Origin of the sequence: Streptomyces sp. NPDC048258 (assembly GCF_043201995.1) — a bacterium.
In the GTDB taxonomy this organism is placed as follows: domain Bacteria; phylum Actinomycetota; class Actinomycetes; order Streptomycetales; family Streptomycetaceae; genus Streptomyces.
Map to the genome: position 1 here is coordinate 1 of NZ_JBICZH010000003.1, position 49,054 is coordinate 49,054.

Below are 49,054 nucleotides of genomic sequence, written 5' to 3' on the forward strand. Positions count from 1 at the left end.
TCAGGGAGCATTCACCAGCAGTCGATGCACGCGAGGGCACACAAGCGGCGCACTTCCCAGCCAAGATCTGTTACACCACTCCGTGGGACGCCATCAAGTTGAGCATGTGCCTGACCTGCAGAAACGCCCCGTCGGGCACCGTCCTCTACTCTCGGGGAAGCAATCGAAACCGGTCGATTCCAGAGTCACTTCTCTCCGGTAACCCACTTCATGGAGAAGATCCGGGCCATACATGGACCAGAACGGTCCCCGGACCACCCCGGCTACCAGCAGATCCTGGCCACCTTGCCGGCAACCCACCACCGGGGCACGGCGCTGGCCCGCGAGTGAGGTCGGCCTCCACACCAACTTCGGCTGCCTGCCGGACCTCGCAATCTGGACCGGTGATCGCGGCCCCGGTCCCGATCCATGGCGCCGCGCGACGGGGCCTGCACTGCGCCCGGCCAAGGCTCCTTCCCCCGAACGGACAACCCCCAGGCTGCATGTGTCGGGCCCGTCCCTGACGGAAGACCGGCAAAGTTGGTCGGCTCCCTCACCGCATGCAAAAGTACATTCGATCAACGTTTGAGGGGATGTGTCACGCGGCGATAGGCGCGTGACAACGGGGTGTGGGGAGTTACGGGTGGGGTTTGACGAAGAGTGGAGCCGGCTGCGGGCAGAGGCAGCCGAACGCGCGCCCTCAGGCGCGGCGATGCCGCCAGCCGTGGTTACGGCTGCCCCTGCGGTCGAGGCTGATCCTCTTGAGGAGGCCCGGGAGGCGGCGCGGGAGCGGCTGGCGGATTTCCGTGGCCGAGTGGTGCTGGTCCCGCTCGATGAGGCGGGCGGGTTGTGGACGGCGCAACTCGGCGGTCTGGACTGGATCTACGCGTTCTGTGACGAGGAGGCGCTGGCCCGGTTCGCCGAGGCACGCGGTGAGGCGGAGCGGGAGTGGACTTACCGGCGAGGGGTCGGAGCGCGGTTGCTGGACGAGGTGGTGCCGGCGCTGGACTTCCCGTGCGGTGTCGCGTTGAACTCGGCCGGTCCTGATGGCGTCGTGTTCCCGCCGGTGTGGGGCATTGTGCCGGATGCGGTTGCGCTGGATGGGGAGGTAGCGGCGTGAGCGGGGGTGAGCCGGATCTCGATGCGTCGAAGGAAGCACTCGGAAGCATTGCGCAGGGCATCACACAGACACTGGGTGAGCTGAAGGAGATCGGGATGGTGGGCACGGCCAGCATGGGCCGGGGCTTCGCCAATCTCGCTCTGTCCACGATGGACACGGGGCACGACGGCCTGGCGTCCACCTTCAGGACGTTTTGCGAACGGTGGGAATGGGGCGTGCGCTCTCTGGTCCAGCAAGGCAACAGCTTCGCCGAGAACGTCGGCCTGTCTGCCGGTGCCTTCCACGAGCAGGACCAGTACGTCCAGGGCACCTTCAAGGTGGTGGCGAACGCGGCCATGGGCAACCCCTACGCGTCCGAGGGCGACATCACAGGTAAGGGCTGGGGTGAGGTCCTGGCCGACAACCCGTACACCCAGATCCGGGACGCGGACTACAGCAAGGAGTCCTTCGACCACGCTTCCGTTGAGAGCAAGGACGCCTGGAAGAGCGCCATCCACGATGTGAACAGCTCCGACATCCTCCTGTCGAACCAGATCATCGACGCCGCCGGCCTCCGTGACGAGATGGACCGGACCGTTGAGGGCATCGCCGGCCCGGCACCCAAGCCCGATATCGGTGGTGACCGCTGATGACCGACTTCGGCAGCCTGCTCGGCAAAGGCATCGACGCGCTCGGCGACGGTGTGGACTCCGCCAAGAAGGCCATCGGCCACGGCGTCGACATGGCAACCGAGGGCATCGGCGCGGGTCTGGACTACGTGGGCGCGCACGACTGGGCGGACAAGGTCGAGGACTTCGGCGACGATGTCGCCCACGGCCTGGGCGCGATGCCGGAAAAACGGCTCGGCCAGACCCAGCAGGCCAACGAGCTGCTCCACGGCAAGCCTGACGCGATCTGGGAGTCGGCGGCCCATCTCAAAGACTTCCAGGCAGCCTTCGACCGGGTAGGACAGGGGATGAAGGCTCTCGACTCCGGTCACTGGAAGGGAGCCGCGGCCGACGCGTTCCGCGGGAAGTTCGCGATGCATCCCACCGACTGGTTCCACGCCGCCGACGCGTGCGAGGCCGCGGGCAACGCGCTGAGCGGCTACGCGGAGACGGTGATGTGGGCTCAGCTTCAGGCCCAATCGGCCATCGAGCTCTACCGGCAGGGCAAGAAGGCGTCCAAGGACGCCGCCGACGCCTACAAGACCAGGGCCGAGGCGTACGAGGAGGCCGTCAAGGCCGGCCAGGACCCGGGCCCGTGCCCGGCGCCGGGCGCCGATCCGGGCGAGGCAGCCTGCACGCGGGCCAGGGAGATCCTCGATGAGGCGCGTCGCCAGCGCGACGATGCCGCCCGCGCCGTCGATCGGGCGATCGCCGCCGCCACGGAACATGCCCCGGCCGAGCCGTCAACGGCACGCCAGATCATGGCCGAGTTCATGGACTACGAGGGCTCCCAGGCAGTGGAGCTCACCCACGTCCTGGGCGGAGCCGTCAAAGGCACCGCCGACATCCTCAACTTCGCCCGCGGCCTCAACCCCAACGACCCCTACAACCTGACCCACCCCGCCGAGTACCAGCAGCACCTCAACATGACCCTGGCAGGCCTGGTCTCCACCGCCGCCCACCCCGAACGCGTTCCAGCAGGGCTCATCGAAAGCCTCAAGGGCGACTTCAGCGAAGGCGTCGGCCGTCTCTTCCCCGAGTTCGTCGGCCCCAAGGGCATGGGCGGAGCGCGGGCGGGGGAAAAGCTTGCCGCCCGGGAGACTCTCCCGGGCCGAACCAGCACCACCTTTGACGGTTTGGCAAGCAGAGGCTCAGGAGCACATATTCCGCCTCCCGAGGAGGTGAGACGGGCTGTCATGGAAAGCAAACCTGAAATCCTGACGCGCTCCTGGCCAGACGACGATGGCCGGTACTATGCGACTCGCGTATTGAAGGGTGGGCGGACTGACGGTGAAACCGTGCTGGCAGGTCACGGTTACATCGAGAGGGAAGCCGGAGAAATAGTGGTCCCGAAGGGCACAACAATATCGTTCTACGTGCCGCACGGTGATCGAATCCCCGGCATGAGCGGCGTAGCCGTAGAGGGTGGAACGTACCCTGGCGGAGCCGTGGAGACATTCCGCGAGGGAGATCGAATACCGAATTATACGCTCGCGCCACCAGAGGCCACGGGAGTTAACGGCTTTAGCGTCTATGAAAATTCCACAACGGTATCCCGCAGAACCATGCTCTCGGAACTCCTCGGGGAAAACATGGGGAATGTCCATTGGGCCGCCTGCCGTGAATTCAAGTAGAATGACCAAAAAAGAAAGGATGGTTGAGTACGGTGAGTTCCGGTTTGCATCGGACGGCCCGTCCGTGGGTCCTTACGAGCGTATCTCTCGTCGTCAAAAGCAATGATCTCGACCCTGACGCGGTGTCGGCACGGCTCGGCCTGCAGCCAACCGCTGTCCGTCTGCCTGGACCAGACCGCTGGGGGCCGCCGGGTGAGGTCGACGGACGGTGGCGACTCACGTGCGATGAACACACCACCCGAGATCCCGCCGAGCAGCTGGAGCAGATCGTGTCTGCGGCAGAGGGGTGCGCCTCTCAGTTGCGGTCGATGCAAGCGGAAGGCCCTGAGGTATATCTGGAGGTCTACGGTTTCGCGGACCACGGGTCACAATTCCTGGTTCCTGCTCCCCTGTTTTCCAGAATCGCCCAGCTGGGCGTTCCCTTGTCTCTCACACCCAACTTGAACTCCCGATGACCCGGAAGAAGAAATGGAGGGCGCCATGAGCATGCGTGAGAACTGGCGAGGTGTGCGCGTCGCGCTGGTGGTCGACAAGGAAGAAGTCGACGCGCACCGCGTTGCCGCGGCCGTGGAACTGGTACCGGAGCTGTTGACTGACGGCTCCCACGTCGAGTCGACGGCGGACCGCTGGACCTGGAATGTCAGCAAGGGTGAGAAGGATACGCTGGAGGTCCAGGCCTTCACCCTGGTTACCCAGATCCGCCCCAGACTGGAGAGCCTGCTGGCGCTCCAGCGAGATGGCTATGCAGTGCATGTGGACATCGCGGGCACGGCGGAAACCGGGTCGAAGATGTTCGTGTCCCCCGCTCTCCTGTCGGAGTTGGCGTCCCTGGGCACTCCGCTCACCTTCACCTGCCTTACGGAGGCGGGGGTTCCCGAGATCGACCCCCTGAGCTGGCTCGACGGGTAGGCGGCCCGTCCAGTGCACATGCTCAGGACCTCCCCAAACCTGTGCCGTGCTGTCGAATCGAACCTCTCCTTGCAGTCGCAGCGCGTTGCGTGAACCACCCACGGCGACGACGTCGCCCCGACACAAAGAAGAAGTCCCAGTGGTGACTTTCTCCGCCGACCTGCGAGTGCCCCGGTCCACGGCCGGGGCACTCCGCCTCGTTGAGGTCCCCACCACCACGCCGACCTCCGTACACCGTGTTCCCTCTGCCGTGGGAACTGGTATCGGAGCTGTTGGTTGACGGCTCTGAAGTCGAGTCGTGCCCAGCCTCACGCCAAGCCGCACACTGCGGCCTCGCCACCCGCCAAGAGGCGGTCGGCACAGCCTTGCCGACGGGGTTCCGCGGCCGACGCCGCCGGGCAACCGGCGTCCCGGGCGATCACGGCGCCCCGGCCCGAAGCCGCGGCTGGCATGCTGCTGGTGCGCAACATCATTGACACCGCCGCAACCACTTCGGTGCACGGCGACACGCCGTGCACCGAAGTGGCACGGGCGCTGTCCCGCGAACACGCCGGGGCACTTGACTTCCCCAGCCATCACCGTGAGTCCCAGCGCGACTGTGGCCGAAGCTGACTGGCTGGCACGCCTGTCCCGTCTCAAGCGCCTCCCCGTCGTCGACCACGAGGGGCACCTGGTGGGAACGGTCCGTCGGTACGCCCTACTCGATACCTTGGTCGCCGACGACGGTCTGCGCACCGAGATCGAGGCCATGGTCCGCTCCAAGGCACCGGAAGCCGCAGCCCCCGGCCGGGTCTCGGTACACGCGGGGCACGTTAGGCTCACCGGTTCCCCGGGCGGGGCCAGCGTGGCCACGTGCTTGCCGAGATCCGCAAGATCGACGGGCGACAAAAGTGACTGCTCAACTCAGCGCCGTGTGACGACATTGGTGTCGGAGCGGACGGGAGGGCTCTCACCTAGGCCCCCGCGCACCTCCGGCTCTCGCACGGGATCCTCAGAGGGGCGAGGGCTCGGCCGCCAGCCCAACAGCGGCCGGACCGCGGACGTCGGGGCGGAACTCGCGCCAGCCGACGTCACGTCCTCCCTGCGTGCGCGTCCATGTGGACGAGACCTCATGGGCGCAACCCGCCTCATAACCCGGCGCCCCTTCGGGCCCCGCGCGGCTCGTGCTGCTGCTCGGCCTCGGACTGGGCGGCCGGGGCTGCATCTGCACCACCGCCCTGCTGTCGTCGCCGGGGCCGTACTCGCGGCGGCCGGGCTGGCGCCGGCGAGCGTGCGGCTGTTCCGGGCACGGCTGGCGGGGCGGGCGGGGCAGCCGAGACCGGCCCGGTGTGCCTCCGCAGGACCCGGGTGGTGCAGGGCGGCCACCCCAATGAGTGTGGACCAAGATCCGGGCCATTCACGGACCAGCTCGCCGTCGACCACCACCAAGTCTGCCATTCTCGCTGGTCAACAAGAGTGTGTCCTGTGTACTACCAGCACACGAAGAACCTGCTGTGACCAGGAGCGCAAGAGCCAAGTCTCCGGTGCAGGGCGGGAGGTCGCAGACACGACCTCTCCGAGGTCAGCAACGCCGGGACATGATCGGGACCGATGCTGACCACTTGCTGACCTGGACCCGGACAGCACGGCGCTGACCTGCGAAAATGCACTGCGGCGGCCGGGCGGCCTCCACACGGAAACCCGTCATTTAGCCCATATATCCAGCAGTTGATTGGCCGCACGAAAATTGTCGGGCGAATCCACGTTGCACGCGACGACTACGGCAGTGTTGCGGTCCGGGCTCACCTTGAAGGTGCTGTGAAATCCCTCCCAGTCTCCGCGGTGCACCAGGCTCTTGTCGGGCAGAAGGAGGATTCCGGCCCCGTACCGCCCTTCTTCGATGCCGCGCCGGCGCAGGACGTCGCCCACGCTCACCGCTCCCTCCGTGACTCCGGCGAGCAGTTCCGTTCCACCGATGCGACCAGTGCGGTAGTTGTCGGCCCAGCGGACGAATTCCCCAGGGGTGGTTTGGACGGACCCGTCTCCGTACTGTTTCCAGGGGGAGGAATTGGGAGTGAAGGAGCGGTCCTTCTCGTCGTACGACTTTGCCTTGCCGGGAACGTCCACCGCCGGGGACAAGGTCATGCGCAGGTGCAGTGGGGTGAAGAATTCCTGTTGCAGGAAGGTCGGGAACGGCTTGCCCGTGACCCTCTCGACGACATGCGCCAGGAGGACGTAGTTGGAGTTGGAGTAGGAGAAGCGCTTGCCTGGCGCATCTTCCGGCTGTGAGGCGAGGATGGCCGCGATCGCTTCCTTCTGGCCGGCCGGATCCGTCAGCTTGATGCCCTTGGCCTCCAGCAGATCCTGGTAGTCGGCAATGCCGCTGGTGTGACGCATCAGGTCGCCCAGCGTGACGTCCCGCGTCCAGGCGGGCGGATGGTCGAGGAAGTCGGACAGGGGGTCGTCCAGAGCGAGTTGGTGCCGCCCGGCCAGCAAAAGGACGGCGTCCGCAGTGAATTGCTTGGAGTTGGATGCCATGTCGAAGACCGTCTTCGAGGTGATGGCACGCCCGGTCGTCAGATCGGCCTTCCCTCTCCCCGCCTCCCAGACGACGCTTCCCCGTGTGCCGACGGCTGCCGCACAGCCCGGAGCATCAGGAGAAGGCACCAGCTCCTGGAGAACCTCTGCGCTGCGTTTCTCGCGGTCGTCGCCGGTCGCGTATGCCTGCGGGTTTGCGACACCGGCCAGTACGACCGCGACCAGGACGCCCCCGGCGGGCCACAACGACACCATCCGATTCACGGACACCACCTTCTTTCCTGAAGTCCAGAAGCCAGGTCGTCTCAAGGAGCGATCTCGAACTCCGGGGGCTTGAGATCCTTGACGCAGGCGGTGTTCGGGGCGGTCGGGGTGTCGAAGAAGGAGGCGGTGATGGCTTGGGCGCACTTCGAGGTGGCGAACACCACGTGGGGCACGTAGGGGACCGTGACGACCGTGGCGCGGCTCAGGGTGCGGGCGACGTACGGGCCGTTGTCGGCGCCGGTCTGGGAGTCGAAGCCGCCCGACAGCACGAGGGTGGGGATGTCGCTGCGGGTGACGTCCCGGATCGAGCTGGGGGCCGCCGGGACGTTCCAGGCCTCGCAGTCCGATCGGAGGAAGGGAATCTGCGGCGCCTGGGCCAGTACCGAGGCAGGGAAGGTCGGGAACGCCTCCTGGCCGGCCCGGACGGCCTGGGCCTCGGTTTCGTACGGCACCCACTCGCTGCAGAAGACGCCGTAGGCGAGACCGTGGGAGACCCGGCCGATGGCCTGGGGGCTGAACTTGCTGCCCGCCCACTGCTCGGCGATGCCCTGCGGTTTGCCGTGGGCCAGCTCGTCGAGGGAGCGGGGGACCCCGGGGGCGACATGGGTGGCGGAGACCATCCAGTTCAGCAGCGCTCCACCGTCCAGGACAACCTTCACCGGCTTCGGGCTGTCGGGGAGCGCGACGGTGGTGGTGACCGGCTTGGCCTCCAGTTCGCGGACCAGGCGGTCGAAGGTGGCGGACACGTTCGGATATCTGCGGTTACACGCCGGCTGCTCCGCGCACGCCTTGAACAGACCGTCCAAGCCCTGCCGGGCACTGCTCCATGTCGCCGCCGCGCCTGCCCTGGCCGGCGGCAGGATGCCGTCGATGCCGACCGACCGGATGCCTTCCGGGTGCAGGCGCATGTACGCGAGCGCCAGGTGGGTTCCGTAGGAGATGCCGAAGACGTTCCACTCCTTGATGCCCAGCGCGGTGCGCAGGTCCGCGTAGTCGGCGGCGCTCTCGATGTCGTTGTAGGCCCTGAGGTCGGCCCCGCTGCCCGCCAGCTTCTCGCGGCAGGCCTTCGTCGCGTCGACGTGCTCACGCTCGGTGGAGGGCGCGTCGTAGACGAGGCCGACCGCACCTGCGTTGAACTCGTCGATGTTGCGGCAGGTGAGCGCCGGGTCGGCCGAGTACGTCCCGCGCTGGGACATGAGGATCACGTCCCGGTCGCGGTTCAGGCCGCCGTCGACCGCCCTCTTTGCCGCACCGACCGCGTCGTCGCCGGGTCCACCGGCGAGCCACACGATCGGGTCGGGATTCGGGTTGGCGGCGGCCGCAGGGACGATCGCGACGCCGAGCTTGATCGTTCGGCCGCCCGGCCTGGCGCGGTTCTCGGGCACGGTGAGCGTGCCGCAGCGGGCTCCTTCGAGTTCGGGGACCGGCTCCGGCGTCTTCGGACAGGGGCCCGGCTCGTAGCGGGCGTCGCCCACGGTGCGGGCGACCGTGCCGCTCGCTCCTCCGGGCGTCTCCTCCCGCGCGCTCGCGGGCGCCGCGAACAGGCCGGTGACGAGGATTCCGGTCGCCGCTGCGGCCGACCTGGAGCGCAACCGTCGCGCGTGCGTGCGTGACATCTGCTCTCCCGGTCACTTCGGGGTGATCGTGAACGGTTCCCACCCGAGGCCCGCCACGCAGCTTGTGTCGGGCGCGGTCGGACGGGTGAGGAAGGACGCCAGCACCTTCTGGGCGCAGGACGACTGCGGGACCACCCAGTGCCCGATGCCGGGGACCTGCACGGTGGTCGAATGGGGCAGCGTACGGGCCGTCTTCTGCGCCCAGCTCGCCCCGGTCTTCATGTCACCCGTCCCGTTGATGAAGAGCGTCGGCACCGAGCTGACGGGCGCCACCCGCATCGTGGCGGTGCGGTCCGGGACGTTCCAGACACGACACACCTGTTCCTGGAAGGCCAGTTGGGGCGCCTGGGCCAGGACCGGGCCCGGCCAGTCGGGGAACGCCTCGCGGCCCGCCTTCAGCACGTCGGACGCCGAGTGGTCCGGCACCCACTCGCTGCACACCACCGAATTCGTCAGACCGTGGGCGGTCTGGCCGGTGACCTGGACCGAGCCGGCGGCGCGGGCCCGGGCGAAGCGTTCCGGACGTCCGCGGCCGAGTTCTTCGATCGCCGCCGGGACGTCGACGAACGGAATCGCCTTGGCGACCAGCAGGTTCACCAGTGCGCCGCCGTCGAGAACGACCCTCACCGGGTCTCCGCCCTGCGGCGGCCGGACGTTCAGCGTCAGCGGCCGGGCCTCCAGCTTGCGCACCTGCTCGTTCAGGGTGCGCTCGATGTCCGGGTAACGGCTCTTGCAGCGGGGCTCCGCCGCGCAGGCCTTGTAGAGGTTCTCGAGGCCCTCCTGGGCGCCGGCCCAGGCGAAGGGCAGGGAGACGTACTGGGAAGGGGCGATGGAGTCGAGCGCCACCGCGCGGATCCCCTGGGGGTGCAGGCGCAGGTAGGTCATGGCCAGGTTGCTGCCGTAGGAGTGGCCGTAGACGTTCCACTGCTTGATGCCGAGCGCCGTGCGCAGGTCGGCGAAGTCGGCTGCGTTCTCGGTGCTGTTGTAGGCGCTCAGGTCGGTCCCGTCGGCCGTCAGGCGGGCTCGGCACTGCTTCACCGCGTCGAGCATGAGCCGTTCCGTCTGCGGTGCGTAGGAGGGGAGCCCAACGGAGGTGGCGTAGAAGCGGTCCAGCTCCGGGCAGGCGAGGTTGGGCTTGTCGTAGAGATTGCCGCGCTGGGCCATGATGATCAGTTCGCGGTCCCGGTTGAGGCCGGAGGAGACCAGGAACGGAATGTCGTCGAAGGTCTCGCCACCGGGGCCGCCCGACATGAACACCACGGGATCCTGGGCGGGCTTCGCCGAGGCGGCCGGGATGACCGCGACGGCGAGCCGGACGGTCCGGCCGCCGGGGCGGGCACGGTTCTCGGGGACCTCCAGGAATCCGCACCGGGCGGTGGCCAGCGCTTCGATCGGCTCAGGCGTCCTGGGGCAGGGACCCGGCACGAAGCGTGACGCGGCGGCCGTGCCGGGCCCGGTGACAGTGCCGGTATCGGCATTCCGTTGGGCGGCGCCCGCCGACGTCGGGCCGACTGCTGCCAGGAGGGCCAGACCGGCCCCGGCAACGGCCATCCCGTTACGGTAGCTGTGCTCTGCCATGTGATCCCGTTCCTCTGCCGATCGACGGCTGCCCGCCGGGCGACGGCGCGGCGGTATGGGCGGAACGCACGTAATCGACGTTACCGGGTGGTCCGAACACGTGCACACGGACGGCCGCCGGCCACACACCGCGCCCCTCTCGGAGGCCGGGAAATCCTCCGGCACCTACAGGGGCGGGCTCACCTCGAACGTCTGCCGGACGGGAGCGAGCACCCGACCGGGGTGTGGCTCGCCGACCTGCCCCCCTGCGAAGTCACGTGATCACTTTCGCCAGTGACTGTCAGTCAGACGCTCCAGCGGGCCGGTACCCGGCCCGACCCGCTGGAGACCGCCGGGTGGCTGGTGCCGTACCTGCTGCACGAGGCGAACGCCGCCGCCGACATCGGCTTCTTCGACTACCGGGGAGGTACTCGGTGGCCCAGGCCCGGCCCGGGCGCGTGCACTGGTGGTGGCCGCTTGGCGCGCCAACCCGAAGGGGTGGGCGGAGAAGTACCTCATGGAGCGCCTCCGGCTGGGCACTTGGCCTACCCCGGTTGGGTGAACCGCCGTCGGCCCCACCCGCTCGATGACCGACGCGTACAAGGCGCTGGTTCTGCGAAACGCCCGGCTGAAGAAGGGCAGGCCGCACGGCTGAGCTTCAAGGGCGACCAGGACTGGCCGCGCGGAGCCGGGCGGCGTCAGGCGAGGTTCTTCTCCAGCGCTGCCACGTACTGCTTGATGGGGTGGTCGCGTACGGCGTCGGCGGCCGGTGCGAGGAGGTCCGCGGTCATGCCCTTGGCCCGGTCGGTGAGTGCACCGAGCAATGGCATGGAGGAACGGATGCGGCCGGTGGAGTCGATGTAGCGCAGGGTGTTGACGTGGGTGTACGCGGGCTCGGGCGGGAGCTGGGGGACGATGTCGTTGTTGTTGACGAAGCGGTGCAGCCGGTCCTTGAAACCCTTGTTGCAGGCGGCGGCCAGCAGCCGGTCGCAGGTGCGGGGCTGGCCGAAGGTGTAGATGCCGTCCGCCTGCAGTCGCGGCTCCTCCAGGTAGAGCCGGCATCCGGCGAGCATCGCCAGGGCGCCACCGAGGCTGTGCCCGGTGAACCACACGCTCTGGTCGTGGTCGCGGAGCTCGGCGAGGGTGTCGCGGACGGAGGGGAAGACGGAGCCCAGGGCTTCACCGAAGCCGTAGTGGATGTAGCCGGTCTTGGCGGGGCCCGGCCAGGGCGGGGTGGTGGCGTCGGAGAGCCAGTCGCGGATCTGGTCCGGTTCCGTGCCCCGGAAGCCCGTGATGATCATGCGGTCGCTGGCGATGGTGTACGCCTGGGTGTCCTGCAGCGGGAAGGGCGGCGTGAAGCGGGTGTGGTGGTGGCGCACCCGGTCGAAACCCCACTCCCGGGCCTTCTGCTCGACCGTGTCCTCGTCCTTGTAGGCCAGCTCGGCGGCCTGGACCATCCAATAGGCGAGCTCAGCGCTGTATCCGCGGGCGTTGTGGTCGATCGTCGACGGTGCAGACATGAGGGCATTCCCTTCCACCGGGGAGATGGGCCACCACTTCCGGGCTGCGGGCTGCGGGCTGCGGGCTGCGGGCTGCGGGCTGCGGGCTGCGGGCTGCGGGCTGCGGAAAGGTGACTTTCGACAGGCCTGTCGTATCGGTCCGGACCGCTGCGAGATCGGCGACGCGCGTGATCTTCACCCTTGCGCAGCAGTTCACTCCCCCACTCCGCGGGTTCGTCATAGCGCGCGGGCGGTGGGCGGTACGCGATGGCTCCAGGCCGGCCGGGTGGCCGGCGAGCCGGTCCCCCGCTGCCGTGCCCGAGGTCGGCAAGCACAGTGCCCGTCCGGGACTCATGCCGTCACGATTGCCGTTGCGAGACGGAGAAGATGGTGCCGTGTCTCGCCTTCGGGTCCACGCAATCGGTGGACAGCCGTCCCTGCCGACGCCTTGGTGCTGGGCTCAGAACGTCTCGTCGTGCAGGTCCTCTTCGCGGATCAGGTCGTCCTCGCGGCGGTGCGAGGTCTCCTTCTTCCCCTGCTTCTCTCCCTGCTCGCGGGACTTGCCCGGCCGGGGGTGTGCGGGGTCTCCGCGGCGCTGGTGTTCCTGCGCCTCACGGCCCTTGCCCGGCTCCTGGCGCTTGTCCTGCTTACCGCCCATGACTGCGACTCCTTCATACGGGGGGTACGGATTCCTCCACTCTCACGCTGACATGAGCAGTCACAGTTCGCATGATTTCGATTATGTCCTCTTCGACCATGGGGAAGTGCTGGGTGAGCCGGGTACGGCCCGGGCGCGCGAAATGGTGGTGGCCGCCTGGCCGACGCGGTCGCGGTCGCGGTCCGCCGGAACCTACTGCGGGCCCGCCCCTCGCCGGCCGCCTACCGGCATCTGCGTACCGCGGCCCGAGTGGCCGGCGCCTGGGTGGACACCGAGCGCGCCGACGCCCTGGAGGTACCGAAGGCCGCCGACCAGCCCCAGAAGGCCGCTGGTACGGCGGCTCGGCACTGGTCGACGCGCTCATGGACGACGCCGACCTCGACGCAGCCGGGCAGGCCGCCTGGCAGGCCGCCTCGACGGGTACGCGGACCAGCGGCAGTGGCCGGCCGGAGTACATGGAGCGGCGGCTGAAGGAGCTGAACATCAAGCCGTCCCTGGAGGTCGCCCGGACACCCGGATCGTTCAGTGTCCGCTTCCGGCGTCCCAATCCACGCCTCCTTGCCAAGTGGTCGATGTCCGAGGTCGGCGATCACGTCCATGCGTTCGTCATGCCGTCCACCACGCGTCAGGAGATCGACGAGCTGATCTTCGACCTCCAGACGAGCGACGCCTTCGTCCCGCCGCCGACCCTCGCCGCGAACAGCCCGGAGGCCCTGCTGGCCGCCCTGCCCGCGGTGAAGCTCGCCGAGGGGGTCGTCTCCCTGGGCGCCGTCCCCATCAGCGGACGCGGTATGGAGTAGGCCCCGACGCCGTTGAACGTTCCCCGGAGATTTCCCGGGGGAGCCCGGCACTCTTCGGACGACGACAAAGATTCGCGTATCCGGTCAGCTGTCCCCGGGTCTTTCAGGACTCTCGCCGACTTCGGGCCGGTCGACGACGATGATCGCCACATCGTCCGCCAGGCGGCTCTGGGTGTGGCGGAGCAGTGCCTGGCGCAGCCCCTCCAAGAACGCCTGCCGGGTGTGGTCGCGCATGGTCACCATGGCCTCGGGCAGGTCGAAGAAGGTGTTGTCCCGGTCGCGGGCCTCGATGACCCCATCGGTGTACAACAGCAGCCGGTCCCCCGGTGCGAACGGATAGCTGTCCGTCCGCCCGGGAGGACCACTGATGAATTCCTCGAGACCGAGCGGCGGCAGGGGGGCGGTGGGCATCAAAGGCCGGACTGCGTCGTCGCGCAGCAGCATCGGCGGCGGATGGCCCCGGTTGATCACCTCCACATGATGGCTGTCCGGGATCTGGGCCACTAGCGCGGTGACGAATCCCTCCAGGAGGGTGTCGTCACCGCCGCCCACGCCCACGCCCGCGACGACGGCGTCCCGCCGCAGGGCCGCTCCACAGTGGTTGATGACCTCCACCAGGTCGCCCTCGTAGTGGACAGCCTCGCGAAATGCGCCCAGCACGACCGCGGCGGCCCGTACGGCGGGCAGTCCCTTGCCCCGGACATCCCCGACGATCATCCGGACCCCGTACCGGGTCTGGACCACGTCGTACAGATCGCCGCCGATCTGCGCGCCCCTCTCGGCCGCCAGGTACATGCTGGCCGCCCGTACGGGGCCCAGCCGGTCCGGCACCGGCCGCAGCAGGACCTCCTGGGCAGCCGTGGCGATCCGGCGGACCTGGTTGAGCTCGTTCTCCCGGCGCGTGCGCGCGGCGCGGCTCGTCATGAAGCTCGCCACCGAGACCAGCAGCAGGGCGAGGAAGTTCGTGTAGACCTGCTGGCCACCCCAGGCATGGTTGTGGGTGGCGGTGGTCACGCTGACGGCGACGGCCACCCCCGCCGCCGCGAGCGTGCCCTTGGGACCCATCGTCACCGCCGCCAGAGCGGGTGTCGCGACCAGCATGGGGCCGGTGTACACCACGTGCGCGGGCGTGAGCTCGATGAGGAGCACCAGCAGGGCGATCGCGAAGGGCACGCACTCCGCAAGGGCGAAAAGGACTTGGTGGTGCCCGCCGGCTCCCGGTCCCGGGGGCGAGCGCAAAGGCGCTCTCATGAATACAGACTGCCTCGCCCGGGCGCATGGCTGCCACTCCGGTCCACCGGCCCAGGAGAGCTCCTGCTCGGCGACCCGTTTCGCTCCCCCGCTGCCGACGGGCCACAGAGGTTGGAAGATGGAATATGAGCGACTTCCTGGAACATCTCCGGCGTCGGCTGCTCAGTTCAACCATGACCTCTTCCCCTCCCCCTCGGCCGCAGCGCCTGTCCTCCCTGCTGAGCGTGCGCAGTGTGGCCGGCGAGGTGTTCCTCGTGCAGCTGGTCGTCGTGGTGCTTCTCGTCGCCGCCGCGGTGGTGGCGCTCGTGGTGCAGGCCCAGAGCGCCGCCATGCTGGACGCCCGGCACCGTACGCTCGCCGCCGCCGGAACGTTCGCGGAATCTCCGGGAATCGTCGCGGCCCTGCGCAGCCCCCATCCGAGCGCGGTGCTGCAGCCGAGCGCGGAGGCGGCCCGGAAGATCGCCGGGGTCGACGGCATCAACGTGTACTCGCTCAACGGGGTCACCCTCACCCACAGCGACCCGGAGCAGATCGGGAAACACGTCGTCGGTCCCTTCTCCAAGGCCGCGGCCGGCAAATCCTTCACCGAGACGTTCGACGGGTCCCTGGGGCGGTCCGTGGTCTCGGTGGTCCCCGTCAAAGACCCCGAGGGCTCCGTCATCGCCGTCGTCTCCTCCCCGGTCACGGTCCAGAACGTCCAGAGCATGGTGAACCGGCAGCTGCCGGTCGTCCTCGGCAGCGCAGCCGCGGTGCTCGCCCTGTCCGCGGGCGGGACGGCTCTGGTGAGCCGTCGGCTGCTGCGCCGGACCCATGGCCTGGGGCCGGCCGAGATGACGAGGATGTACGAGCACCACGACGCGGTGCTGCACGCGGTGCGAGAGGGCGTACTGATCATCGGCGGCGGCGGACGGCTGCTGCTGGCCAATGACGAGGCGCGGCGGCTGCTGGATCTGCCGGTGGACGCGGAAGGGCTCCCCGTCACGGACCTGGGCCTGGAGGAGGGGATCGCCGATCCGATCGCATCGGGCCGTTCCGCGACCGACGAGCTGCACATGGCGGCCGATCGGCTGCTGGCGGTGAACATCCGGCCCACCGCCCCCTACGGGCAGGCCGGGACCGTCGTCACGCTGCGGGACACCACCGAGCTGCGGGCACTCTCCGGCAGGGCCGAGGTGGCCCGCGAGCGGCTGAAGTTGCTCTACGACGCGGGTGTGCAGGTCGGAACGACGCTGAACGTGGAGCGCACCGCCGAGGAACTGGCGGAGGTGGCTGTCCCGCGGTTCGCCGACGTGGTCACGGTGGACCTGCTGGACCCGGTGCTGCGCGGCGAGGAGCCGCCCGAAGCGATCACCGAGATGCGCCGGACCGCCGTCGTCGGCCTTCAGGGCGACCACCCGCTCTCCCCCGTCGGCGAGCTGATCCGGTTCGCTCCCACCGGGCCCATGGCCGCCGGACTGGCCGACGGCCGTGCGGTCCTGGAAGCGGACCTGCGCGCCACCCACCGCTGGCGGGCCCAGAACCAGGCCAACGCCCTTCAGATCCTGGACCGCGGCATCCACTCCCTGGTCGTCGTGCCCCTGCGGGCCCGGGGCGTGGTGCTGGGGATGGCCGGCTACTGGAGGGGGCAGGACTCCCCGCCGTTCGACGAGGAGGATGTGTCCTTCGCCGAGGAGCTGACCGCCCGGGCGGCACTGTCCGTCGACAATGCCCGCCGCTACACGCGCGAGCACAACATGGCCGTCACCCTGCAGCGCAGCCTGCTGCCCCGAGGCGTACCGGAACAGTCCGCCGTCGAGGTCGCGCACCGCTACCTGGCCGCCCAGGCCGGGGTGGGCGGTGACTGGTTCGATGTCATCCCGCTGCCCGGCGCCCGAGTGGCCCTGGTGGTCGGCGACGTCGTCGGCCACGGTCTGCACGCCGCCGCCACCATGGGCCGCCTGCGCACCGCCGTGTACAACTTCTCCACCCTCGACCTGCCCCCCGACGAACTCCTGAGCCACCTGGACGAGCTCGTCACCCACATCGACACCGACGAGCAGGAGTGGCAGGGGATCACCGGAGCCACCTGTCTGTGCGCCATCTACGATCCCGTCTCGGGGCAGGTGACCGCCGCCACCGCCGGGCATCCGGGCCCCGCTCTGATCCGCCCCGACGGAACCGTGTCCTTCCCCGAGGTGCCGGTTTCCCCGCCGCTGGGCCTGGGCGCGGGTATGCCCATGGAGACCATGACGGTCACCCTGCCCGAAGGCTCCCGGCTGGCACTCTTCACCGACGGGCTGATCGAGAGCCGCGACCGCGATCCGGACGCGGGCCTGGCAGCGCTGCGGGCCGCCCTGGCCGGGCCCGACCGCACCCCGGAGGAGACCTGCACCGTGGTGATCGACGCGATGCTTCCCGCCAGGCCCAGCGACGACGTCGCGCTGCTGGTGGCCCGCACCCGCCGGCTGGACCCCGAGCGGATCGCCGAGTGGGACGTGGCCCCCGACCCCGCGGCCGTGTCCCCAGTGCGCAACGCCTGCGCCCGCCGACTGGCGGACTGGGGTCTGGAGGACATCGCCTTCACCACGGAACTCATCCTCAGCGAGCTGATAACCAACGCCATCCGCTACGGCACCGAGCCCATCCGGGTGAGGCTGTTGTACGACCGCAGCCTGGTCTGCGAGGTCTCCGACGGGTCCAGCACCTCCCCGCACCTGCGTCGGGCCGAGACCACCGACGAGGGCGGCCGCGGCCTGTTCCTCGTCGCGCAGTTCGCCGAGCGCTGGGGCACCCGCTACACCGCCCGCGGCAAGATCATCTGGAGCGAGCAGGCCCTCCATGACGGGGCCGCGCCGCCCGCGATGGATCTCGGGGAGGCGCTCCTGGCCGGGTGGGACGACGAGGGGTTCTGAGAACGCGCCGGTACGGCAGCCGCGGGGAAGACAGCGGACACCACCGTCTGGGACTGCGCTGCCGAGGCCGCCGAACGTACGCTGGCCTCGATCAGTACACGACCGCCGTTATGGAGCCTTTGTGCCCGCACCCCGCCGCCGGACAGCCTCCGTCGCCGCCTTCCTGGCCCTCGCGGTTGCGCCCCTCGGCGCCTGCGGAGACGAGCCCCCCGCCGCGCCCAGAGCACCCGCGGTGGCCACCTCCGCCGCGGACGCCGGCGGGATGGCGGCACTGACCGCGGCGGCGAAGAAGGAGGGCTCGCTCAACACGATCGCGCTCCCGAGCGACTGGGCCAACTACGGCGCACTGATCGACGGCTTCGAGAAGAAGTACGGGATCAAGGTCATGGTGGAGAACCCGGAAGGTACCAGCCAGGACGAGGTCAACGCCCTGAAGGAGCACAGGGGCGAGGGCCGCGCCCCTGACGTGGTCGACGTGGGGGGCTCGTTCGCGCAGTCCGCGGCCCGGCAGGGCCTGCTCGCTCCGTACGAGGTCGCCCCGTTCGACCAGATCCCCGAGGAACAGAAGGACCCGCACGCCCGCTGGTACAACAACTACGGCGGCTACATCTCGATCGGCTGTGACGCCAAGCGCGTCAAGACCTGCCCCTCGACCTTCGCCGATCTGCGCAAGCCCGAGTACAAGGGCCAGGTCTCGCTCAACGGCGACCCCACCAAGTCCGGCTCCGCCTTCGCCGGCGTGTATGCGGCGGCCCTGGCGAACGGCGGTTCCTTCGACGACATCCAGCCCGGCATCGACTTCTTCGCCGAGCTCAGCAAGAACGGCAACTTCAACCCGGTCGAATCCACACCGGCCACGATCGCGAAGGGCCGGACCCCGATCAGCATCGACTGGGACTTCCTCAACCTCGGATACGCCGACGAATTCCGCCGGAAGGGCGTGGACGTCGACTGGCGGACCGCCATCCCGTTCGACGGCAGCTTCGCCGAGTACTACGCGAACGGGGTGAACAAGGACGCCCCGCACCCCGCGGCGGCACGTCTGTGGCAGGAGTACGTCTTCAGCCCGGAGGGCCAGAACATCCGGCTCGGCGCCTTCGCACGACCTGTCCTCATGGAGGCCATGGAGAAGGACGGCACCCTCGACAAGGCCGCCGCGGCGAAACTTCCGACGGTCGAGGGCACGCCGGCGTTTCCGACGGAGGCACAGACGGAGAAGGCGAGAGAGACCGTCAACCGCGGCTGGGCCGAGGCCGTCTCGGGCTGAGGACCGGGGGGCGATCCTGGCCGGGAGGCCACCGGGCCGCCCCCCGTAGCAACCGGTTCAGCGCAGCAGCGCGGCGACGGCGGCCGCCGGTTTGGTCGCGTCGGGTTCGTCGCCGGTGATCAGATCCGCGTACACGAACGACTCGCCGATGCGGGTGATGACGTACGCGAGGTCCGGGAGGGCCGCGCCTACGCCGAACTCGCACGTCGGCTGAGCTCGGCCGACGACCAGGTCTCGGGTTCCACGGCGGGCTGATCGCCGACCCCGCCCCTTGGCTGCGGGCGGGCGTCAGTGTCCGGCGGCAGCCTTGACCACCGCGACCGCTGTGCCGATCGCCGCGTCGATCGCGCCGGCGAGCAGCGCGAACACCGTCCCTCCGCCCATACGGACCCCGCCGTAGCACCCCCACGCGAACAAGGTGGCGACGTTGACCCCGGCTGCCGTGAGCAGGGCCGTCTCCAGGCCCATCACTCCCAGCGCCGAGAGGCCGATCAGAACGAGCGGGCCCACCGCGGACAGGAGCAGCGGACTGCTGACGAAGAGCATCGCGCGCAGTTCCCGTCCCCGTGCGAGAGCTCCGCGCGTCACACGATGGGCCTGCTGATCGGCGACCAGCGCGGCCAGCCACAGGCCCACCGAGGCGGTCACGACCGTCGCCACGGATCCGAGGACGGTCACATGGCTGCTGCCCGCGAGCCCGATGACGACGGAGATCATGGTGATCGTCGCGTAGAGCCGCTCCTTGAGCTGTGCCGTGGCCATCTCCGTGGCCATGGCGTCCGCCGCTTGTTCCGTCACACAACTCACCGTAAGGCGCGGCCGTACCGGGTACCCGGATCAACACCTGACACCCCGCCACCGGGAATCACCGGCTCGGGGACCTCGGAGTGAACGGCTCACCGGGAGGGATCGCTCCGGGGACGCCGCCCACCGCCGATGCCCTGCCGGTCGGCCGTCTGCGCGGTGGCGCGGCGGGCGGGGTCGGTGAACGCCCGCTGGACGGATTCCTCGAGGAGGGCGAGCTCGGCGCGTACCGCCGGAAGACGCTCGGCCGACTGGGTTTCGAGCAGGTCCTCCAGCAGCGCGCGGAGCCGCCTGCACACCTGGAGGGACGTGGCCCCGTACTCACGGATTTCGGTGACGCCGAGCTGCAGGTAGTCCTCCCAGCCGCGGCCCGGCACCACCAGCCGGGGCCGGCCCCCGCCGTCGGCGAGGACGTACCGGCCGCGGAGTCGGGCCCGGCCGACCACGTGCAGGAACGTGTCGACGTGGTTGAGCACCTGGACGGCGGTCGTGGGGTCGTTCACGGCGGGAGAGAGGGCACGGATGGCGATGTCGACGAGGATGCGCAGGGCGAAGGCCGGGTCCTGCTCGATGGTGCGCTCGGTTCCGAGGGCGACGAGTCCGGTCACCCGCCGTGGGTCGGGTTCCGGCGCGGAGCCGTGGGCCTCTACGAGGGTGGTGCCGGGCGGTACGAAGTCGCCGACCTGGTGGGCCAGGACGAGGACGCAGTCGTGGCGGACGGCGGTGGCGATCAGCCCCGCCGCGTCGAACGCCTGGATGACTCCGCCCCGTTCGGACCGGATGCGGGTCACCGGACCGGCAGACGGCACGGAAGCCTCGTCGCTCGCCGAGGAGCGGTGGATGTGTTGCGTCGCCCGGATGAGCACCTTCTCGCCCAAGCGCCCCACCAGGTCGGCGATGGCCACGGGACGGAGGTTGTGGGTGAACCGGTTGAGGTAGATGAGCAGGAGCATGAGGCTGACGGAGACGGCCACGCCGGACAGGGTCACCCCCAGGTCGGGGACGGCGTCCGACTCGATTTTGCGCAACAGGGAAAAGGCGTACGCGAATGTTCCGGCGAACGTGGCCAGCACGGCCTTCTGCAGCCGGTCGCGGTACCACAGGCGCATGTAGCGCGGGGACAGGGTTCCCGTGGCCTGCTGGACGACGAGTACGCCGATGGTCACGACGAACCCCAGCAGCGCGACCATGGCCCCGACGACAGAACTGAGCACACTGCTCGCCGTCGTCGCGGAGTACTGCCAGCTGTCCGGCAGCCAGCCCGCTCCCTCCACGCCGGCGGCCCATTCGGCCAACACCGCCCCCAGCAGGAGTCCGATCAGGGGGATGATCCACAGGCTTGCTTTGGCGTACTGCCGCAACCGGAAGCGCGCCGCCCAGGACATCATCGTCGGCTCGCGCGCAGTCCACACCGGAGGCCTGTGCAGGATCGGGGAGCCTGCGCAAGGTTCGACACCACGGGCAGCCTCCGGATTTCGGCGGTGCATTGCGGCCTGAACGTCCAGTTCGTGCGTTCCCATGTTAAAGGCGGTTCCCGGCAGTCGCAGAGGCAGCCCGCTCGGCGGGCTCGCCGGAAATTCCGCGCTTAAGCTGACTGGGTGGCGTCGGAAGGGGTCCTCCCATGGCTGACTACCCGCTGATCGAAAATCATGGCCTGATCGGAGATCTGCAGACCGCGGCGTTGGTGACCACGGATGGAACGATCGACTGGTTCTGCTGCCCGCGATTCGATTCGTCCAGCGTGTTCGGGGCTCTTCTCGACTGGGAGAAGGGCGGGCATTTCTCGGTCAGACCGGCGGACGAGACGTACACCACGAAGCAGTTGTACCTGCCGGACACCGCGATTCTCGTGACGCGATTCATGACCGAGTCCGGTGCCGGCGAGGTGGTCGACTTCATGCCGGTGACCGGGGGGACGGCCACGGACCGCCATCGCCTGGTCCGCATGCTCCGGTGCGTACGCGGCAGCATGACCTTCCAGATCGAGATCGCCCCACGGTTCGACTACGGCCGCAAGCCCCACACACTGCACATCACCGCGAACGGAGCGGTGTTCGCCTCGGACGGCCTGGAACTCACCCTCAGCGTGGTGCGGGAGCCGGAGGACGAGCGGGTGGTGCACACCCAAACCGGCGATCACGACCTGCGCGTCTCGCTCGCGCTGGAGGCCGGACAACAGCGGGGTCTGGTCATGGAGTCGGCCGCGGAGGGGCCGCCGCGCGAGATCCGTGTCGGCGAGTTCCAGCAGCTCTTCGACGACACCAGGCAGTACTGGCGGTCGTGGCTCCGCCAGTCCCGGTACACGGGCCGATGGCGCGAGACGGTGGAGCGCTCCGCCGTGACCCTGAAGTTGATGACGTACGCACCCAGCGGCGCCCTGGTGGCGGCCCCCACGGCGGGGCTGCCGGAGCAGCTGGGCGGCGAGCGCAACTGGGACTACCGGTTCACCTGGATCCGTGACGCGTCCTTCTCCGTGTACGCCCTGCTGGGGCTGGGGTTCACGGAGGAGGCGAGGGCATTCATCGGCTGGCTGGGCGACCGGGTGAAGGAGAAGGCCGGATCCGCCACCGACACGGGACCGCTGAACATCATGTACCGGGTGGACGGTTCCTCCGACCTCTACGAAGAGACCCTGGAGCACTGGGAGGGGTACCAGGGGTCCGCCCCGGTGCGCATAGGCAACGGCGCCGCGACCCAGTTGCAGCTGGACATCTACGGCGAGGCACTCGACAGCATCTCCTTCGCCCACCAGCACGGCATCCACCTGGACATCCAGGGCTGGACATCGCTGCGCACCCTGCTCGACTGGCTCGTGGACCACTGGGACCAGGCCGGTGAGGGGCTGTGGGAGACCCGCGGCGGGCGCCAGCACTTCACCTACGGCCGGGTCATGTCCTGGGTCGCGTTCGACCGCGCGCTGCGGCTGGCGGTCGCCCACGGCCGGCCGGCCGAGAGCTCCCGCTGGGCCGCCGAGCGCGACAACATCTACGAGCAGGTGCTGGCCAAGGGCTGGGACCCGGCGCGCAAGGCGTTCGTCCAGCACTACGGCAGCGATGTGCTCGACTCGTCGCTGCTGCGGATGCCGACGGTGGGTTTCATCACGCCGGACGACCCGATGTGGACGTCCACCTTGGACGCGATGGACCGGGAGCTGGTCACCGACAGCCTGGTGTACCGATACAACCCCGAGGCCTCGCCCGACGGTCTGCGCGGCTCCGAAGGAACCTTCTCCCTGTGCACCTTCATGTACGTCGACGCCCTGGCACGGGCCGGGCGGACCGATCAGGCCAGACTCGTGCTCGAGAAGATGATGACGTACGCCAACCACCTGGGCCTGTACTCCGAGGAGATCGCCCTGACGGGCCGGCAGCTCGGCAACTTCCCACAGGCGTTCACCCACCTGGCGCTCATCGATGCGGCCATCACGCTGGACGAGACCTTGAACCGCATGCGGGAGGGCGGCAGCTAGGCGGAGGGGCCGGGCGACCGGCGCCGGGCGCGGACCGCTCAGTCGGCGGGCGGGGCGGAGTCCTCGGGCGGGTGCTGCCGCTCCGACGGTACGGGGCCGAGCAGAACGACGAGGTCGCTCGCTTCCGGGATGACGGCCTGCGTCTCCTCGGCCGGCTCCAGCCGGCCGTCGTCACGGACCACGAACAGCGTTTCGTGTCCCGGCGGGAGCGGATCGGACGCGGGCCGCACCAGGAACCGGGCGCCCTGCTCGTACCGTCCCGCCAGGACGTGCCGGACGAGCGAGCCGCCGAACAGGACGGCGCCGCCCGTGTAGGGCGCGACGACACCATGGCTCTCGTGGGGCGGCCCCACCCGGTAGACGGGGCCCTCGACGTTGCCCTCGACCACCACCGAGGCGAGCGCGTTGAAGTCGTCGTCATCGGTGAGCAGGAAGACGGCGTTGACTCCCTCCAGTCGCGCCCTGGGATTGGTGGCCGTCGCCAGCAGGTCCCCTCTGGCCAGTTTGATTCCGGCGTCCTTGATCCGTTCGCGCTCCTCCTCCAGTCCCGCCCACATCTGCACGTCGAGCCCCGCCGACCGCAGGGTTGTTCCCAGCGCGATCACCCACGGAGCGCCGCCCACCAGGAGGGGCCGTGTGCGGTTCGGCGTGGCGACGCCGAGCCGCCGGGCCACGGGGCCGGCGGTCAGGGCGTACAGCACGACCGTCGAGACGATCACCAGGAAGGTGATGGGAAGGATTTTGGAAGCGCCGCGCAGCCCCAGTTCGACGAGGCTCGCCGCGAAGGCCGCCGCGGTGGAGGCCGCGACGATGCCGCGCGGGGCCATCCATCCCGCGAACGCCCGTTCCCCCATGGTCATGTCCTTGCCCATCGTGGCGGTGAAGGCCACGAGCGGCCGCACCACGAGGACGAGGAACGCCACGAGGACCAGCGTGGGGAGGAGCACGGGCGTGAGCGAGGCCGGGGTGACGCTGGCCGAGATGGAGATGAACAGCAGCCCGATGATCAGCTGGACCAGTGTCTCGAAGAACGGCCGACGAGCGGGCATGTCGAAGCCCCGGATGTTGGCCGCGGCCATCCCGGTGACGATCGCGGCGATGAGCCCGGTGTCGTCGCGGACGATGTCGCATCCTGCCGACACGGCGATCACCGTGGCCAGTTGCGCCAGCGTCCCGAGCGCCTCGCCGAGCCGGAGCACGCGCAGGGTCAGCCACAGCAGCGCGATCCCCACGGCTCCGCCGAGGAGGCCGACGGCCAGGCTGATGACGAACTGGCCCAGCTGGTACCCACGGCCGATGTCGATCTGGTGCGTCGTGGCGATGGCGTGGAAGACGAGCGCTCCGAGGATGGCGCCGATCGGGTCGGTCAGCGTTCCTTCCCAGATCAGCAGGCGCCGTACCTTGTCCGTCGGCCGCACGTACTGGAGCAGGGGCCCCACGACCGTGGGCCCCGACACGACGAGGATCATGCCCACCATCGCGGACACCCTGAGCGACATGCCGAACAGGGCCGGGGCGACGGCACAGACGCCGAAGAAGGTGAGGGCGACTCCGAAAAGCAGCAGCCTGCCCACGATCGCGCGGGTGTGGCCCGTGAGGTTGCGCAGGTCGAGGCCCAGCCCGGCGTCGTAGAGGATCACCGCCACGGACAAGGACACCAGGGCGGAGAACTCCTCCCCGATCAGCTGGTCCGGATGGACGATGTCGGTCAGGGCGCCCGCGGCGAAGCCGGCCGGCAGCAGCAGGATCAGCGCGGGGACGCGCAGTTTGCTCGCGAGGATCTGGCAGATGGTGGCCAGGGCCACGATCAGCGCGATGCCGAGGAGGATGTCGTCCTCGCTCACAGCGGTTTCCTTCCTCGCCTCACGGGCGCGATGGGGGACTCGACGACCTTCCGGAGGTCAGTCGCCGTCGGCCGCGTCACCCCGCGTGGGGCGGGTCCGCCGCAGGTCGGATTCGGTGAGGGGCTCCAGCTCGCCGTGGGTGTCCAGCCAGTAGAGGAGGAAGACGGCCGGGACGATGAGCAGCAGGGCGACGAGGCTGACCACCGACAGCCAGGTCAGCGTCTGGGAATCGCCTGCGGCGTCCGCCACGGTCAGGGACGTGGGGATGAGGTAGGGGCGCTGGGCGAGGCCCCAGGCGAACACGGCCGCGGCGACGACGCCGACGGTGCTGAAGCGGGCCCAGCGAGCCTCTCCCCGCAGCACGAGCAGCGCCGTGGCGGCGAAGAACACCGCGGACACGACCGCGAGGGCGAGCCCCGCGCCGTGGGTGAGTCCGTGCCAGACGTGGGGGGCGTCGCCGCGGGTGACGAGGAGCACGCCCACCGCCGTCAGGGCGACCGCGACGAGACTGAGGAGGGCGCGGAGCCGGAAGTAGCCGACGAGGTCGGGTGCGTCAAAGCGCGCGGCGTCGGCGGTCAGGAACACGGCGCCGAGGAGTGCGGTCGCGGCGACGGTGAGGAGCCCGAACAGGAGGGACGCGGCGCCGGCCCACGCGTCCGCCGAGGCTTCGGTGCCCGGCGCGATCCGGCCGGAAGCGATGGCGCCGACGACCACCCCGAGGAAGAACGGGGTGAGCACGGAGGCGATGGCGAACGCGGCGCCGTAGAGGCGCCGCCGGGCCAGTCGGCGGCTGGGTTTGCGCAGGGCGAATCCGGCGCCGCGCAGGACCATCCCGAGGGCGGCCAGCGCCAGCGGGAGCCACATCGCGGTGAACACGGTCTGGAACAGCACCGGGAACCCGGTCCACATGATGATGAGGGCGAAGATCAGCCAGACGTTGTTGACCTCCCACACGGGGGCCATGGCGTGATCGATCAGCCATCTGGGGCGTTTGCCGCGCTCGGCCCCGCCGGCCGTCAGGTCCCAGAAGCCGGCCCCGTAGTCGGTTCCGCCGGCGCAGGCGTAGGCGGTCACGGCGAGCAGCATCACGACAGCGACGAGGTCGGCGATCACGGCCCGTCACCCCCCGGCGGAGTGGTGCCGCCGTCTCCCGAGGAGTGGGGGTCGCCGGCCGGGACAGGAGGGCGTGGGCCGTACGGGGTGACTGCCTCCGGTGCCTCGACCGGCTCCCCGCCTGTCTGCTCGTCGGCCAGGCGCCAGCGGTCGCGCATCTTCAGCAGGACGGTGAGGAACGCCCCGAAGATGAACAGGTACACCACGATCACCAGGCCGAACATGATCCAGAGGGTGGTGGAGCGGGTCGATGTCACGGCCTCGGCGACGCGCATGTTCTGGTAGACGATCCAGGGCTGGCGCCCCACCTCGGTCGTGATCCAGCCGCATTCGACGGCGACGACGGAGGCGGCACCGGCGCACGCGGCGCTGCGGTAGAACCACTTCGAGCGGGGAATGCGGCGATGGCGCAGCCAGACCAGGCCGTACCAGAGGGCGAGGAGTACGAGCAGGGATCCGATCACGACCATGATGTCGAAGGCCCAGTGGGCGATCGTGGCCTGCGTGGCGTTCGGGCGGTCGCTCGCCGGCACGGAGGTCAGCCCGGTCACCTTGGTGTCCGGGCTGAACCCGGCCAGGATGGAGTCGAGCTGGGGGATCTTGATGCCGCCGGAGACGGTGCCGTCCGGATGGAGCCGGCCGAACATGTACTCCGGAACGTGGGTGTCGGTCTCCCAGACGATCTCCATCGCCGCGAACTTCACGGGCTGCTTGTGGAACACCTGCCGGGCGATCGAGTCGCCCAGCATGAACTGCACCGGAGTGGCCACCGCGGCGATGGTGAAGGGGACCGTGAAGCCGAGCCGGTGGTAGCGGTCCCGGCGGCCGCGCAGCCAGCCGACGGCGTAGACGCCTGCCACGACGTAGCCCGCCGTCACCAGCATCGCCACCACGAAGTGCCAGTACTGGGGCCCGAACATCGGGGTGAAGATGGCCTTCCAGACGTTCACGTCGACCGGGTTGCCCTGGGAGTCGAGCGAGAACCCCTGGGGGGTGTTCATCCACGAGTTGGCGGCCAGGATGCCGAAGGCCCCCAGCAGCGCGGCGGCCGGCAGCGGCAGCCCGAGCAGGAAGTGGGTGCGTGGCTTCAGCCTGCGCCAGCCGTACAGGTAGATGGCGATGAGCACCGCTTCGAGGAAGAACGCCCAGGCCTCGACGCCGAACCCGATGCCGAAGACGTCGCCCCACTTGCCCATCAGCCCCGGCCAGAGCAGGCCGAACTCGAACGACAGTACGGTGCCGGTGACGACGCCGATCGCGAACTGCACGGCCATCACGGCCGACCAGCGGCGGGCCAGCAGCAGGGCTGTCGCGTCGCCGCGGCGCAGCCCGCGGTAGTGCATGACGAGGGTGATGAGCGGCAGCGCCACTCCCATCGGCACCAGGATGATGTGGGAGGCGAGGGTGAACGCCATGAGCTCCCTGGCGGGGAGCAGTTGCGCGGGGGCGTCTGCCGCCAGCAGGTGGACCGTGGTGTGCATACGTTCCTTCGGCGCTCGGGATGGCAGTCGGGTCAGCCGCCGGTGGCGAAGCCGGGGTAGAGGGTCATCCCGCCGTCCACGAAGAGCGTGGTGCCCACGACGTAGTCCATGAGGTCGGAGGCGAGAGCCACGGCCGCCTGGGCGATGTCCTCGGGGTCGCCGATGCGCACGTACGGGATCAGCCGGAGCAGATCCTCCTGAGCCTGTGGCGTCTCCCACGCACTCCGGTTGATCGGTGTCTTGATGGCTCCGGGAGCGATCGCGTTCACGCGGATCTTCTTGGGCGCGAGTTCCTGGGCCAGGGTCGCCATCAGCATCTGCACGCCCCCCTTGGAGGAGGCGTAGTTCGCGTGCCCCGCCCAGGGAATGACCTGGTGGACCGAGCTCATGCAGATGATCTTTCCGGCCGCACGGGACACCTCCGGGACGACGCCGCGCCGCAGGAACTCCTTCGTCGCTTCCCGCGCGCAGAGGAACTGGCCCGTGAGGTTGACGTCCAGCACCTTCTGCCACTGGGCGAGCGTCATCTCCTCGAACGGGGCGTCGCGCTGCAGTCCGGCGTTGGCGACCAGGATGTCGATCGTGCCGAACTCCTGGACCATCCGGTCCATCATGGCCACGACCTGGTCCTCCTGGGACACGTCCGCCTCGTACGCGGCGGCGCGTACGCCGAAGGAGGCGATCTCCGCGACCACTTTCTCGGCCTCTTCCGCGCCGGCCACGTAGTTCACGACCACGTCGGCGCCGGCCCGGCCCAGGCCGATGGCCGTTGCCTTGCCGATTCCGCTGTTGGCGCCGGTGACCAGCGCTTTCTGGCCCTTGAGCAGGTGAGCGGGGATCACTCCCTGCGGTACGCCCTCGGTGGAACTCACGATCGACTGCCTCCTCGACTGCCCGATCCGGTCCGCCGGACCGCGGCCCGACAGGGTCCGAACGCCACCGAACCACCCTCTTCGGAGATCGGCGGCCCGGGCGAGGTGCTCTTGAGCCACGCGGCCCAGCATCAACGCCCGGTCGGAGGAAGCCGCGGGGTCAGCTCAGCCGTTCCACCAGGTGGTCGCCCACGCGGAGGGCGTTCGCGATCGCCGTGAGGGACGGATTGACCGCGCCGATGCTCGGGAAGAAGCTCGTGTCGACCACGTACAGGTTGTCGAGATCGTGGGCCTTGCAGTTCACGTCCAGGGCGGAGGTGGCCGGGTCGTCGCCGAACCGGACGGTGCCGGCCTGGTGCGCCGTGGCGCCGATCGGCATGCCCTTGTGGAGGTAGATGCTGCGCGACAGGAGCTGGTGCTCGTGCATCCCCAGATGGCTGAGCATGCCCTGGAGCTTGTGGCGCAGGCGTTTCAGACCCTCGATGTTGTTCGTCTCGTCGAGCACGAGACGGATGGTGCCGTCGCCGTCGACGGTGACCCGGTTGTCGGGGAGGGGAAGGTCCTCGCCGCACAGCCAGAAGTCGACCGCGTGGTGGGCCATGACTTCGAAGGGCATGTCGGGGGTCACGGCACCCGCCCAGCGGGGCGCCTCACCGTGGATCTGGTCTGCGTCCGACTTGCCGAGCATCTGGATGCCGCCCAGCGGGTACTCCCAGTCGTCGGCGCCGAGGTACCAGTCGTGCAGGGCCAGGGTCTTCTGGAACTTGGTGGCGTTGGGCTCCTTCGAAATGGCCATCAGCGCAAGGTTGTTGTGGCGCATGTAGTGCCGGCCGACCACGTCGGAGCTGTTGGCCAGCCCGCGGGGGTGGCGGTCGTTGGCCGAGGCCAGAAGGAGTACCGCCGAGTTGACCGCCCCGCAGGCGACGACCACGATGTCCGCGGTGTAGGAGGCCTCGAGCCCGTCCTCGCTCCGGGTGACGACGCTGTTGACACTGCGTCCGGTCGGGTCGGTTTCCAGCCGGACCACCCGGGCGTTGGTGATCATTTCGACGTTCGGGTGCCGCAGGGCGGGCTCAACGCAGATCACCTGGGCGTCCGACTTGCCGCGCACCAGGCAGGGGAAGCCGTCCACGCGGTCGCAGCGGATGCAGACGCTGGAGCTGGTGGCCCGCCCGTTCTCGTCCTGGCTCAGGTCGACGCCGATGGGCAGGTGGAACGGGTGCAGGCCCCGCTTCTCCAGATCGTCGCTCAGCTGCTGGATCCGTGGCTCGTGTTCGACCGGCGGGTAGGCGTACTGGGCACTGTACGGCCCTTCCCACGGGTCCTCTCCGTGGCGGCCGTGAACCAGGTAGAGGTGCTCGGCCTCGGTGTAGTACGGCTCCAGGTCCTCGTACCGAATCGGCCAGGCCGGCGACAGCCCGTCGTGGTGGCGGAGCTCCCCGAAGTCCTCGGGCCGCAGCCGGAAGAGGGCGGCGCCGTAGAACTTGGTGTTTCCCCCGACGTAGTAATTGACCTCGGGCGGGAACTCGTTGCCGTGCTTGTCCAGCCAGAACTCCGGGGCCCGGTACTTGCCCTTCACGAACACGGCGGTGGAGTCCCAGTTGTCCCGCTCGCGCGGGAGGTAGTCACCGCGTTCGAGGATGAGCACGCGTTTACCGGTCGGGGCGAGCCGGTGGGCGAGCGTACCGCCGCCGGCGCCGGAACCGATGATGACGACGTCGTAGTGCGGGGAGTCGCCCACGGCGACCACCGTCCTTGCGCTCGTGGGCCCCGCCCTGTCGGCGGGCCCTCTCTCTGCGCGCTGCCGGGACACGGCAGCCACCCCACCTCTTCGAACGTATCCCCCCTTTCCGCGAGCGGCGACCCGACGGGGCTCCGCGCGCGGCCGTCACAGAACGGCGATCGGGTTCACGGGCGAGCCGGTGGCCGACGGAAGCCGCAACGGCGCGACCACGCACAGGAAGGACCAGCGGCCCGCGCGGGCGCACGCCCGGGTCAGCTCCTCGAACTGCAGGTAGTCCATCAGGTGCAGGCCCATGGCGTGCATCGCCAGTACGTGCACCGGAAAGCCGATCCCGGCCACCGCGCTGGGGGCGGTGTCGTTGTTGCCGTCCCCGCCCAGTACGGACACCTGTCGGTCGGCCAGGAACCGCACGGCCGTGGGATGAAGGCCTGCCCGGGCCCGTGCCGCGTCCCACGCGCCGCGCTCCTGGCGCCGTGGGCGATGCCCGACCCGTACGAACAGCATGTCCCCCGGCAGGACCCGGACGCCCTGGGCCTCCTCCGCCGCGGTCAGGTCGTCGGTGGTCACGTGGTCCCCGGGCTCCAGCCAGGGCACGCCACGCAGCCGCGGGACGTCCAGGAGCACGCCACGGCCGACGATGCCGTCCCGGACGGCCTCGACGGAAAGCTCACGGGCGCCCTCGGGCGTCACGCTGCTCGCCGGCACGCCGTTGTAGAGCTCCCCGTCGAACAGCACGTGGCACAGCGCGTCGAGGTGGCTGTCCGCGTCCCCGTGCACGTTCATCGCGAACCGGTCGCGTGCGAAGTGCAGCCCGGCGCGGCCGCTCTCACCGGCGGCGGGGGCGATCATCCGGTGGTGCGCGGGGTCGGGATTGTCCGGGCCGGCCAGGGTCTCGATGGGCGCGGCCAGGGACACCGTGAGTCCGGAGCGGACCTCGGCGGCGGCGGCCACCACGCGCTCGGGCGTCAGATGGCCGAGCGCACCGCGCCGGTCGTCCGGGGCACGCGGGCTCCTGTCGCACAGCTCCTCGTACAACGCGCGAAAGGCGTCACCGGTCATGGGGCTCGGCGTCGACGGCCCGGTGTCCGGGGTCATCAGGATCCCCACGGGGCCAGGCCCCACCGGAAGACGTGGCTGCCGCCCGGTTCCAGGACGGTGAGCGCCGTGCCGCTGCGGAAGGCGTCGGCCGGGCAGGACATGGGCTCGATGGCGACGCCGCGCCGACGGCGCCCGGGCTCCGACAGCGTGTCCCCCGTGTAGACCTGCACGTACCGGATGCCCTCGATGAGCCGTACGTCGATGCCGTGTCGCCCCGAAGGGTGCGCCAGCCGAACCACGCAGTGGCCGGCGGGGTCCCGGTCGAGCCCCGTGTACGCGGTGTCCAGTCGTTCCTCGCCGATGGGCCGGGCGGCGCGGAAGTCGTACGCCGTGCCCTCGACCGGCTCCTCAGCGGTCGGCAGGCCGTGTTCGTCGGTGGCGAGCCGGTGGCGGGCCGGCACGGTCAGCAGCGCGGTGTCCACCAGGTCGGTGCCCACGGTCAGATAGGGGTGCTGGCCGACGCCGTAGGGCGCGTCCGTGTCCCCCACGTTGGTGGTGGTGACGGTGGTCTCCAGCCCCTCCCGGCCGAGCCGGTACTCGGCGGCGACCTCCAGCTGGTACGGGTATCCCGGCTGCGGGAAGAGGACGGTGCCCACCGTGAGCGCGTCCTCGCTGCGGGCGAGCAGCTTCCACGGCACCCACCTCAGGAGCCCGTGGATCGCGTTGTCGTTCTCCGGTTCGGTCAGCGGGAGTTGCAGGTCCTCGCCACCGAAGCGATAGCGCCCGCCGTCCACCCGGTTCGGCCAGGGCACGAGAAGCTGCCCCCGTCCGCCGGTGATCCGCTCGTCGGCGGCGAATCCGTCGAGGAGCGGCCGCCCGCCCACCTCGTAGTGGCGCAGGGCGGCGCCCAGCTCGACGACCACTGCCGCCTGCGCGCCGTGGCGGAGCAGCCACTGTTCTCCTGATGCTGTGGGGGGCACGTGCGGCTCCTCGGTCGGTACGGCGGAGAGCTGGGCGACGACCGCTGCGGTCACGGCTTCCGGGGGCTGGTCGACGTCCACCACGCAGGCGTGCTCGTCGGGCTCCGGCTCCTGGAGGTCGGCGAACTGGCTGTCCAGCAGCCGCGCGGGGAAGAAGTGGCCCTGCCTGGACAGCAGCCGGGACCGGATGAGTTGCCGTGTCCCGTGCAGATGGACGAGACGTACCTCAGGCCGTCCCCCGGCCAGTTGGTCCCGGTAGGCGCGCTTGAGCGCGGAGCAGGCGACGACAGCGGGCTCCCGCGCCGCGATCCGCCGGTCGATCCATGCCGCGACAGCAGCCAGCCACGGGCGTCTGTCCTCGTCGGTCAGGGCCTCGCCGGCCGCCATCCTGGCCCGGTTCGCCGGAGTGTGGAGGTCGTCGGCATCCTGGTACGCCCAGCCGAGCCGGTCGGCCAGCAGACGGGCCACGGTGGACTTCCCCGACCCCGCCACGCCTGTCACGAGCACCACGGTTGCGGGCACGTGCGCGCCGAGGGCTTCCGGCTCGCCCTGACCGGACGGGGCCGGACCCGCCCCATCGCGCCGGACTCCGTGCGGCGGTCCCCGCATGGTTTCCCTCACGTGGTGACGCGCCATACGGCCTCCCTCGTGCGGTACCGCCGGCCGGTGCCGTCTCCGGCCGGGTACTTCCACTCTCGGCGCGCGCGGTCCGCGGCGCACCTCGGCGACCGCGCGGGAGGAGACGCGGCGGCGACCTCAGACGGAGCCGGGCGCGCCGGCGGCGGGGGGCGGTGCGGTCGGCGGTTCCGCGGGTTTACCCACTGGCGGAACGGGGGATCCGGGCGGCAGCAACTGGGTCGTCACGAAGGCCACGACGGCCGCGAGGATCACCACGGGGGTCATGGCGACGCTGCCGAGCACCAGGACGACGAGCACGATACTGCTGACCGGCAGCCGCAGGGCACTGGTCGTCGCGGCCGCCATGCCCGCGGCCATTCCCGGTACGACCCCCAGGCCCGGCAGGGGCGCGAGCAGCACACCCACCGCACAGCCCAGGAACAGCGACGGGAACACGGGGCCGCCTCGCAGGCTGCCCAGGCACAGGGCGTAGGCGACGCTCGTGCAGAGCACCACGGCGATCAGGGCCCCGATCCCCCAGGAATGCGGATCGGCGGCCATCTGGCTCAGCGTCCCCTGGCCGGAGGACGCCACGTTCGCGGGCGACCGGCCGGTGGTGAGCGCGTATACGGCGGCGCAGACGCCGGCTGCCAGGGCGCACAGGGTCGTATGGACGACGGGACGCTTCGCGACGAACCGCGCGGTCCGCCGCCCCCCTCGCATGATCAGGTGCATGACGATGCCGAGGGCCACTGCCATCGGGACCGACCAGAGCACATCCCCGGCGTCGAGCCGCGGAAGGGGAACGCCCACCTTCACGGAAAGGCTGGGCGCGTCGAAACCGGTCCAGCGGCCGAAGCCGGTGAACACGAGTGAGCCCACCCCGCTCGACAACAGCGCCGGCAGCATGACCGCGAACAGCTGAGGCCCGCCCACCCCGGCCACCTCGATGAGTAGAACCCCCGCGATCAGTGGGCTCCCGAAGATCACCGCGACCGCAGCCGCTGCTCCCGCCGCGCCCAGGAGGGCCGTGCTCTGGACGGTTGCCGGCACCCGTGCCAGGTCCCGGAAGAACAGCGCCAGGCCGCCGCCGAGGGCGATCAACGGGGCCTCCGGTCCGAGCGTGGCGCCGAGCGGAAGGCTGAGTACGGCGGCGAGGATCACGCCGGGCAGGGCTCTCGACGTGATGCCGCCCGTGTGCAGCCCCGAGGCGGGGATGTGGCCGCCGGCGCCGGGCAGGTGGGTGACCACGAGCCCGACGGCCGTGCCGGCCACGAGCAGCAACGGCAACGGCCACCACCACGGCGGGACGTCCCACCCCAGAGCCTCGGGCAGACCGCCCCACATCAGGTGCTCAAGCTCGTGGAGTGCGACCAGGAACCAGAACGCCGCCAGCGACACCGGAACACCGATGAGGGCGCAGAACACGAGCCCTTTGAGATAGCCGGGGCTGCGCAGCAGTTCACGCAGCCGGTCCGCCTCTTCGGGCTGTGTCCCCCCGCCAGGCCCCGCGGGGCTCGGATCCGACGCCGTCATGGGATGGTCCCGTCTCGGTTCTGTACGTCGTTTCGGGCAGGGCGTCCGGCCTTCTGGGCCGCGGGCCCGTCCAGCAGCCCGACGGCGCCGGACAGACCTCCAGGGGGCCATTGCAGCATCCGGCCGGAGGCTTCGCATGTGCGGACGGAACCGGATGGCGGCCGGCGGTTCCGTTCAGGGACAGCTGGACGCGGGGGTGTCATGGGTGAGCGCGCAGATCATCTGCTCACCACGCCTGTGGTCGGGGTAGGTCTCGATGAGCTCTGCCGTGAAGTCCTTCCACTGACGGGCTATGTCCTGGGCGGCAAGCTCGGAAGCCCGCTGGAAGTTGCCGTTCCTCGAACGCTCGGAGGCTTCGGTGTCCTTGTTGAGGGTGCCGTTGTGCTTGATGCGTCCGGCGCAGTCGGTGGGCTTGTAACCGGTCGAATCGAAGTCGGGGTAGCAGCCGGTGGCCAGGTCCTCGGGGATCAGGCCGGCGGCTTCCCGGGTCCACTCGGCGTCGTCCATGGAGCTGTAGCGACGGATGTCGAGGAACGGCGCGATGGTGGTGCGGTTCAGGCCGGGCGGATTGGTGGTGCCGATCGGAACGGCGTCGTCGGCCTTGTCGGACCAGTTGCCGTGCGAGTAGAAGTCCTCGATGGCGTGCCAGTCACGGCCGAGCTGTTCCAGGACGTTGCACTTGGCGCGTTCCGGCCTCCCGTTCCACGCGCAGGGAGAGGTCAGGTCGCTCTGGCGCGCGATGACCTTGCCGTGGGCGTCCACCAACCCGTCGGCGTCATGGACGGCGGCCCGCAGGCGGGCGACGGAGCCGCGGATGCAGGCGAGCAGTTCGGTGGTCGCCTGGTCGCGGGTACGCGGGTACGCGGACCCGTACCGCGGGGCGAGGTGGTCGGCGTTGTCACAGTGCAGGATGCCGAGGTCGAAGTAGTCGCCCTGATCGTTGGCCACGATTGCCCCGTCGCGGGAGTCGGCCATCGCCGACAACGACCCGGGCTCCCAGCTCAGGGCGGCGCGCGTGATCTTCTCATGATTGCCGCCGCTGAACGCCCGCGCCGGACCCGGCAGCAGCGCGATCAGACATGCCCCGCAGGCGAGCGCTGTAGCGGGCAGGCGGCGCAGGACACGCGAGGAGGCGTGCGACACGAGACCTCCCGAAAGCGTCAGGTGCGATGGACACGTTCCCTCCCCCCACCATCGCAGCCGGGAAAATCCCGCGCGAGCCGAATCAGGGGCTTCGACAAGGGTGCGACACGGCCCGGCCGGGCCGGATGGTGACGGACGAGGCTGCTCGTCCCGCCACCACCCGTTACGAGGGACATCCCGACCGTCACCCGGCCGCGGTCAGCACCGGCGCCGTCAGGTGCCGGCGGTCAGGCGCCGGCCGTCACAGCTTGCGGCACAGCAGGGCGTCCGGTGTCTTGCCCTTGGCCCAGGCTCCGGTGAAGGCGACACCCGCGGCGTACTCGTCCGTTCCGCACTGCCCCTTGTAGGTGCCGTACGCGAACTCTCCCCCGGGGCCTCCGGCCGACCGGTTGTCACCCCGGTCGAACCAGACGGTCCGGCCGTTCGTCCCGAGGGGCCTGCCCGCCTGGGCGCACAGGACCGCCGAGACCGCCTGGCCCCGTACGCTGTAGCCGATCATGAACTGGCCCGGCCCGCACTGGTACTTGGTGTAGCCGCTCGCCCAATCGCCCTGCTGTACGTGGCGTTCGTCGGTCACCACGGTCGGCGCCGGACCGGTGGCTGCCAGACCGGCGGCCCCGGAATCGGTGCACAGCCCGCGCCCGTCACGGTGCGCGAGGCCGACGAGCCGCTGTCCGTCGGGGCACGCCCCCTTGCGGGCTCCCGCGTCCCAGTCCCCGAGCGTCCGTGCGCGTGCCGACTGGACCGCGTCCGCGTGGTCGAGGTTGAGCATGTCCCAGGTGTCGGAGACGGCGACCTGGCCGCTCTTCTGCGGCGAGGTGACCAGCCGGTTCCACTCGGCGGCGCGCCAGTCGCCGCCGTCCAGGATGCCGGAACGGCGGCCCGTAGCATCGTAGTTGAGGATCGACCACGTGCCGTGTCCGGCCCATCCGACCAGGGGCCAGTAGGCGAAATCGGTGTCATTGGCGATCAGGTAGTCCACGAGATTGCCGAACCAGGCGCGTGCCTGCGCGTTGGTCTCGTCGCTGCCGATGCCGAACTCGCTGATCCACAGGGGTGCGGTGAAGTGGCGGCCGGTTTCGGAGGTGACGTAGAACGCCTGGCGCTGCAGGGTCGCGAACAGCTCTTCGCGGGAGAGTTCCTGGTAGCGCGGGTCGTGGGTCTCGCCCATGCCGGTCGCGCCGGTGTGGTTCGGCCCGGTGTAGCCGTAGAAGTGCGCCGCGTACACCAGCTTGTTCGAGGCGACGAGGGTGTGCGAGAGGGTACGTACCGGTTCGAGTGTGGGACGCCCGTGAGGCAGCCCGTCGGCCGGTATGCCTTGCCAGTTGATCCCTTCGACGATCACCAGCAGGTCGGGGTTGGCCTCGGTGAGGAGCCGGTCGCCGAGCCGCTGGGAGGCGGCCCACCAGTCGTGGTCGTTGCCCCAGTTCCAGTTGGCGTCGTCGGTGACGGTGCGGCGGACCTCGTTGTAGAGGTCGGCGCCGACGACGCGCTTGTTGTCCTTGTAGCGGCGGGCGAGGGTGATCCAGTCGCTCTCCCACTGCGCGGTGGACTGGCTGGTGTTCCAGCGTTCGTTGCCGTCCAGACCGCAGCAGAAGCGTGAGGTGTTGGTGTGGTTGTTGAGGATCACCGCGAAGCCCTCGGCCGTGGTGGCGGCGATGACGGCGTCGAAGACCTGGAGCGGGGTCTTGCCGCGCAGTTGGGGGTTGGCGGCAACCGAGGCGTCGGAGACCGGGCGCTGGTCGTGCAGCATCTCGTTCGAGAACGGCAGCCGGATGCTGTTGATGCCGAGGTCGTGGAAGCCGGCGAGGATCCGCGGGATCGGCGCGCGGTCCAGGCCGAGCGGCATCTGGTCGGCCTTCTCACCGTCGTGGTGGCCGGCCGGGTCGTTGATGTCGCCGGAGCCGCTCCACGATCCCTGAGCCCCTTGCCAGTTCGCGGACTTGAGCTTGAAGCGGTTGCCGTCGGCATCGACGACGTAGCGGCCCCGGGTGCTGAGGGGCGCACGCCAGGAGTCGGACAGGACGGCCGGTGTGCCGGCCGTCGCCGGAGCATCGGTCGTCGTGGACGCGCCGGCCGGGAAGGCGCCGAGCGCTCCGAGCAGGAGCGCCGCGGCGACCATCGCCGGTAGCAGGGGTCTTCTCACAGTGCCCTCCGAGGGCTGGGGGTGGACGTGAGCACGGAGCCGAGGACGGCGACGCCCCGCGGCTCGAGGGCCACGTGGCGGACGAGAGGCCTTCGATCGTCGAGAAGGTCTCGGCGGTCGGCCGGCAATGTCACCTCATGGGTGTCGTCGGTGTGGTTGAGCAGGATGAGGACGTCGTGATCCGCGCCGTGCCGGATCGTCGCCTGGACACCGGTGTGCAGGCCGGGCAGAACGGGGGCGACGCCCGCGTCGGCGAGCGAGCGGTCGACGACGGCTCGCATCGCGACGGGATCGGGGCGGGTCGCGAGGTAGCGGGCAGTCCCCGCGCCATGGGTGTGCACCGTGACCGCGGGGCGGTCGTCGTCCCAGTCGGGTCCGGCGAAGAAGAGTTCGGCGCGGGCGCCGGTGAGCTTCACGTCCTCGCGCCACAGGGACGCCGGCGCGGGGGCGGGCTCCGGGGCGTCTCCGGCCGGGGCGCGGAGCGGAACCGCCTCGTCCACGGCGGCCGGCCAGAACTCCTCGACGCGTACGCCCAGTACGTCGCCCATCGGAGCGGGACAGCCGCCCGTGTGCACGCGGTCGTGCTCGTCGACGATCCCGGTGAAGAACGAGGCGAGGAGGGATCCCCCGTCCGCCACGAACGCGCGTATCCGTTCCGCGTTCTCGGCCGACAGCAGGTAATGGCCGGGCAGCACGAGCAGCTTGTACGGCGAGAGGTCCGCGGAGGGGTGTACGACATCGATGCCGACGCCCGCTTCGAACAGGGGGAGTAGTGGTCGAGGACGCGGTCGAGGCAGCGCACGCCGTCCGAGGGATGCGAGTCGAGTTCGAGCGCCCACCAGTTGTCCCAGCCGAACAGGAGCGCGACCTCGTTGCGGATGCGCGTGCCGGCCAGTTCGGGCACCAGGGCCAGTTCGCGGCCCAGCTCCCGTACCTCGGCGTGCACCCGGGTCTCGGCCCCCGCATGCGGGACCATGCCGGAGTGAAACTTCTCCGCACCGCCACGGGACTGCCGCCATTGGAAGTACATGACGGCGTCCGCACCCTGCGCGACGGCCTGCCAGCTCCACAGACGCATCCGGCCGGGACGCTTGCCCCCGTTGCGGCCCCGCCATTTGACGGCGGACGGGGCTTACCCCTGCCATGGCCGCGACGTCCGCCATCGACGGAGGCCTGGGGCGATCCGCAGCCGGGGAGCGGGGCTTGCGTGGCCGCTGCCCATCCTTCGCCATGGTGCTGTTCCTCTCGCACGGTGATGCCCAGGCATCTTCCTGGCCCGCATCACGTTTGCGCGAACATGCAGAGTTGGTCAACCGTCGACCGAGTCCCTTCGGCCGACCCAGTAGACCTTCCGCCACCTTTCGCACGCTCCAAATCCCTTGGAATTCAAGGTAACTGACGAAGCGACAGGAGCGTCGGCCAAAACCCTTGACACTCGGCCGAGCGCTGTCGACACGCTTCCGAACCGCGCCACCATGTTGGCGCGAACACGCATCGGAGGTCTTACCCGTGAAACGCGGCGCCGTTCGGCGCAACCTCACCGCCCACGCGTTCCTCCTGCCCTTCCTCTGCGTTTTCGTCATCGGTCGCTACGCCCAGATCGCCGCACTGTTCCTGTCACCGACCAGTTCCTGCTGGGCGACGGCCTGATGGTGGCTCCGGTGGTGACCAAGGGCGCGGACGGGCGTGAGGTCCTCATCCCGCCGGGCACGTGGCTCGCCGACGACGGCCGGTCGTACGTCGGCCCGGCACACGTATGGATCGACGCGCCTCTGGCCCGGCTGCCGTATCTGCGGAAGTCCTGCCGTCCGGAGCAGCCGATCAAGACCCTGTAACGGTGAGATTGTCCTATTGGATCAATCGCTACGACTGCTTACTATGCGCCATAGTCGATCACCCGAAGGTGCGAGTGGTCTCCGGTTCCGCATCCGTCCGCGGCCGTCGCAGAGGCGTCCTGCACCATGTTGAGAGGGAGGCCATGGGGCCTGACCTGGTTGTCCCGCCGCTCTTCTCCCCCATCCCGCCTGCGATTCATCCGCGCCACGCCGAGATCGATGTCCAGACCTCGGCGTGGGCAGAAACGTTTCGCATCGGGTCCGAGGAGCTGCGCAGCCGCCTGGTGCGGCAGGACATCGGAAACTTCGCGGCGCGGATCCTTCCGGAGGGCCGCGAGGGGGTCGTCTCGCTCCTGGCGGACTTCGTGCTCTGGCTGTTCGGCGTCGATGACGGGCATTGCGAGGAGGGGGAACTGGGCCACCGTCCGGGAGACTTGGCGGGTACTCTCTCGCGTCTGCTGCGCGTCGCGCAGACCCCGCAGGCCCCGATGCTGCTGGACGACCCGCTCGCAGCGGGGCTGCGCGACCTGCGGTACAGAGTCGCCCGGTACGGCACGGTGGGGCAGACCGCCCGCTGGGTGGAAGCGCTGCGGGAGTACTTCCTGTCAGTGGTCTGGGAGGCGTCCCACCGCAGCAGGGGCACTGTGCCCGATCTCAACGACTACACCTTGATGCGGCTCTGCTCCGGCGCGACCACGGTGGTACTGCCGATGCTGGAGATGGGCGGGGGCTACGAACTGCAACCCTCCGAACGGGACAGCACGCACGTACGGGCTGTGGCGGAGTTGGGGTCGTTCATCATCACCTGGGACAACGACATCTTCTCGTACCACAAGGAGTGCACCGGAGAGGGCTACTACCTCAACGTCCTGCGGGTACTGGAGGAAGAGCAGGGGCTCAGCACCGGCCAGGCACTCGCTACGGCGATTTCCCAGCGGGACCGTGCCATGTGCCTGTTCATGCGGCTGAGCGCCAGCCTGTCGGAGCACGGCAGCCCCCAGCTGCGCCAGTACCTGTACAGCCTCGCCTCCTACATCAGGGCAGCTCAGGACTGGGGTATCAGCTCCGTGCGCTACAGCTCGCCCGACCACCCGGCAGGGATCCCCTCCACGTTCCGCGACACGCCCACCGACCCCCGCCACGAACCGCTCGGCATCGCCGCGGTCGACTGGTGGTGGGATCTCCTCCCGGAGTCCGCGCCCCGGGTCGGCATACCGGCCCTACAGAACGCGTAGAAGGGCTACCGGCCGGCTCGGGTCGCCTCGGCTTCCGATGGAGGAGGCGTCTTGGACCGAACCGGCCACAGCGGTCGGCTCCGGCGGGCGAGGCAGCCTTCCCGGGGCAGGTTCCCGCCGCGCACCCGGGCCCGTGCCCGCCGCGTCAGCGCCGGCGGGATTCGACCGTCATCGGGATGCGGTCGGCACGCGCCACCGCGGAGGGGATCTCCTTGGGCGTGTGGCCCGGAACCGGCCTCAGCTGCCATCGGGCGAGCACTGTCGCGATGGCCATCGTCGCTTCCGTCCAGATGAAGGTGTCGCCGATGCACTTGCGGTTGCCCGCACCGAACGGGACGTACGCCTCGCGTCCGAGCGCGGCAGCGGCCTGTCGCTGCGGAAGCCAGCGGTCGGGGTCGAAGCTGTCGGGGTCCGTGTAGAGATCCGGGTCCCGGTGGATGGCGTAGAGACTGAATGCCACCTCCGTTCCGGCAGGGAGGGTGTGGCCGCCCAGCTCGACCGGTGCCGTGGTGCGGCGCATGAGCAGAGTCACGCCGTGCAGCCGGATCACCTCGTCGAGGACCCGCCGGAGGTGCCCGAGGCGAGGGACGTCCGAGATGGTGACCGGCCGGTCGCCGACGACATCCTGGATCTCCGCGACCACCTGCTTCTCGATCTCGGGATGGGCGGCCAGCTCGTGGAAGGTCCAGGCGAGTGTCGCCGCGGTCGTCTCGGCTCCCGCGAACAGGATGGTGCTGAGCTCGTCCCGGACCTCGGCATCGGAGAGGCGCTCGCCGCTCTCGGTGTCCTGAGCGCGCAGCAGCAGCGAAAGGAGGTCGTCGCGGTCGGTGTGCCCGGAGAGCCGAGCGCTGAGGATGACCTCGTCGATGACCCGGCGCAGGTTCGCCGATGCCGCGTCGAAGTCACGGTTGGCGCGGATGGGGAGCCGGTCCAGGAACTTCGGGGAGGCCGCGCGTACCAACAGGTTCTTCAGCAGGACGGGCAGGTTCTTGCGTACGGCTTCCACCGCGGGCAGCCCGATGTCCGCGGAGAACAGTGTCGCCGCCAGGGTTTCGATGGCGTATTCCGCCATCGCCTCTTCCAGGTCCACCTCTTGTCCTGGAGTCCAGGAGTCGGCGAGCGCCAGGGCGTTGCGGCTCATGGTGGCGGAGTACCCGGCGATGCGGTCCTTGGAGAACATCGGCTGGATCAGATGGCGATGCTTGCGGTGTATCTCACCGTCGGAATTGGCCAGGCCGTTCCCCGCCAGTGGCCGCAGCCGGTCGAAGAAGCGGCCCTTCTCGAAGTCGCGCGCCTTTGTCACCGTCACTTCGCGCACCAGGGACGCCGAAGTGGCGACGTACATCGGCATCGTGCCGAGGTCGACGCGGACCAGGTCCCCGTGCTGCCGCAGGGACGTGAGGAAGCCGAAAGGATCGCGCCACAGGCTCAGGGCGTGCCCAAGCAGCGGCACCGCCCCGGGTGCGCGTGGCACCGACCGCAACTCAACGTCTGACACTCTGAGTTCCTCTCCAGCTGGGTGTACTTGATCAGGTAACTGCAGCACACCGCACATCCGCGAACTCGTCCGGGGTTCCTCCCGCCCGGCCGCTCGGGCCAGGGGACACGTCCCGCTGCCGACGGTGGAGTTGGAGCCCGGACCACGCTACTGAGCGGACGGCACCCCCCGTTATGCTGCGTGTCGCTGCTGTGACGCCACTCCGTCCGCGAGAGCACATCTCACGCAGGTGTGGCGATTCCCGGTCCCCCGTGGCGCTCATCGGCGACAGAGCCCTACAGGGCGTGCGATCCGGCATCGTGGGCGCATCGGCCGACCGGTGGTGCTGCCGCCGATCCGGCCGAGCCCAGGTCTGGGCCAGCAGTGCCCGACGTACTTCCCGCTCGCTCTTCACGCCGCTGCTTTCGGAGGATTCGTGACCACCCCGTACCCAGACGCAACCGGTACCCCGACCGCTTCGGTACCGCCTCCGGGATGCCCCGCGCACGCGCAGGGAGGCGCCCGGTCCGACGCCGTGCAGCGGCTGTACGGGCCGGAGGCGGAAGGCTCGCCCTACGCCATGTACCGAGACCTCCGCCAGAAGCACGGACCGGTGGCACCCGTACTCCTGCAGAGCGACGTGCCGGCCTGGCTGGTCCTGGGGCACCGGGAGAACCTGGAGGTGATGCGCAACTCCAAGCTGTTCTCCAACGACTCGCGCATATGGAACATCACGCTCGACCCGAGCTCTCCGCTGCTTCCGGTCACCGCCTGGCAGCCGCTGCTGGTCTTCGCCGACGGCAGCGAGCACGCGCGGCTGCGCGCCGCGATCACCGACAGCCTGGGCCGCTTCCGCCGTCGCGGAATCCGGGGCTACGTCGTCCGCTATACGGAGCAGCTGATCGGAGAATTCGCAGGCAGCGGCAAGGCCGACCTCGTGGCCGACTTCTCCGAGAAACTTCCGGCCCTGGTCGTGGCGCGTCTCTACGGGGTCCCCGAGGTGAATGCGCTCGCAGTGGGTGCGGCCGTACGGGACATGGTCAAGGGGACGGCGACGGCTCTTGAGAGCAACACCTTCGTCGTGGGCATCCTGACGGAGCTGGTGAAGCAGAAGAAGGACAGCCCCGGTGAGGACTTCGCCAGCTGGCTGCTGAGCCACGAGTCGGGACTCAGCGACGACGAGGTGATGGAGCACTTGCGGCACGCCCTGGTGGCCGCCATCGAGAACACCAGCAACCTGGTCGCCAACACCCTGAAGATGGTGCTGACCGACCACCGCTTCCGTGCGAGCCTGTCCGGCGGCTCCATGACGCTGCCGGACGCGCTCGACCAGGTCTTCTGGGACGCCCCACCGCTCGCCCGGGTGCCGACCCGGTGGGCGACCGCCGACACCCAGCTCGGGTCCCAGCAGATCCGGGCCGGTGACCTGGTGATACTGGACCTGGCCGCCGGGAACGTCGACCCCGAGATCCGGCCGGATCTGGCCACGCCCGTGCACGGCAACCGCTCGCACCTCGCCTTCAGCAGCGGACCCCACGAATGCCCGGGCGAGGACATCGGTCGTGCGATCGCGGACACGGGGATCGACACCCTGCTCGCGCGGCTGCCCGACATCCAGCTCGTCGGGCATGAGGACGAACTGCGCGTGACCACCTCGCTGATCTCCAGCCGCCTCGACAACCTTCCCGTTGCATTCGCTCCCCGCCGCGCCGGGAGCAGCGGCGACGCCGAGGCGGCCGCCACGGGCAAGGCCGGCCGCGCGGCCCCCGCGGGTCAGCCGAGCCCGGCCGGCCCCGTGCCGCCCGCGGCAGTCGTCAACGGCACGGCGCGCCGGCCCTGGTGGCGCCGCCTCCTCTCCGGCCGCCGATAGCGACACGGCACGGCAGAAGGCCCGGCCCGGGCCACCCGGAGACGGAAGGCGGCACCACCGGTCGTACCGGTGGTGCCGCCTTCTGCTCACGGCCTGCTCGTCGCTGAAGCCGCTACACGGTTCCGCCCTGGAGCAGGACCGGCAGCGCCTCGAACCCCTGGAGCGGGATGGACCGCATGGTGGTGAGGTCGTCGGTGGCGAGCGCGAGGTGGGGGAAGCGGGTGAACAACGCCCCGAGTGCCACTTCCGCTTCGAGCTTGGCCAGGGTCGCGCCGATGCAGTAGTGCGCGCCGTGACCGAACGCCAGGTGCTGGCGGGATGAACGGTCCAGGTCGAAGCGGTCCGCGTTCTCGTGTACCTCCGGATCCCGGCCGGCGGCGAAGAGTGCGGCGATGACCGGCTCCCCCTTCGCGATGGTCACTCCGCCGATCTCGACGTTCTCGGTGGCGTACCTCATGAGGGCGTAGCGAACGGGCGACGAGTGGCGCAGTCCTTCGTCGACGACGTCCGACCAGGTGTGGGTGCCCGCACGGACCGCGGCCACCTGCGACGGGTCGCTCAGGAGGCTGTGCACGGTGTTGGTGATGAGGATGACGGTCGTTTCCTGCCCGGCGATCAACAGCAGGAACATCGTCTGGACCAGCTCTTCGTCACTGAGCCTGTCCTCGTCCTCGTCACGCGCCCGGATCAGTTCGGTGGCGAGGTCAGCGCCGGGGTTCTCGCGTTTCAGAGCGATCAGTTGCGTGAGTTCACCGGCGATCGTCATCTGCGCCGCCAGGATTCCGCCCTGGTCGGACTCCAGCGGCTGAGGTGTCACCAACCGGTCGAACGCGTCGCGCAGCTTGGCGACCGCCGTAGCGGGTACGCCGAGGACCTCGCAGATGACCTGCATCGGCAGTTGCCACGCGAACTCTTCGCGCAGATCCACCGCGTCCGTGCCGGCGCTCTCAAGCCGATCGAGCAGGGCGTGTGCGATGTCCTCGATACGAGGTCTCATGGCCTCGATGGACGTGCGCCGGAAGGCGGCGCTGACCAGGCCTCGCAGTCTCGCGTGAGCCTCGCCGCCCGCGTGGAGCATCCCGGCGCCCTGGACGAGCGCGCCGAGTTCCCAGTCGTCCGGTATGCGACCGTCCGTCAGAGCGGGCCAGTGGGCGGGGTCTTTGGTCAGGTGAGCGTGTCCGAGTACCTGCTTCGCGGTCTTGTGGTCGAGGGCGGCCACCGCCGTCACCCCGCCGGGCAGCAGTACGTTCTGGACCGGGCACCCCTGCTTGAGGAGCGCGGCCGCTTCGACAGCGGGGTCGGCAGCCGGGTCGAGCGGGAAGGGAACGGAATCGGGTTGTTCCACAAGGCACTCCATCGATAGGTCGGCACATCGCGTGGCGAGTGATCCAATTGTGCCCGCGAGATGTCGGCGACCTCCGTCAGGTGCCCTTCCCGCTCAGAAACCGTCGCAGCTTCGTCAGCGGCCACGCGTTGATGACGTCGTCCTTGGTCAACCAGCCGCGCTGCGCCGTGCCCACCCCGTAGCACATGTACGGCAGATGCGTGGTGGCGTGCGCGTCGGAGTTCACCGCGAACTTCACGCCGTACCGCTTCGCGCTCAGGACGTCCTCGTCGCACAGGTCGAGCCGCTCGGGATGCGCGTTGATCTCCAGAGCGGTGCCGGTCCGCGCGCAGGCCTCGAAGACCGCGTCGAAGTCGGCGTCGATGCCCGGGCGTTTGCCGATCCGGCGGGTCGTGGGATGGCCGATGACGGCGACGTTCGGGTTCTCGCAGGCGCGTATGAGGCGGCGGGTGAGTTCCTGCCTGCTCTGGTCGAAGTGGGAGTGGATGGAGGCCACGCAGATGTCGAAGTCCGCGAGGAACTCGTCGGGCCAGTCCAGGGAGCCGTCGGGGCCGATGTTGAGTTCCGTGCCGTGCAGCAGCCGCATCTTGTGGTGCGCGCCGTCGAGTGCGCGTACCCGCTCGCGCTGGGCGAGGATCTTCTCGCTGGTCATGCGCTGCATGGAGAGGTTCGGGGCGTGGTCGGTGACCGCGTAGTACGCGTAGCCGCGGGCGGCAGCGGCGGCGATCATGTCCTCCAGAGGGGCCAGCCCGTCGGTGAGGTCGGTGTGGGTGTGCAGATCGCCCCGGATGTCCTTCTCCGTCAGGAGGTCGGGGAGTTCACCGCGCAGCCCGGCCGCGATCTCGCCGCGGTCCTCGCGCAGCGTCGGCGGTATCCAGGGCAGTCCGAGCCTGGCGTAGATCGCCTCTTCCGTCTCGGAGGTGACGCTCTCCCCGCTCTCGGCGTCGAAGAGCCCGTACTCGGAGAGCTTGAGGCCTTGGCGCACCGCGAGTTCGCGGGTGCGGATGTTGTGTGCCTTGGAGCCGGTGAAGTACTGCAGCCCCGCACCCCAGGAGGCCGGGGGAAGGACCCGTAGATCGACCTGGAGGCCTGTGACGGTCCGTACGGAGGTCTTCTTCGCCCCGTGTGCGATGACCTCGGCCGTGTGCGGGAGGGCGGTGAGGGCGTCCATGAACGGAGCCGACCGGCGGGCCGCCACCAGGATGTCGACATCGCCGATGGTCTCCTTCATGCGGCGCAGGGAGCCCGCGTACGTGCACCGTACGCAGCCGCGGATGTCCGACAGTTCGGCGACGAGCTGCTCGGCGACGTCCATGGCCGCGCTGACGAGGATCCGGCCCTCACCGGCCTTCTGCAGTACCGAGATGCCGTGCAGGATGTTGTCCTCGGTCCGCTCGCCGAAGCCCTTCAGGTCACGCAGCCGCTCCTGGTGGATGGCGTCGAGCAGCTGGTCGACGGAGGTGATGCCCAGCTCTTCGTACAGCAGCATGGCCTTGCGGGGCCCCAGCCCCGGAATCGTGATCAGCTCGCGCACGCCGGCCGGCACGAAGCTCCTGGCCTCGTCGACGACGGACATGCGGCCGGTCCGCAGGTACTCGAGGATCTTGTCGGCGACCGACTTGCCGACGTTCGGGATCTCGCACAGCTCCTTGGCGTCGAGTGTCGAGACATCCTCCGGGTAGCCCCCGACGGCGCGAGCGGCCTTCTCGTAGGCGCGCGCCTTGAAGGCCTCCCCGCCCCGGATCGCGATGAGGTCCGCGTACTCCTGGAGCAGCGCCTCGACCTGGTCGTTGGCTCGGGCCATGCCTCCAGGGTGCCCCGCGGGCGCCGGGCGGGCACGCGGGCGCCGGCGTGGGGAGCCCGGCGTCACCGGAGCGACACCGCCTTAGCCTGGAGAGATGGGCGGTGAACTCGTGACGCTGTTCCTCGCCGGAGACGTGATGCTCGGCCGCGGCGTCGACCAGATCCTTCCGCACCCCGGTGACCCGGCCCTGCCGGAGGCGTACGTCACCGATGCCCGCACGTACGTCGAGCTGGCGGAGACGGCGAACGGCACGGTTCCGCGTCGGGCGCCCTTCTCCTGGCCCTGGGGAGAGGCGCTGGGCCTTCTCGACGCGGCCGCGCCCGACGCCCGGATCCTCAACCTGGAGACGTCCGTCACCCGGAGTGACGACATCGCCCCCGGCAAGGGGGTCCACTACCGGATGCATCCCGCCAACCTGCCCTGCCTGGAAGCCGCCCGACCCGACGTCTGCGTCCTCGCCAACAATCACGTCCTGGACTACGGCCGTCACGGGCTGGCCGAGACCCTCGACTCGCTCGCCGCCGCGGGACTGCGGACGGCGGGAGCGGGCCGTGACCTCGACGAGGCGCGGCGGCCCGCGGTTCTCTCCCTCTCCGGGAACCGCCGCCTGCTGGTCTTCTCCCTGGGTACGGCGTCGAGCGGTGTCCCCCACTCCTGGGCGGCCACCGCGGGCCGGAGCGGGATCGACTTCGTCGACGAGGCCTCGGATGCGGATGCGGCCGAGGTGGCCGGCCGGATCCGGCGGGCGAAACGATCCGGCGACCTCGTGGTCGTCTCGATCCATTGGGGTTCCAACTGGGGCTACGCCGTCCCACGCGATCAGATTCGCTTCGCGCACGCGCTCGTCGACGGCGGCGCGGACGTCGTGCACGGGCACTCCTCGCACCATCCGCGCCCGTTCGAGGTGTACCGGGGGCATCCGGTCCTCTACGGCTGCGGCGACCTGATCGACGACTACGAGGGCATCGGCGGCCACGAGCACTACCGGGACGATCTGAGGCTGCTGCACTTCATCTCACTGGAGCCGGACACCGGCCGGCTCGACCACGCCCGCCTCATCCCGCTGCAGGCCCACCGGATGCGCCTGCGGCACGCTTCACGCGAGGACTGCGACTGGCTCCACGAGGTTCTCGCCCGCACCAGCCGCGCTTTCGGCACCGACCTCACCCGCGACCCGGAGGGCACCCTCACGGTCCACCCGCCGCGAGGATCCTGACGCCGGGCCGCACGGCGGCGGTCATGGAGGCGCGGGAGTCCCCGGTCGCCTGTTCCCGGCGCCTGGTGGTCGACAGCGCGCGGGCCGGATGCCGGCCCGGGTCACCGTGCGGGAAGGGTGAGCTCGCCTCCGCGGTAGAAGCTCTCCCGCTCCTCGACGACGTAGGGGGCCATGACCTCTCGCCGCTGCTTCTCCGCGTCGGAGGAGCGCCACGCGTCGCACGCCTGCCTGGAGTCCCAGAGGGACACTCCGGTGATCTCCTGCCCGTCCTCGGACCAGTACGCATACGCGCGGCGCATGCCTTCGGGGACGGAACCCGGGCGCCACGCCCTCTCGAACTCCTCCAAGGTGCCCGCCCTGATGCGGCGGGTGGTCACCCAGACACAGTGCTCCTCCATGGCAGCCTCCTCAGGAGCGGGGTTCGGCCCGCCCCGCCTCTTTGACCACCGTAGGTCCGCGGAGCTGCTTCCGCCTCCGAGCCGGCCGCTCCCGTACTGCGTCGCGGGCGGCGGCCACCAACGTCCCCGGCTACCTCTGCCACCCCGGGAGCCCGGCCCGGATGAGTTCCGTGGTCAATCCCCGGAATCCTGGCCCGAGCCGTTGCCCTGCTCCTGGCCGGTGCCGTTGCCCGTTCCGTTGCCGTGCTCCTGGCCCGTGCCGTTGCCCGTGCCCTCGCCCGGCTTGTCGACGGGCTTGTCGACGGGCTTGTCGACGGGCTTGTCGACGGGCTTGTCGACGGGCTTGTCGACGGGCTTGTCGGGCTTGTCGCCCGTGTTCTGGTTCGGCTTGACGTCCGTGTTCTCGTTCGGCTTGACCGGCTTGACGGGCTTGTCGACCGTGCCCTCCTCCGGCTCCTTGACCGTGTTGTCGGGCTT

38 protein-coding genes and 2 pseudogenes are annotated in these 49,054 nt (G+C 69.9%); 14 read left to right on the forward strand and 26 right to left on the reverse strand.

Annotated elements, in window-relative coordinates; genetic code table 11:
- Positions 1–622: 622 nt before the first annotated feature.
- The 6 genes from ACGFYQ_RS07445 to ACGFYQ_RS07470 all read left to right on the forward strand — a co-directional run bounded on the left by ACGFYQ_RS07445 (position 623) and on the right by ACGFYQ_RS07470 (position 5,886).
- The gene (locus ACGFYQ_RS07445; RefSeq protein WP_393740961.1) at positions 623–1,099 is read left to right on the forward strand and encodes a hypothetical protein; all 477 of its coding nucleotides are present in this window, start codon (positions 623–625) and stop codon (positions 1,097–1,099) included.
- 95 nt (positions 1,100–1,194) lie between these two features.
- A complete protein-coding gene (locus ACGFYQ_RS07450; protein WP_393740963.1) occupies positions 1,195–1,728 on the forward strand; it encodes a hypothetical protein in 534 nt (177 codons plus the stop codon).
- The gene (locus ACGFYQ_RS07455) at positions 1,728–3,380 is read left to right on the forward strand and encodes a putative T7SS-secreted protein (protein ID WP_393740965.1); all 1,653 of its coding nucleotides are present in this window, start codon (positions 1,728–1,730) and stop codon (positions 3,378–3,380) included. Before ACGFYQ_RS07450 ends, ACGFYQ_RS07455 begins: the two co-directional genes overlap by 1 nt.
- A 32-nt stretch (positions 3,381–3,412) precedes the next feature.
- Complete coding sequence (locus ACGFYQ_RS07460) at positions 3,413–3,835, forward strand: DUF4279 domain-containing protein (protein ID WP_393740967.1); 423 nt, start codon at positions 3,413–3,415, stop codon at positions 3,833–3,835.
- Positions 3,836–3,860: 25 nt separating this feature from the next.
- Entirely contained in the window at positions 3,861–4,289 is a 429-nt protein-coding gene (locus ACGFYQ_RS07465) for a hypothetical protein (protein WP_393740969.1), read from the forward strand.
- Between the two features lie 598 nt (positions 4,290–4,887).
- On the forward strand, positions 4,888–5,886 hold the full coding sequence (locus tag ACGFYQ_RS07470; RefSeq protein WP_393740971.1) for a hypothetical protein: 999 nt from the start codon (positions 4,888–4,890) through the stop codon (positions 5,884–5,886).
- 86 nt (positions 5,887–5,972) lie between these two features.
- Here the strand turns inward: ACGFYQ_RS07470 and ACGFYQ_RS07475 are convergent, their stop codons facing one another.
- The 5 genes from ACGFYQ_RS07475 to ACGFYQ_RS07495 form a co-directional block, all read right to left on the reverse strand.
- Complete coding sequence (locus tag ACGFYQ_RS07475) at positions 5,973–7,061, reverse strand: serine hydrolase domain-containing protein (protein ID WP_393742097.1); 1,089 nt, start codon at positions 7,059–7,061, stop codon at positions 5,973–5,975.
- A 50-nt stretch (positions 7,062–7,111) separates the two neighbouring features.
- A complete protein-coding gene (locus ACGFYQ_RS07480) occupies positions 7,112–8,686 on the reverse strand; it encodes an alpha/beta fold hydrolase (RefSeq protein ID WP_393740973.1) in 1,575 nt (524 codons plus the stop codon).
- Between the two features lie 12 nt (positions 8,687–8,698).
- On the reverse strand, positions 8,699–10,264 hold the full coding sequence (locus ACGFYQ_RS07485) for an alpha/beta fold hydrolase (RefSeq protein WP_393740975.1): 1,566 nt from the start codon (positions 10,262–10,264) through the stop codon (positions 8,699–8,701).
- A 677-nt stretch (positions 10,265–10,941) separates the two neighbouring features.
- A complete protein-coding gene (locus tag ACGFYQ_RS07490) occupies positions 10,942–11,763 on the reverse strand; it encodes a lipase family protein (RefSeq protein WP_393740977.1) in 822 nt (273 codons plus the stop codon).
- A 439-nt stretch (positions 11,764–12,202) separates the two neighbouring features.
- Entirely contained in the window at positions 12,203–12,400 is a 198-nt protein-coding gene (locus tag ACGFYQ_RS07495; protein WP_393740979.1) for a hypothetical protein, read from the reverse strand.
- 362 nt (positions 12,401–12,762) lie between these two features.
- Here ACGFYQ_RS07495 and ACGFYQ_RS07500 point away from each other — a divergent pair, with 362 nt between their 5' ends.
- Entirely contained in the window at positions 12,763–13,200 is a 438-nt protein-coding gene (locus ACGFYQ_RS07500; protein ID WP_393740981.1) for a hypothetical protein, read from the forward strand.
- 84 nt (positions 13,201–13,284) lie between these two features.
- Here ACGFYQ_RS07500 and ACGFYQ_RS07505 read toward each other — a convergent pair whose 3' ends face one another.
- Positions 13,285–14,451 carry a PP2C family protein-serine/threonine phosphatase gene (locus ACGFYQ_RS07505; protein ID WP_393740984.1) on the reverse strand — a complete coding sequence of 389 codons (1,167 nt, stop codon included), beginning with the start codon at positions 14,449–14,451 and terminating at the stop codon, positions 13,285–13,287.
- A 173-nt stretch (positions 14,452–14,624) separates the two neighbouring features.
- On the opposite strand from ACGFYQ_RS07505, the gene ACGFYQ_RS07510 reads away from it, so the two are divergent.
- Entirely contained in the window at positions 14,625–17,342 is a 2,718-nt protein-coding gene (locus tag ACGFYQ_RS07510) for a SpoIIE family protein phosphatase (protein ID WP_393740986.1), read from the forward strand.
- Between the two features lie 121 nt (positions 17,343–17,463).
- Positions 17,464–18,609: an ABC transporter substrate-binding protein gene (locus tag ACGFYQ_RS07515; protein ID WP_393740988.1), complete on the forward strand. Its 1,146-nt coding sequence runs from the start codon at positions 17,464–17,466 to the stop codon at positions 18,607–18,609.
- Positions 18,610–18,666: 57 nt separating this feature from the next.
- Here ACGFYQ_RS07515 and ACGFYQ_RS07520 read toward each other — a convergent pair whose 3' ends face one another.
- From ACGFYQ_RS07520 to ACGFYQ_RS07530, 3 genes are all read right to left on the reverse strand, one after another.
- On the reverse strand, positions 18,667–18,840 hold the full coding sequence (locus ACGFYQ_RS07520; RefSeq protein ID WP_393742099.1) for a QsdR family transcriptional regulator: 174 nt from the start codon (positions 18,838–18,840) through the stop codon (positions 18,667–18,669).
- Between the two features lie 57 nt (positions 18,841–18,897).
- Complete coding sequence (locus ACGFYQ_RS07525; RefSeq protein ID WP_393740990.1) at positions 18,898–19,407, reverse strand: hypothetical protein; 510 nt, start codon at positions 19,405–19,407, stop codon at positions 18,898–18,900.
- Between the two features lie 98 nt (positions 19,408–19,505).
- Entirely contained in the window at positions 19,506–20,825 is a 1,320-nt protein-coding gene (locus ACGFYQ_RS07530) for a DUF2254 domain-containing protein (RefSeq protein ID WP_393740992.1), read from the reverse strand.
- A gap of 209 nt (positions 20,826–21,034) precedes the next feature.
- Between ACGFYQ_RS07530 and ACGFYQ_RS07535 the strand changes: the two genes are divergently transcribed.
- A complete protein-coding gene (locus ACGFYQ_RS07535; protein WP_393740994.1) occupies positions 21,035–22,882 on the forward strand; it encodes a glycoside hydrolase family 15 protein in 1,848 nt (615 codons plus the stop codon).
- Positions 22,883–22,920: 38 nt separating this feature from the next.
- Here ACGFYQ_RS07535 and ACGFYQ_RS07540 read toward each other — a convergent pair whose 3' ends face one another.
- The 12 genes and pseudogenes from ACGFYQ_RS07540 to ACGFYQ_RS07595 form a co-directional block, all read right to left on the reverse strand.
- Positions 22,921–24,726: a cation:proton antiporter gene (locus tag ACGFYQ_RS07540; RefSeq protein WP_393740996.1), complete on the reverse strand. Its 1,806-nt coding sequence runs from the start codon at positions 24,724–24,726 to the stop codon at positions 22,921–22,923.
- Positions 24,727–24,783: 57 nt separating this feature from the next.
- Complete coding sequence (locus ACGFYQ_RS07545; RefSeq protein WP_393740998.1) at positions 24,784–25,839, reverse strand: cytochrome d ubiquinol oxidase subunit II; 1,056 nt, start codon at positions 25,837–25,839, stop codon at positions 24,784–24,786.
- On the reverse strand, positions 25,836–27,320 hold the full coding sequence (locus ACGFYQ_RS07550; RefSeq protein ID WP_393741000.1) for a cytochrome ubiquinol oxidase subunit I: 1,485 nt from the start codon (positions 27,318–27,320) through the stop codon (positions 25,836–25,838). The genes ACGFYQ_RS07545 and ACGFYQ_RS07550 overlap by 4 nt, the downstream gene beginning before the upstream one ends.
- A gap of 32 nt (positions 27,321–27,352) precedes the next feature.
- Entirely contained in the window at positions 27,353–28,147 is a 795-nt protein-coding gene (locus ACGFYQ_RS07555) for an SDR family oxidoreductase (protein ID WP_393742101.1), read from the reverse strand.
- 205 nt (positions 28,148–28,352) lie between these two features.
- A complete protein-coding gene (locus ACGFYQ_RS07560) occupies positions 28,353–29,933 on the reverse strand; it encodes a GMC oxidoreductase (protein ID WP_393741002.1) in 1,581 nt (526 codons plus the stop codon).
- A gap of 147 nt (positions 29,934–30,080) precedes the next feature.
- Positions 30,081–30,995, reverse strand: a complete 915-nt coding sequence (locus ACGFYQ_RS07565; RefSeq protein ID WP_393742103.1) for a cyclase family protein — start codon at positions 30,993–30,995, stop codon at positions 30,081–30,083.
- Between the two features lie 35 nt (positions 30,996–31,030).
- The gene (locus ACGFYQ_RS07570; protein WP_393741004.1) at positions 31,031–32,455 is read right to left on the reverse strand and encodes a gluconokinase, GntK/IdnK-type; all 1,425 of its coding nucleotides are present in this window, start codon (positions 32,453–32,455) and stop codon (positions 31,031–31,033) included.
- Between the two features lie 255 nt (positions 32,456–32,710).
- Positions 32,711–34,108: a chloride channel protein gene (locus tag ACGFYQ_RS07575; protein ID WP_393741006.1), complete on the reverse strand. Its 1,398-nt coding sequence runs from the start codon at positions 34,106–34,108 to the stop codon at positions 32,711–32,713.
- Between the two features lie 174 nt (positions 34,109–34,282).
- Positions 34,283–35,251 carry a CinY protein gene (locus ACGFYQ_RS07580; protein ID WP_393741008.1) on the reverse strand — a complete coding sequence of 323 codons (969 nt, stop codon included), beginning with the start codon at positions 35,249–35,251 and terminating at the stop codon, positions 34,283–34,285.
- Positions 35,252–35,492: 241 nt separating this feature from the next.
- The gene (locus ACGFYQ_RS07585; RefSeq protein WP_393741010.1) at positions 35,493–37,397 is read right to left on the reverse strand and encodes a glycoside hydrolase family 5 protein; all 1,905 of its coding nucleotides are present in this window, start codon (positions 37,395–37,397) and stop codon (positions 35,493–35,495) included.
- The gene (locus tag ACGFYQ_RS07590; protein WP_393741012.1) at positions 37,394–38,416 is read right to left on the reverse strand and encodes a beta-galactosidase trimerization domain-containing protein; all 1,023 of its coding nucleotides are present in this window, start codon (positions 38,414–38,416) and stop codon (positions 37,394–37,396) included. The genes ACGFYQ_RS07585 and ACGFYQ_RS07590 overlap by 4 nt, the downstream gene beginning before the upstream one ends.
- Positions 38,365–38,475: pseudogene (locus tag ACGFYQ_RS07595) on the reverse strand (beta-galactosidase); the annotation flags it as partial. The gene ACGFYQ_RS07590 and the pseudogene ACGFYQ_RS07595, both read right to left, overlap by 52 nt.
- A 397-nt stretch (positions 38,476–38,872) precedes the next feature.
- Between ACGFYQ_RS07595 and ACGFYQ_RS07600 the strand changes: the two are divergent.
- Together ACGFYQ_RS07600 and ACGFYQ_RS07605 are read left to right on the forward strand one after the other, a co-directional pair.
- Entirely contained in the window at positions 38,873–39,232 is a 360-nt protein-coding gene (locus ACGFYQ_RS07600; protein ID WP_393742105.1) for a hypothetical protein, read from the forward strand.
- A gap of 143 nt (positions 39,233–39,375) precedes the next feature.
- The gene (locus ACGFYQ_RS07605) at positions 39,376–40,467 is read left to right on the forward strand and encodes a selina-4(15),7(11)-diene synthase (RefSeq protein ID WP_393741014.1); all 1,092 of its coding nucleotides are present in this window, start codon (positions 39,376–39,378) and stop codon (positions 40,465–40,467) included.
- A gap of 145 nt (positions 40,468–40,612) precedes the next feature.
- Here the strand turns inward: ACGFYQ_RS07605 and ACGFYQ_RS07610 are convergent, their stop codons facing one another.
- On the reverse strand, positions 40,613–41,941 hold the full coding sequence (locus ACGFYQ_RS07610) for a cytochrome P450 (RefSeq protein ID WP_393741016.1): 1,329 nt from the start codon (positions 41,939–41,941) through the stop codon (positions 40,613–40,615).
- A 583-nt stretch (positions 41,942–42,524) separates the two neighbouring features.
- On the opposite strand from ACGFYQ_RS07610, the gene ACGFYQ_RS07615 reads away from it, so the two are divergent.
- Positions 42,525–43,814, forward strand: a complete 1,290-nt coding sequence (locus ACGFYQ_RS07615; protein ID WP_393741018.1) for a cytochrome P450 — start codon at positions 42,525–42,527, stop codon at positions 43,812–43,814.
- Between the two features lie 112 nt (positions 43,815–43,926).
- Here the strand turns inward: ACGFYQ_RS07615 and ACGFYQ_RS07620 are convergent, their stop codons facing one another.
- Together ACGFYQ_RS07620 and polX are read right to left on the reverse strand one after the other, a co-directional pair.
- Entirely contained in the window at positions 43,927–45,159 is a 1,233-nt protein-coding gene (locus ACGFYQ_RS07620) for a cytochrome P450 (protein ID WP_393741020.1), read from the reverse strand.
- 76 nt (positions 45,160–45,235) lie between these two features.
- Entirely contained in the window at positions 45,236–46,963 is a 1,728-nt protein-coding gene (gene polX, locus ACGFYQ_RS07625; protein WP_393741022.1) for a DNA polymerase/3'-5' exonuclease PolX, read from the reverse strand.
- A 94-nt stretch (positions 46,964–47,057) separates the two neighbouring features.
- Here polX and ACGFYQ_RS07630 point away from each other — a divergent pair, with 94 nt between their 5' ends.
- Complete coding sequence (locus tag ACGFYQ_RS07630) at positions 47,058–48,179, forward strand: CapA family protein (protein WP_393741024.1); 1,122 nt, start codon at positions 47,058–47,060, stop codon at positions 48,177–48,179.
- A gap of 101 nt (positions 48,180–48,280) precedes the next feature.
- Here the strand turns inward: ACGFYQ_RS07630 and ACGFYQ_RS07635 are convergent, their stop codons facing one another.
- Both ACGFYQ_RS07635 and ACGFYQ_RS07640 read right to left on the reverse strand, forming a co-directional pair.
- Positions 48,281–48,577 (reverse strand): antibiotic biosynthesis monooxygenase, encoded by a 297-nt coding sequence (locus tag ACGFYQ_RS07635; RefSeq protein ID WP_393741026.1) that lies wholly within the window; start codon positions 48,575–48,577, stop codon positions 48,281–48,283.
- Between the two features lie 174 nt (positions 48,578–48,751).
- Positions 48,752–49,054: pseudogene (locus ACGFYQ_RS07640) on the reverse strand (hypothetical protein); the annotation flags it as partial.

Bases quoted from the DNA above. Each gene is read 5' to 3' on its own strand.
- ACGFYQ_RS07450 (WP_393740963.1), top strand. From the start codon at position 1,195: ATGGTGGGCACGGCCAGCATGGGCCGGGGCTTCGCCAATCTCGCTCTG.
- ACGFYQ_RS07455 (WP_393740965.1), top strand. From the start codon at position 1,728: ATGACCGACTTCGGCAGCCTGCTCGGCAAAGGCATCGACGCGCTCGGC.
- ACGFYQ_RS07465 (WP_393740969.1), top strand. From the start codon at position 3,861: ATGAGCATGCGTGAGAACTGGCGAGGTGTGCGCGTCGCGCTGGTGGTC.
- ACGFYQ_RS07475 (WP_393742097.1), bottom strand. From the start codon at position 7,061: ATGGTGTCGTTGTGGCCCGCCGGGGGCGTCCTGGTCGCGGTCGTACTG.
- ACGFYQ_RS07480 (WP_393740973.1), bottom strand. From the start codon at position 8,686: ATGTCACGCACGCACGCGCGACGGTTGCGCTCCAGGTCGGCCGCAGCG.
- ACGFYQ_RS07485 (WP_393740975.1), bottom strand. From the start codon at position 10,264: ATGGCAGAGCACAGCTACCGTAACGGGATGGCCGTTGCCGGGGCCGGT.
- ACGFYQ_RS07490 (WP_393740977.1), bottom strand. From the start codon at position 11,763: ATGTCTGCACCGTCGACGATCGACCACAACGCCCGCGGATACAGCGCT.
- ACGFYQ_RS07495 (WP_393740979.1), bottom strand. From the start codon at position 12,400: ATGGGCGGTAAGCAGGACAAGCGCCAGGAGCCGGGCAAGGGCCGTGAG.
- ACGFYQ_RS07500 (WP_393740981.1), top strand. From the start codon at position 12,763: ATGGACGACGCCGACCTCGACGCAGCCGGGCAGGCCGCCTGGCAGGCC.
- ACGFYQ_RS07505 (WP_393740984.1), bottom strand. From the start codon at position 14,451: ATGAGAGCGCCTTTGCGCTCGCCCCCGGGACCGGGAGCCGGCGGGCAC.
- ACGFYQ_RS07510 (WP_393740986.1), top strand. From the start codon at position 14,625: ATGACCTCTTCCCCTCCCCCTCGGCCGCAGCGCCTGTCCTCCCTGCTG.
- ACGFYQ_RS07535 (WP_393740994.1), top strand. From the start codon at position 21,035: ATGGCTGACTACCCGCTGATCGAAAATCATGGCCTGATCGGAGATCTG.
- ACGFYQ_RS07550 (WP_393741000.1), bottom strand. From the start codon at position 27,320: ATGCACACCACGGTCCACCTGCTGGCGGCAGACGCCCCCGCGCAACTG.
- ACGFYQ_RS07565 (WP_393742103.1), bottom strand. From the start codon at position 30,995: ATGACCGGTGACGCCTTTCGCGCGTTGTACGAGGAGCTGTGCGACAGG.
- ACGFYQ_RS07575 (WP_393741006.1), bottom strand. From the start codon at position 34,108: ATGACGGCGTCGGATCCGAGCCCCGCGGGGCCTGGCGGGGGGACACAG.
- ACGFYQ_RS07590 (WP_393741012.1), bottom strand. From the start codon at position 38,416: ATGGCGGCAGTCCCGTGGCGGTGCGGAGAAGTTTCACTCCGGCATGGT.
- ACGFYQ_RS07600 (WP_393742105.1), top strand. From the start codon at position 38,873: ATGTTGGCGCGAACACGCATCGGAGGTCTTACCCGTGAAACGCGGCGC.
- ACGFYQ_RS07605 (WP_393741014.1), top strand. From the start codon at position 39,376: ATGGGGCCTGACCTGGTTGTCCCGCCGCTCTTCTCCCCCATCCCGCCT.
- ACGFYQ_RS07615 (WP_393741018.1), top strand. From the start codon at position 42,525: ATGTACCGAGACCTCCGCCAGAAGCACGGACCGGTGGCACCCGTACTC.
- polX (WP_393741022.1), bottom strand. From the start codon at position 46,963: ATGGCCCGAGCCAACGACCAGGTCGAGGCGCTGCTCCAGGAGTACGCG.
- ACGFYQ_RS07630 (WP_393741024.1), top strand. From the start codon at position 47,058: ATGGGCGGTGAACTCGTGACGCTGTTCCTCGCCGGAGACGTGATGCTC.
- ACGFYQ_RS07635 (WP_393741026.1), bottom strand. From the start codon at position 48,577: ATGGAGGAGCACTGTGTCTGGGTGACCACCCGCCGCATCAGGGCGGGC.